The organism is Bradyrhizobium manausense, from assembly GCF_018129685.1.
In the GTDB taxonomy this organism is placed as follows: Bacteria; Pseudomonadota; Alphaproteobacteria; order Rhizobiales; family Xanthobacteraceae; genus Bradyrhizobium; species Bradyrhizobium manausense_D.
The window spans coordinates 283348-335782 of the sequence record NZ_JAFCLG010000003.1 but is presented as its reverse complement, the minus strand read 5'-3'; the positions used below and the strand labels follow the sequence as shown (position 1 = coordinate 335782).

Genomic DNA, 52435 nt, shown 5'->3' with positions numbered 1-52435 from the left:
ACTGCTCGAGGATCCTGGCCGTGCTGCTGTCGGTCGAGCTGCTGCTGGTCTGACCCGTCGACGACGCCGAAGCATCCGAAGAGCCGCCATCCGACGGCGGCGGCGGGCCGGGGGGCGGGCCACCCGCTCCATGAGCGCCACCGGGCCCCTTGGCGAAGGCGGACTGAAACACGCCCTTCAGTTCGTCGGCCTGGCTCGACGTCAGCGTCCCGTTCGAGACCTCGTTCGAAATGAGATCGTCGATCTTGGATTTCAGGCCGTCCTTGGACGGCTTGGTACCGCTCGACTGATCACTGGACCTGCTCTGCTGAAGCGCCGTATCGATGTCCTGCAGAGCAGTGGTGAGCGCGGACTGGTCCGACGACGAGATCGTCCCGTCCGAAACTTCCGATTGCAATTCCTGCTGCAGCCGCTGGGCTGGCGACTGGTAGTTAAAGGCGGAGGCCGCCGAAATCGATGTCATGGGTGCACCGTGGTCCTTGCGGGGTTTCGTACGCAACTGCGCCACGCTATGGTTAACGGGCTTAACGAGACCTTGCCGCACCGCCACGCAGTCGTTGCCGGGTGTTGCGGCAATGCGGCCGGAAACAAACAGAAACAAAAATCTTCGCCTTTTGGCCCCAATCCTGGACAAACAAGGCTCATGGCCATTCCTTCCCCCAACATCCTGGTCGTCGAGGACGACCGCGAAACCCGGACGTTGATTGCGAAATATCTGCGCAACAACTCCTGCAACGTGACCGCTGTGAGCGACGGGCGCGAGATGTCGCGCGCCATGGCCGACCACCGCGTCGATCTCATCATCCTCGACGTCATGCTGCCCGGCGAAGACGGTCTCAGCCTGTGTCGCAAGGTGCGGTCCGAGGCGCAGACGCCGATCATCATGCTGACCGCGCGCGGCGAGGACGTCGACCGCATCGTTGGTCTCGAGATGGGTGCGGACGATTATCTGCCGAAGCCGTTCAATCCGCGCGAGCTGCTCGCCCGCATCAACGCGGTGCTGCGGCGTCAGGCCTCCGCACAGGCTGCGAGCTCGATCGAAGGCGTGTCAACCCTTGCCTTCGAAGGCTGGCGTATCGATCTGCGCCTGCGCGAGCTGCGCAATCCGGAAGGCGCCCGCGTCGCAGTGACCAGCGCCGAGTTCGACCTGCTCAGGACGTTCTGCGAGCGCCCCGGCCGCGTGCTCTCGCGCGACAGCCTGCTCGACCTCACGCAGGGCCGCAACACCGGCTCGTTCGAGCGTTCCATCGACGTGCTGGTCAGCCGCATCCGCCGCAAGATCGAGCCCAATCCGTCCGATCCCACCATCATCAAGACGGTGCGCTCGGGCGGTTATCTGTTTACGCCCAGAACGGAAGCGGTTACGACGCCCCTGAGCAACTGACGGGGCCTTGAGACGATGCGGCCGTTCGGGTTCTTTCACCTCAAGGGCATCGGCGGGCAGATCGCCGCGCTGGTGCTGGCTTCGACCGTCACGCTGCATCTCGTCGTCACCACCGCCTTCCTGATCAGCCGGCCCGACCGCCCGGACACGCCGCCGGATGGCGCGCATCAATTGACCGACGCAGCGCTGCTGCTCGGCTCGGCCGGTCCGGACGAGCGGCCGCGCCTCCTCGCCGATCTCGCGCGCGCCTTCCCGAAACTCAAGATCGAGACATCGGCACCTGGCACGGCGACGGTGATCGAGGACGGCGAGAGCCAGCATCTGCACGGACTGCGCCGCCATCTCGGCCGCGGCTACAAGGTGGTGCAGCTCGCGCCCGAGGGCGGCGACCACCGCATCGGCGTGGTCTTGCCCGACGGCAGCATGATCGCGGGCCATGTCGAGGGCGGCCCGCGCCCCTGGTTCTGGGGAGCACCATGGCTGGTGGCGCTGATGACCGCGTTCATCTGCATCAGCGTGCTCGGCCTGTGGGCGGCGCGCGCGCTGGCAACGCCCCTCTCCGCGTTGGCCAAGGCGGCCGAGAATTTCAGCCTGGACGGCGGGGCCGATCCGCTGCCCGAGCGCGGCCCGGAGGAGATCCGCTCGGTGGCGCGCGCGCTCAACCGCATGCATGCGCGGATCGCGCGGCTGATGTCGGATCGCACCCGCATGCTGGCTGCGATCAGCCACGACCTGCGCACCCCGATCACGCGGCTGCGCCTGCGCGCCGAGTTCATCGAGGACGAGGGCAACCGCAAGCGCATGCTCGTCGACCTCGACCAGATGCGCTCGATGCTGGAAAGCGTGCTGTCGCTCTTGCGCAACGACAGCAAGATCGAAGCCATCACGCTGGTCGATATCGCGAGCACGCTGCAGCTCATCGCCGACCAGTTCGGCGACATGGGCCACGTCGTCCACTACGACGGCCCGGCCTCCGCAACCGCCGCCGCGCGGCCCGACGATCTGCATCGCGGCGTCACCAACCTCGTCGAGAACGCGGTGCGCTTCGGCGCCGAGGTGACGATCCGCCTGGATGTATCAGATGCAAGACTCACCATCGATGTCGAGGACGACGGCCCCGGCATTTCGGACGCGCGCAAGCAGGAGATGCTGGAGCCGTTCGTGCGTGGCGACGATGCGCGCACCATGGACGAGTCCACCGGCTTCGGCCTCGGCCTGTCGATCGCGCGCGCGATCGCACTCGCCCATGGCGGCGAGCTGTCGCTGCACGACCGCCAGCCGCACGGGCTGATCGTTCGGATGCAATTGCCGGTGTGGCAGCAGCCGCGGCTGGCCGCCTAGCCTTACGCCGCGAGCGGCGGCGATAAGGCGCCCGCCTCGTCGAAGATCGCGATCGCCTCGAAGCGATAATTGCAGGCGTGGCATGTCCAGAGATAGGACACCCGCCCCTGGCCCGGCTCGATCCAGTCGGGCCACGCGATCGGCGCGCCGCACTGGGCACACGGGTTCTGGGTGGGCAGATCGTGTCTGGAAACGTCGCCGCTATGGGTGTTGACCATGGTTGTTGTTGTCATGGCACCTCTCCCGGTTCGCGAGGCGAGCTTCATACGCGTTTTCGCGCGTCCGCGCGACCGGACAGGCTTGCTGTCGCGCCTTCGCCTTGGAACCTCTGCGCCAAGCGGCGTTTGGTCACATCATCGCCGCGTTCGGGAGGCCTAAGGGCAGCTGGGCGCAAATCATTCAGGCCGGATATCCGATGAAAATCTTAACCGTTGCCGTGCTGCTCGTGGCCGGACTGGTGTCGTCGCGGGCTTTCGCAGGGCAGGCCGAATACGCCGAGATGGTTGCCATGCATGCGCGGGCCAACGGCGTGCCGGAGGCGCTGGTGCATCGCGTCATCATGCGCGAGAGCCGCTACCAGCCGGGCCTGGTCGGCCATGGCGGCACGATCGGGCTGATGCAGATCAAGCTCGCGACCGCCCGCGGCCTCGGCTACACCGGCGATGCGAGCGGCCTGCGCGACCCCGACACCAACCTCACCTACGCGGTGAAATACCTCGCCGGGGCCTATCACGCCGCCAATGGCGACCACGACAGAGCCGTGCGCTATTTCGCGGGCGGCTATTACTACGCTGCAAAGCAGCAGCGCCAGCAGGCCGTGCAGCAGGCGAGCTTCGAGCCTCAGCTGGAGCCGAACGGCAATCCGCAGCCGATGTTCGGCGCCACGCCGCACCGCAAGCTGGCCCAGCAGCTCCGCAACGCGCGCGCGCAGGTTCCCGGCAACATGCGTTGACACGGGCCCCCACAAGCCTACATTAGGTCCGTTCCGAGGGGTGCTCCGAGGAGGAGCTGAGATACCGCTAAATGGGCAAAGCTTGCAAATCGGCAAGCCTTCCCAGGACCGCGGTGACCCTTTGAACCTGATCCGGGTCATGCCGGCGAAGGGACAGGGATGTTGCAGACGACCAAGCGACCGGATTCCCCGGTATCCATCATCGGTGCAGGCATTGCCGGAGCCTGGCAGGCGCTGTTGTTCGCGCAGGCCGGCCACGCCGTGACTCTACACGAGCGCGGTGACGCAGGGATGACCGATGCCACCAGCCACTGGGCCGGCGGCATGCTCGCACCCTATTGCGAGGCGGAGGTCGCCGAACCCATCATCTCCAGGCTCGGCTTGCGTTCGCTCGATATCTGGCGGCGCGAGCTGCCCGACACGCCGTTCAACGGCTCGCTGGTCGTCGCCCATCCGCGCGAGCGCAACGATTTCGAGCGCTTTGCCCGGATGACCGACTGCCATCGCCGGCTCGATGCCGCCGCGCTTGCCGAACTCGAGCCGTCGCTGGAAGGCCGTTTCCGCGATGCGCTGTTCTTCCCGACCGAGGGCCATGTCGAGCCGCGCCGCGTGCTGCCGAAGCTGCACGAACGCATTCGCGCCGCGGGTGGCACCATCAGGTTCGGCAGCGATGTCACCGCAAATGATCTCGACGGCCTGGTCATCGACTGCCGCGGCCTTTCCGCGCGCGACGAACAGACGGAGCTTCGCGGCGTCAAGGGCGAGATGATCTTGATCGAGACCAGCGAGGTGCAGCTGTCGCGCCCCGTCCGCCTGATCCATCCGCGCTGGCCGCTTTACGTGATCCCGCGCGAAGCCGGCCTGTTCATGCTCGGCGCCACCTCGATCGAGGCCGAGGACACCGGCGTCAGCGTCCGCTCCGCGCTGGAGCTGCTCGGCGCGGCGTACACCGTGCATCCGGCCTTCGGCGAAGCCCGCATCGTCGAGTTCGGCTCGGGCCTTCGCCCGGCTTTTCCGGATAATTTGCCGCGCATCGGCGTGCGCGGCGGCAAGATCAGCGTGAACGGGCTCTACCGCCACGGTTTCCTGATCGCCCCCGCGCTCGCCGAGCTGACGCTCGCTTTCGTCGAGCGCGGCCAGATCGACAATGAGGTGATGCAATGCGCGTGATCGTGAACGGCGAACAGCGCGAGATCGTCTCGGCCAGCGTCGACGCGCTGCTCGCCGAGCTCGACTACGAGGGCACGCATTTTGCGATCGCGCTGAATTACGACGTCGTGCCGAAGAGCCGCTGGGCCGAGACGCGCCTGAAGGCCGGCGACGAGATCGAGATCATCACGCCGCGGCAGGGAGGGTGAGGTGATGCTTTCACCACGCACTCCGCTGTCATCGCCCGGCTTGACCGGGCGATCCAGTACGCCGCAGCGTCTCGTTTCCAGCCGCACTGCCGCGGCGTACTGGATCCCCGCTTTCGCGGGGATGACACCGTCATTCACGGAGACACCTTCCACATGGTGACCTTCTACGGCAAAACCTTCGACTCGCGCCTGCTCATCGGCAGCGCGCTCTATCCCTCGCCCGCGATCATGCAGGATGCGATCCGCGCCTCCGGCTCGAACATCGTCACCGTCTCGCTCCGCCGCGAATCCGCCGGCGGCAAGACCGGCGATGCATTCTGGAAGCTGATCCGCGAGCTCGACGTCACTGTGCTGCCGAACACCGCCGGCTGCCGCAGCGTGCGCGAGGCCGTGACGACGGCGAAGCTCGCGCGCGAATTGTTCTCGACATCCTGGATCAAGCTGGAGGTGATCGCCGACAACGACACGCTGCAGCCCGACGTCGTCGGCCTCGTCGAAGCCGCCACCATCCTGGTCAAGGACGGTTTTGACGTGTTCCCCTATTGCACCGAGGACCTCTCGGTCGCGAACCGCCTGGTCGATGCGGGCTGCAAGGTGGTGATGCCGTGGGCCGCCCCCATCGGCAGCGCGAAAGGCATCACCAACCGCGATGCGCTCAAGCTGCTGCGCGAGCGTCTGCCCGATATCACGCTGGTGGTCGACGCCGGCATCGGCGCGCCCAGCCACGCGGCCGAAGCGCTCGAGCTCGGCTACGACGCCGTGCTGCTCAACACCGCCATCGCCAAGGCCGCCGATCCCGTCGCGATGGCAAAAGCCTTCCGCCTCGGTATCGAGGCCGGCCGCACCGCATACGAAGCCGGGCTGATGAACGCCCGCGACTTCGCCTCCCCTTCAACCCCTGTCGTTGGGACCCCGTTCTGGCATGCCGTATCCTGATCGATTCTATCCCGTCGTCGACAGCCTCGACTGGGTCGAGCGCCTGACCAAGCTCGGCGTCGGCACCATTCAGCTGCGCGCGAAACAGCTCAACGACGCCGAGGCGCTGCAGATCGTCACCGATGCGCTGGCGATCACGAGAGGCACGCAAGCGAGGCTCGTCGTGAACGACTATTGGCGCGCCGCGATCGTCGCCGGCGCAAAATATCTGCATCTCGGCCAGGAGGATCTCGCCGATGCCGACCTCAAGGCGATCCGCGAGGCCGACCTGTCGCTCGGCATCTCCACGCATGACGACGCGGAGCTTGAAACCGCGCTCAAAGCCAAGCCCGATTATGTCGCGCTCGGCCCGATCTTCTTCACCACGCTCAAATCGATGCGCTTTGCGCCGCAGGGCATTCCCAGGATCACGGAATGGAAGCAGCGCATCGGCACCATCCCGCTGGTCGCGATCGGCGGCATCAAGTTCGAGCACGCCGCGGAGATCTTTGCCGCCGGCGCCGATTCCATCGCCGTCGTTTCAGACGTCACCCAGAATGCCGACCCGGATGCACGGGTGAGGCAGTGGCTCGGCCAGAAGGAGGCGGCGTGATGTGTACGCTCTCTCCACCCGTCATTGCGAGCGAAGCGAAGCAATCCAGAATCCCTCCGCAGAGGCAGTCTGGATTGCTTCGTCGCAAGAGCTCCTCGCAATGACGGAGCAAATCTCTCTATCCCGTCACCCTGAGGTGGCCGCTTCTTCAGCGGCCCTCGAAGGGCGACGGCCCGGCTCGTTCATCCTTCGAGGCTCGCCCAGCGTCGCGTTCGCGCCGCCCGCCTCGCACCTCAGGATGACGAGAGCAAAAACCGCATACGAAATTTAACGGAGGATCCCATGAACATTCGCTCCAACCCCGAAAAAACCATCCCCGCCGTCACCACCGGCCCGCTGCCCTCCTCGCGAAAGATCTTCGCCTCGCCCGACGCCGCGCCCGATCTGCGCGTGCCCTTGCGCGAGATCATCCTCTCCGAAGGCGCGGGCGAGCCGAACCTGCCGGTGTACGACACCTCCGGCCCCTACACCGATCCTTCCGTCACCATCGACGTCAACGCCGGCCTTGCCCGCAACCGCAAGCAGTGGGTGCTGGAGCGCGGCGGCGTCGAGGAATATGACGGCCGCCAGGTCAAGCCGGAGGACAATGGCAACCTCTCCACCGACAACGCCGCGCGCGCCTTCTCGGCCTATCACAAGCCCTTGCGCGGCCTCGACGGTCACAAAATCACCCAGCTCGAATTCGCCCGCGCCGGCATCATCACCAAGGAGATGATCTACGTCGCGGAGCGCGAGAATCTTGGCCGAAAGGCACAGCTCGAGCGCGCCGAAGCCGCCCTTGCCGACGGCGAAAGTTTTGGCGCTGCCGTGCCCGCCTTCATCACCCCCGAGTTCGTCCGCAGCGAGATCGCGCGCGGCCGCGCCATCATCCCCTCCAACATCAACCACGGTGAACTCGAGCCGATGATCATCGGCCGCAACTTCCTCACCAAGATCAACGCCAATATCGGCAACTCGGCGGTGACGTCGTCGGTCGAGGAAGAGGTCGAGAAGATGGTGTGGGCGATCCGCTGGGGCGCCGACACGGTGATGGACCTCTCGACGGGCCGCAACATCCACACCACGCGCGAGTGGATCCTGCGCAATTCGCCGGTGCCGATCGGCACTGTTCCGATCTACCAGGCGCTGGAGAAGTGCAACGGCGACCCGGTCAAGCTGACCTGGGAGCTCTACAAGGACACGCTGATCGAGCAGTGCGAGCAGGGCGTCGACTATTTCACCATCCACGCCGGCGTGCGCCTGTCCTACATCCACCTCACCGCCGCCAGAGTCACCGGCATCGTGTCGCGCGGCGGCTCGATCATGGCGAAGTGGTGTCTGGCGCATCACAAGGAAAGCTTCCTCTACACGCATTTCGACGAGATCTGCGACCTCATGCGCAAGTATGACGTCTCGTTCTCGCTCGGCGACGGCCTGCGCCCGGGCTCGATCGCGGATGCCAATGACCGCGCGCAGTTTGCCGAACTCGAGACGCTCGGCGAGCTGACGAAGATCGCGTGGGACAAGGGCTGCCAGGTCATGATCGAGGGCCCCGGCCACGTGCCGATGCACAAGATCAAGATCAACATGGACAAGCAGCTCAAGGAGTGCGGCGAAGCGCCGTTCTACACCCTCGGGCCCCTGACCACCGACATCGCGCCGGGCTACGACCACATCACCTCAGGCATTGGCGCCGCCATGATCGGCTGGTTCGGCTGCGCCATGCTCTGCTACGTCACGCCGAAGGAACATCTTGGGCTACCCGACCGCAATGACGTCAAGACCGGCGTCATCACCTACAAGATCGCGGCCCACGCCTCCGATCTCGCCAAGGGCCACCCCGCCGCCCAGCTGCGCGACGACGCCCTCTCCCGCGCCCGTTTCGACTTCCGCTGGAGCGACCAGTTCAACCTCGGCCTCGACCCCGAGACCGCGAAGAACTTCCACGACGAGACCCTGCCGAAGGAAGCCCACAAGGTCGCCCATTTCTGCTCGATGTGCGGCCCGAAATTCTGCTCGATGAAGATCACCCAGGACGTGCGCGACTACGCGGCGACGCTGAACGATCCGAACTCGATCGGCATATCGCTGAGCGGCACCGCCGAGGACGGCATGGCCAAGATGAGCGCGAAGTTCAAGGAGATGGGCGAGAGCTTGTACCTGGATGCGGAGAAGGTGAAGGAGAGTAATCGGGTGTTGTGAGGGGCTCAGGCTGGAGCACCATAGGGCCGTCTCACTTGACAAGTGGGCGGCTCTTCAACGCAAACGTTCTGGCAATGAGTTCGCGCGAAACGGAGGCCCCAAGTGATAGAATTTCAGCGCGCCGAGCGGCTATCGATCAAGGCTCACCCTGATCTTAACGAGAAATGGGTGCAGGAACTGATTGCTAACGATCCTTCCATTCAAGGCCTGGGAGATCTCGAACTCCGCCAAAAAGAACGTATCCAACCTCACGCTGGGCGACTCGATCTTTTGCTGCAAGATGCCGATACGAAGCGTAGATATGAGGTTGAAATTCAGCTTGGCGCTACCGACGAGACGCATATCATCCGAACAATAGAATATTGGGATATCGAACGAAAAAGGTATCCTCAGTACGATCATTGCGCCGTTCTGATTGCCGAGGATATTACAAGCCGCTTCCTGAATGTCATTTCGTTGTTCAACGGTACAATCCCTCTTATTGCGATCCAAATGCAAGCGCTGCGCGTTGCCGGTGCACTCACTTTGGTCTTCACCACCGTCATGAACGAGCTCTCACGTGGGCTCGTGGATGAAGACGAAGAGGCCGAAGCTTTTCCAACAGATCGTGCGTACTGGGAGTCTAAAGCTTCGAAGGCGATGGTAGCAATGGCCGACAAGCTATGCGAAATTGTTAAGCAGTTTGATCCCACGCTCGAGCTAAAGTTTAACAAGCATTATATTGGCCTTGGTCGCGATGGCTCCCCTTTTAACTTCCTGACCATCAGACCAAAAAGAGCGACGGTGACACTGGAAATAAAGCTACCACGTACGGATGACATCGATGCCAGGATTGAACAAGCCGGGCTTGAAACACTCGAATACAATACGCGGTGGGGCTATTACCGTTTACGATTGACGCCCGCTGATGTCACGGGAAAGATGGATGTGCTGCGCGAACTCATGCGATTGGCCTTCGATCGTCGATCCTCTTGAAGAGCACTTAGCTGCGCTGTCCCACCGCCTCCCCAACCAGTTCTGCCCGAACCTTCGTCTCGTCTTCGTCGGTACCGCCGCCAGCCCGTAGGGTGGGTTAGCGTAGCGTAACCCACCACTTAGATATCCTAACACTCTTCGGATGGCGGGTTACGCCTTGCGCCGGCGCGTGTTGAACGACCGCGCTTGTGAGCGGCTAACCCACCCTGCGCCGCTCAACTCAACGATGCCAATTCGCGCGCGAGATTGTCGCGGGCGCGGCGATCATATTTCGCGGCGAAGCCAGCATCAGGATAGATGACCGCACGAGCGGCAAACCGGCGCAGCACGACGGCGCGCCCCGCGCGATAGTCGGCGTCGCTGACGTGGATGAACTCCTGCCGGATGGCATCGGCGTAGGCGTCGTAGCGCGCCGGCTCCGCGCCCAGGATGCCGAGGTCGATCGAGATCAGCACGGCCCCAAGGCGATCATCCGCCGCGACGTCGTGCAATTTCGTCAGCCGGATCAGGCGACCGACCTCGTGACTGATACCGGCGCGCACATGCCGTTCGGCGAGCTCAGCGCTGAGCTCCTCGTTGTCCGATCGGGTCGGATCGTAGACGACGTCGTGCCACCAGATCGCTTCGGTCAGGATGTCGCGCTCGTGAGCGGAGAGGCCCGGGACCTGCACCAGCGCAGCGAGGCAGTCCTCGATATGCGCGAGGTTGTGATAATGGCGGCCAGGTGCCGCATAGGCGGCGGCCAATTCCTCGCGGGTCATCGTCGGGCCAGGTCGCAAGACGGCATCAGGAGATTGTCTTCTTCAACAACGGCTGGTCCCGTCTGACGTCGAGCGAGCATTCGGCCTCCCAGGGGAAATGACGATCAACGTCCTGCCAGACGATTTGGAGACAGGGGAATGCGATCCGCGATTTCCGGTAGAACCAGATCGCGGTGCCGAGATAATCAGGATAAGCTCCGAACGGTACCTGCCAGAAGCCGAGCTTGTAGCCGTTCTCCAGCAATTCGTCGGAGATGTCGCCATCGACGAATTTATGCCCCGCAGCAGCGCGATCGCGGACAAGGTTGAAGATGGCTTGCGCGTTCTGAGCGCTCTGGCCGAAGATGATGAGTTCGGGGTGGCCGTAGTTCAGATACAGACCGATGGAAAATGCAAACGGCGGATTGGCATCGGGTATGCCCGTGATATGGCAGCCATGGTTGCGGACGTTGCGCAAGATGACATTGTCGGCTTCGTGCTCGGGCTCAGGCCACTCGAACTGGTCTTGCATTCATCCCCCACGGCCTGCAGCGCACGGCACTTGCGGACGCCTCGCAATAACGACGGCAGATTCAGAGAAGAAGCAAGTCGATAGTCGCATCGGAAATGTCCAGTTCGTAGGGTGGATTAGCCGCAGGCGTAATCCACCACTTCTGCCGAAGCGAAGCAAAATTTGGTGGGTTGTGCTTCGCTAACCCACGAGAGGGTGCCGGCCACCTCGACAAATTCGTCCTGCGCGCCTATTTTAATGGCATGAACATCATTCGCCGCACGCTGGATATCGATGCCGACACCGACGCGCGTTTGCGCGAGATGGCTGACGAGCGCGGACAGGAAGTCGCCGCCGTGCTCGCGGAAGCCGTTGCGCTGCTCGATTCCGTGGTCGATATCGCCGGGCCTGACATTGCCGAGGATCGGCGGCGGCTGGATGAATTCAGAAACACCCGCGCCGCCGTGCCGCTCAACGACGTGAAGGACTGGGTCGCGAGCTGGGGTTCGGCGAAAGAGCTGCCACGCCCCGCGGCACGCAGGATCGGATGATCCTGCTTTCGCCCGACGCCGTTGAGGACGTCGAACGATTGCGCGTTTTTCTCGATCAACATAGCCCGGGCGCCGCGCAACGCGCGCTCGCGTCGATCTGGCGGGCGACCGAGCGGCTGCAGGAGTTTCCCAATCTGGGAATGCAGACCGACGATGCCGAGCTCCGCCAGATCGTGGTCCGCTTCGGCGCGTCCGGCTATATCGTGCGGTATGCCATCTTGACTGAAACGCAAGACATCCTGATCACGCGGATATGGCATGGCCGCGAAGCGCGCAAGACGGACGAGTGAGCGTAGCCATGGGCGATTGACTTGGCTGAACTCCACCGCCTCCCCGACCAGCTCCGCGAAAACCTCCGCCTCGTCTTCGTCGGCACCGCCGCCTCGACGCGCTCGGCCGAGCTCGGGCACTACTACGCCCATCCCGGCAACCGGTTCTGGCGCGCGCTTCATGAGGCCGGCATCACGCCGCGACGCTATCAGCCGGGCGAGTTCGCATCGCTGATCGAGCTCGGGATCGGCTTCACCGATCTGTCCAAGTCGGGCGCGGGAATGGATCACCAGATCGAGGCTGCGTCGATCGACGTATCAGGCTTCAGGGCCAAGATGAAAAAGTACCGGCCGAAGACGATTGCGTTCACCAGCAAGAAGGCGGCGAGCTTGTTTTACGGCAGGCCGTCAGCTGCGATTTCGCTGGGGCGACAGCCGCGCGATGAGAGCTTGCCGGAGGTGTTCGTGCTGCCGTCGCCATCGGGTGCCGCGTCGGGAAGTTGGACGCTGGAGCCGTGGCGGGAGCTGGCGGCGTGGATTGCTGCGTAGGGTGGGCAAAGGCGCGCTTGCGCCGTGCCCACCATCTTTTCCCGAGTCCGAAAGAAAGGTGGGCACGGCGCGCAAAGAGCGCGCCTTTGCCCACCCTACGGCACCGTCAGTTCCTCACCCCGCATGCGCCTTGTCCAGATCCGCAATCACGATCTTCCGCATCCCCATCATCGCCTGCATGACGCGGTTTGCCCTGGTGCGGTCGGGGTCGCCGAGATAGCGGCCGAGCGCTGATGGCACCACCTGCCAGGAGAGTCCAAACTTGTCCTTGAGCCAGCCGCAGCGGGATTCCGTGCCGCCGTCGGCGGTGAGGCGGTTCCAGAAATAGTCGACCTCGCCTTGCGTCTCCACGCTGATGAAGAACGACACCGCCTCGTTGAAGCGGTGCTGCGGCCCGCCGTTGAGCGCGTGGAAGCGCTGGCCCTCCAGCTCGAACATCGCCATGACATCGCTGACCATCTCGACCCTGGCGTTGGGGAACACCGAGACGTAGAAGCCGACGGCTTCCGGGACGTTGTTGTCGAACCAGAGAAACGGCGTAATCGAGGTCATATGCGCTATCCTTTCGTGTCGGTCCGGACGCGCGCACGCGCGCCGTCGCCCGAAGGACGGATACGCGGACGTTGATCCGACAGGCGGAATAACGGTTTTTTCGTCCCCATCCATCGAACGGGTGATACCTCCCATCCCGCCGGCCTGGCTATTGCAAGCGCGTCACGGCGGCGATACCACTTGGAGGCGAACAGCCGGGCCTCAACCGGCGCACTTGTCGAGGAAGCGCCGTCATGAGCGACGATCTCTCCGGTGTCTGGGACGGCACTTACATCCAGCCTGGCACGGGAATGGTCACGTTCACGGCGACGCTGGTCGAGGCCGGCGGTGCGCTCAGCGGCTGCGTCACCGAACCCTGCTCCAATCCGCGATGCCCGGTGCGAACCCACAACGCCTCGATCGCGGGCCATCGCGCCGGCAGCGTGGTGTCGTTCGTCAAACGCTACGACCCGCCGGGCTACGGCTTCGACATCGTCCACTATGACGGCATCATGAATGGAGAGGCCACCGAGATCGACGGGCGCTGGCGGCTGCCGGGCACATCAGGATCGTTCCTGATGATCCGCTCCGGCAAGCGCGCGCAGGCGGGCGCGACTGACAAACGGGCGAACCAACCGGCCCCATAGCCTGATTTTCTTGAGGTGCCACATGCTGACCCTCTATTCCTATCCGCAATTGTTCGGCGTCGCCGACAACAACGGCTATGGGCTGAAAGTCTACGCCTTCCTGAAACTGGCAGGCGTTCCGTTCGTGCACGAGCACGTGTTCGATGCCTCCACAGCACCACGCGGGCAGCTGCCTTATGTCGTCGATGACGGCGAGACCATCGGTGACAGCGAGACCATCATCGCACATGCGATCGCGAAATATCACCTGACCATCGACGCTGTGCTGTCACCGGCGCAGCGCCGCATCCATCACCTCGTCACGCGCATGCTTGATGATCTCTACTGGGTGATGTCCTATTCGCGCTGGAAGGACGAGCGCTACTATCCGGCGTTCCGCGACGGCTTCATCGCCCAGCATCCGCAGATCGACGCCGCCGGCTTCGAGAAGGCGAGGGCCTACAATGCGCAGCGCTATCACTACCAGGGCATCGGCCGCTACACGCCCGAGCAGGCCTATGCGCGCGGACTTGCCGATTTAGAGGTGCTGGCTGGAATCGTGCCCGCGAGCGGTTTCGTCGATGGCGAGCGGCCCACCAGCATCGATGCCGGCATCTACGGCTTCATCGCGAATATCCATTATTTCCCCATCACGACGCCGTTGAAGGCGTTCGTCGAGGCGCATGGCAATCTCGTCGCGCATTGCGAGCGGGTGCATGCGATGGTGAGCGGAAAGTAGCCACGCACGGGATCTCGTAAGGTGGGCAAAGCGAAGCGTGCCCACGATCAGTCTCCATCACGGGAGAACGTGGGCACGGCGCTTGCGCGCCTTTGCCCACCCTACAGCACCGTCTTCTACCGCATCGTGATCGCAAGCCCGCTCAGATCCGCGTTGGCCATCAGGCCGGTCTGGGTGCCCGACAGTTCGAGCACCGCGCCCTTCTGGTTGCTCAGCACGATGGCGCGGGCGCCGCGGCCGACGGCAAGGCCGGCGCCGGCAGCGCCATAGACGCCGGCGACGTCCGAGGGCCTGTTGATGTTGGAGACGCGGCCGCGCAGCACGGTCTTGGAGCCGCCGAAGACGAGGCCGTAATCGAGCCCGCCGGTCGAGAGCGCATAGGAGCGGCCGCGGAAGTTCAGAACGCCCGAGCCGCCGGAGCCGCCGATGATCCAGCCCGCCTTGTAGATCGTCAGCGTCACGGTGCCGCCATCGGCCATGGCCGGGGCCGAAAGGCCGGCAAAAGCGGCAATGGCGAGAAGCGCGGCGCGCAAGGTGGAAGCAATCTTCATGGGGCGTCTCCGGAAGCTATTTACTGGGAAGGACAAGCGAATCAGAGGCCGCAATTTATCCGATCGATCACGGCGGCAACATGATGGGGAGTGTGAGACCTTCCGCGAAGGCGGTGGCGGCCAGGCCCCCGGAAGGCCCCTCATTCTCCGTCATTGCGAGCGCAGCGAAGCAATCCAGGGTCTTTCCGCGGAGGGATTCTGGATTGCTTCGCTGCGCTCGCAATGACGGGTGGATGGATCCCGGGCTCTCACCGCCGGCGGAGCACGCGGGAGAAGCGAAGCAAGTCGCCCACCCTCCCGAGTACATCCACCATGCCATCATACCCCTGTTTTGCCCGACGGATCAACCCAAATTTCGCCGTTCCCGAAATCCGTTTTTGCCAATGATTTCTACTGTGCATGGGGTTGTTTTTCGCGTTTTCTGTTGGAGCACACCCCGCACACCGCTACGCTTCCCGTCAATTCCGCCACCGCCAGCCCCCGAGGCCCCCATGCCGATCCAGCATTTCGCGCCCCCGCCGCACGTCAAGGCGCCGCCGCTGTCCTTTGCCACCCGCGTCGGCGATTTGCTGTTCGTCTCCGGCATTCCCGGCTTCGACGCCCAGGGCGCGCTGCCTGATGGCTTCGAGGCGCAATTCGCCAATGTCGTCGTCAACATCAAGCGCGTGCTCGACGAAGCCGGCGCCACCACGCGCGACCTCGCCAAGGTCAACGTGCTCCTGACCCGCACGGCCGATGTTGCCGCCATGAACGCGCTCTATGCCGGTGCGTTCGGCCCGCCGCCCTATCCGGCACGCACCACCTGCGTGGTGCAGGCGCTGCCTGATCCAAAAATGCTGATCGAGATCGAGGCGGTCGCCTCGCTGGCGAAAGGCTAGTCAGGGTTCGTCAAGGGTGCTTGCGCAGGCATGCGCCTGACATATCCGTGAACAGCCCCGCTGCCGCTTGCAACACGCGCCGTTTTGACGCACGAGTTTGCTCTCTTTCACGTTCCCATCAGGAGATTGTCCATGCGTCGCGTTCTCGCCCTTTGTGCCGTTGCCGGCATTGCCAGTTCCTTGTTTGCCGTGCCCGCGTCAGCGAAGGTCGGCTATTACGTGATCCGCTGGGATAACACCGGCATCTGCCAGGTCTGGAACGAGGACCTGCACTACAAGCCGCTCCAGTGGGGCGTCTCGACCTACAAGGTCGTCAGCAAGTCGTTCCCGACCTTCACCCAGGCCTCCGAGCTCCAGATCAAGTTGCGCGGCGAGCGCCGCTGCACGCTCTGAGCCATCAGGCCAATCCGGATACCAAGCCAGCCATCGAGGGCGGGTTGCGCAAGCAGCCCGCCCTTTGGTTTTTGCGCGCCAATTTGCGCAATTTCCCGCGTTTGCGCTTTGAACCTGATCAGCACACGGAACTACTCACGTCTTGTCCGGGGCGCAGGCTGAGGAAGCGTCCCGCACCGCCCCTCCCGTCATTGTCGGGGGATGCATCACGTCTTTCAATTTGAGGAGCTGAATCCATGCGTCGTCTTTCCATGCTCTGCGCTGCCGCCGGTCTTGCAGCTGCCGCCTTCGTCGCCGCGAGCCCGGCCGAAGCCGGCTATCATCTGATCCGCTGGCAGGACAGCGGCTTCTGCCAGATCTGGGACGAGAGCATTCCGACCACGCCGTGGCCGGCCGGCTATCACCGCGCCAGCGCCTCGGTGCCGACCTTCATCGACGCACTCGCGATGAAGGATCAGGCGCTGAAGGCCGGTCACTGCAACTGGTAAAAATTCGATCGGCGGACGACAAGGGCCGGGCAAGGATGCGATGCCAGCATCCTTGCCCGGTCGTTTTTTGACCCGGAAAGGGAGAAGGTCGATGCGCGCACGGACCATGACAGCCGCGGCGCTGGCCGCAGCGCTCCTGCTCGGCGCAGCAGCACAGGCGCAAGCCCCGCAATCCTTCCGCGTGATCTCGCCGATCTTCGGCCAGCTCGTCGCTTTTGCGATGCCGTCGAATTTCGCTGTCGTGTTCGAGAACACCAAGGGCGGCCACTACATCCGTGAAGCGGTGCTCAAGGGCGAGACGCCCGAGCGCTGGACGCAGATGATCACCGTGACAGGCGAGAAGGGCATGACACTGACGCCCGCCAGCTCGCCTGAGATGTTCGCAGGCACGATCGCCAGCGGGTTCAGATCGGCCTGCCCCGACAGTTTTGCTGCGAGGCCATTGGGCGCGACGCATTTCGGCCGCTTCGAGGGGTTTGTCGCGGTGATCGGTTGCGGCCGCATCGACAGCGGCCCGACCCGGCACAGCGAAACCGCGCTGCTGATCACCCTGAAGGGCGCGAGCGACTACTACACCATCCAATGGGCCGAGCGCGGCCCCGAGAGCGACGAGCCGCCGGTCAACGACATCAGCTGGCAGGCGCGCCTGCGCGATCTGAGCCCGATCGATCTTTGTCCGATCATGCCGGGGGAAGCTGCGCCCTATCCGAGTTGCGTCGACAAGAGCTGAGCGCTCTCATGCGTCCTTGTGCGCGCGGGGATGAATCAGGACATCACGCGCGGCGGCAAGGTCGATGAAAGCTTCCGCGCTGCCGCCCCGGTCGGGATGCATGCCCTTGGCGGCGCGGCGATAGGCCTGGTTGATGTCGTCGCAGGTGAGCTGCACGGCGAGCGGAAGGCCGAGCATCTTGCGGGCGCGATCCTCGCTGGACAATTTCTTCGGTGCTGCGTTGCGGCGGCCGAAGCGCGGCGCGGTCAGAGCATGAACGACATCGAGGACCACGCCGAGACGGCGCCGGGCGGCGACCGTGACGCCGTGGTCGTCATTGTCTGCGGCCTGGCGCAGCACGGGCAGCGCCTGCTCGGCGGCCTGCCGCAACATCACGTCGGTGCTCATCCGCGCGATCTCGGCCACCAGCCGGCCGGCCTCGGCCCAATCGGCCGATCCCGCCGACCGCAGGCGCTCGAGCGCCATTTTCCAGGAGTCCAGTCGTTCCATCATGCGCGCAACGTTTAGCAACGCAGATGAGTATGCCAAGGCTGCCGTTTCCGACCCCTTAATTTCGCGTTAGCCTTTCATGAAACTTAGAAACGAATCCGGAAGGAAATTGCCATGGCATTGCTCGCAAACCACATCGCCGTCGTCACGGGCGCAGGATCCGGCATCGGGCGGGCCATCGCAGCCGGCTACGCCCGCGAGGGCGCGCAAGTCGTGCTGCTCGACGTCAACGCCGACACGGTCGCGGAGGCCGCGCAGGAGATCCGCAACGCCGGCGGCAAGGCCGAGAGCTTTGCGCTCGACGTGACCAGGCGCGACGACTGCTTCGCGCTCGCCAGGCAGGTCGCCGACAAGGTCGGGCAGGTCTCGATCCTCGTCAACAATGCCGGCATCACGCGCCGCAACGCCTTCACCGCCGAGACCGAGGCGGTGGCGAAAGACTGGAACGACATCATCTCGCTCAACCTCAACGGCGTCTTCAACATGACCCAGGCCTTCCTCGCGCCGCTGCGCGCGAGCAAAGGCCGCATCGTCAATATCGGCTCGATCCAGTCCTTCGTGCATCTGCGCACGCCGAGTTCGGCCGCCTACACGACCTCGAAGCACGGGGTGCTCGGCTTCACCAAGGCGCTCGCGGTCGAGCTCGGCAAGGAAGGCGTGCGCGTCAACGCGATCGGCCCGGGCTTCATCGAGACCAACATCAACGCCAAGGTGCGCGCCACCAATCCGGCGCTGGTGCAGGCCTTCGTCGACCACACGCCGCTCGCGCGCACCGGCAAGCCCGAGGACATCGTCGGCCCCGCGATCTTCCTCGCTTCGGACATGTCGTCTTACGTCACGGGAACGATCGTGGTGGTGGACGGCGGATATCGGACAACGTGACCGAAATGGGTCCGCATCGCTATGCGTCCAGTGCCAATCGCGGCAGCGGTGCGGCATTCCCAAGGTCATCTCGTGCGATGGCGCGCAATTAACTTTTCATTAACCAAACCCGCCCACCGTGGATCCACGGCTTAGAATCTACGGCTTGGGGGTCGTTTGTTCTCGATCCGCTTCCAACGAGGGAAGCGGGCGTTGATCGGGGAGTGTGTTGATGACCACTGTTCATGTCGCCGCGTCCGAGCAGGCCGCGCAATTCCTTGCACCCAATGAAATCGTTCCACTGCTGATCGGTGCGACCGTCGGGGAAGTCGAGCGCGAGCTCGTGCTGCAGACGCTCGCGCGCTGTGACGGCAATCGCACCCGTGCCTCGCGCGTGCTCGGACTGTCGGTGCGCACGCTGCGCAACAAGATCCGAATCTATGCCGCGTCCGGCATCGCGATACCGGCCTATCACGACTAGCGCGCGATGGCCCGGTCACTCCGCGCGCTGGGCCGCGCGGAAGAACGTGCGATACAGCTTGGTGCCGACGAGCACCGAGAACGTGATGATCGCGACCCAGGCCGCGGTCAACGCGATTGCGCGCAACGCGAAGGCCGTCAGTATTGACCAAGACGGCTGCGGATCCTCGGCGTAACCGACCGGCACGACGTCGGGCACTAGCAGGTGGGCAAGACCGAGCGTCGCCGCAAGCACGACCACGGAGAGGCACAATATCTTCCAGGCTGGGCGCATCGGTCGCTCCTCGCACGGGTTGTGGCCGCGCGTGATCAGTGACACGGCACCCCGCGCCGCCGATTGATGTTGATCAAGCCCGCCGAGACCCGCAGCGGAATTGCCGCTGTCGTCAAACGCCGCTAAGTAGCAGGCTTGCCAAGAAGGAGTAGCGGCGTGGCAGACGAACAGGGACGGCAGGGACCTCCGGGTCCGCGCGGACGACAGGGTGAGCCGGGACGGCCGGGGCCGCAGGGTCATCCGGGCAAGCGGGGTCCCGACGGTAGCCGCGGCAAGCCCGGCCCGCAGGGCAAGCCGGGGCCGGCCGGAAAAGCGGGACCGCAGGGCAAGCCTGGTCTGGCAGGAAAGCCGGGCGAAGCCGGTCCGCGGGGTGCAGTTGGTCCGCAGGGTCCCGCCGGTCCTCAAGGCCCGCGTGGCGAGCCGGGTCCGCCTGGCCAATTGCCGTCAATCGAGCAGGTGCTGCCGTGGCTGGAGCGGCTGTTCGACGCCTGGGATGAACGCCGCCGCCAGCGAGAGCAGGAGGCCGCCGAGCGCGCCGCCCTTGAAGCCGCCGTTCGTGAGGCTGAGATCGCGGCCGCGAACGACGACAACGCCGAGAGCGACGACGGCGACGACGAGCACAGGAAAAAGAAGAAAAAGAAGAAGCACGGCCACAAGGACTAGCCGGCGCTCCTACTTCGCCTGGTCCTCACGCCGCGGCACCATGCCCATGCGCTCGAACTGCCAGCGCATGGCGCGGTACCAGAGATAACCGACCCCTGCGCCGCAAACGGCCAGAATCACGATGTTCGCGCTCGAGAACGAGCCGCTCCACCACATCATCCACGCGGTCCACAACAGCGTGAAGATGATGGCACCTGCTTTCAGCGGAAGAAGGGGGCGGCTCATGGTTGCTGCTCCGGGTTGTCAAAACCCCGGCAGACATCATCGCGCATGACACCCGCCGCTTCCGTGAGCCAGATCACGGTGGCGGTTCATCGAACCTTTAGCCGAAGCGCAGCCGCGAACGCTCCTTCGCCTTCTCCGCCTCGACATCGCGGTCGCGCGCCGGTGCGTGCGTGTGCAGGGAGGTCAGCAGTTTTCGTGCCGCTTCCGAGACTTCGGCCACCGCGCGATCGAAGGCCGCCTCGTTGGCCTGTGAGGGCTTGTTGAAGCCGGAGAGTTTTCGCACGAACTGGAGTGCGCTGGCATGGATCTCGTCCTCCGTCGCCGGCGGCTCGAAATTGAACAGCGTCTTGATATTGCGGCACATGCAGCTCTCCCGATGATTTCCCCATAAGACGATCGGCTGAGCCGAAATCCTACATCCTCCCGGACGCTTCTGCTAAGGTCCCCGCCAACGCGGCCGCCGGATATGAGCCGCTCGGGGAGAGGAATATGAAAGCTTGTTGCACAGCGCTATCGGCCGTCCTGCTGTCAATTTCGACAGCTGCTTTTGCCGCTGACTATCCGGCGCCAAAACAGGGTGATTGGGTTGCCAGGGATTTCAAGTTCCACACTGGCGAGGTCATCCCGGAACTAAAGCTGCATTACACCACGGTCGGCGAACCGACCGGACAGCCGGTGCTGGTGCTGCACGGCACCGGCGGTTCGGGCGCGGGCATGCTGTCACCCGCCTTTGCTGGCGAGCTGTTCGGTGCCGGACAGCCGCTCGACGCGTCCAAATATTACATCATCCTCCCAGATGCGGTCGGCCACGGCAAATCCTCAAAGCCGTCTGACGGCATGAAGACGAGCTTCCCGAAATACAATTACGACGACATGGTCGAGGCACAGCATCGCCTCGTCACCGAAGGCCTCGGCGTCAAGCATCTGCGGCTGGTCATCGGCAATTCGATGGGCGGCATGCAGACCTGGCTGTGGGGCGAGAAATATCCCAAGGACATGGACGCGCTGGTGCCGATGGCCTCGCAGCCGACCGAGATGGCGTCGCGCAACTGGATGATGCGGCGGATCATGCTCGACACCATCCGCAATGATCCCGATTACAACGGCGGCAATTACACCAGCCAGCCGCGCATGATGAAATACGCGATCACCGCCTATGGCATCGCCAGCATCGGCGGAACGCTCGCCTATCAACAACAGGCGCCGACCGCAGCGAAGGCCGACAAGATCGTCGACGAACGTCTGGCGACGCCGATCACGGCCGACGCCAACGACTACGTCTACCAGTGGGAGTCCTCGCATGACTACAATGCCGCCGACAAGCTGGAGGCAATCGAGGCGTCGCTGCTGCTGATCAATTCCGCCGACGACGAGCGCAACCCGCCCGAGACCGGGGTCACGGATGCCGCGATGAAGCGGGTCAAGAACGGCAAGCTGTACCTCATCCCCGCGAGCACCGAGACGCGCGGTCACGGCACGACAGGCAACGCAAAATTCTACACGGAGCAGGTCCGGCAATTGCTGCAAACCGCACCGCAGCGCACGATGTAGGCATCGTCGGATCCTGATCGATATCGCAACGCATCATATGCGGCGCATCAGTGCCGCATATTATTTGAGCATGCAATCAGCCGATCGCTCGGGCTTAATCGCGTCAACGACACGAATCGACACGCGAGGAGGATCTGCATGCACAAGCTTGCGCTGTGCGTTTGGCTCGCCGTGATGACGGGCGCCGCGCTCGCGTTCGACAACGGTCAATACGACAGCGTTCCCCCTGACATCCGTGCCTGGTTCAAGAGCGTGATCGCGCCGAACGGCGTTCCCTGCTGCGACATCTCCGATGGCCACCGCACCGACTACGACGTGCGCAGAGGCACCTACTGGGTGCCGATCGAGGGGCAATGGATGGAGGTGCCCGAGCACGCCATCATCCGTGATCGGGGTAATCCCGTCGGTCACGCCGTGGTCTGGTACGTCCACCACCGCGGCACCATCATCATCAGCTGTTTCGTGCCGGCAGACGCGGTGTGACGCGCGATGGCGCTTCGGTGCCGCGCGTGGTAGTTCAGTTGATGACCTCCGCAAACGATCGAACACGCGCTGCGATGCGCATCGTGCTGGCGGCGTTCTACCTTGCTGCCGGCGTCGCTCATCTCTGGGTGCCGGACAAGTTGCTTGCGATCACCCCGTCCTGGGTTCCGTTTGCAACGCAGGTGATCCTCATCACAGGCGTCTGCGAAATCGCGGGCGCCATTGCCTTGGTGACGAAACCGATGCGCCGGTGGGCGGGTGTCGCACTCGCGCTCTATGCGCTCTGCGTCTGGCCGGCGAACATCAGGCACGCCATCGAAGGCATCGACCTTCCGCCCATCCCAAGCAGCTGGCTTTATCACGGGCCGCGGCTGGCGCTCCAGCCGGTCATCATCTGGTGGGCGCTGTACTGCTCTGGCGTGATCGACTGGCCATGGCGGCGCCGCAAAGGGGATAGCGGTCAGGCCGGGGAGTGATATCCTTCGCGCTTCCAGACAGGGAGCCCTTCGTGACCGACCTTTGCGCCGACGACCTCGCCACCATCTATGCGAAGCCGACACCGCGTGTGATCGCGAAAGCACGCCCCGCGATCGACGTGCATGCCAGGAAGTTCATCGAGATGTCGCCGTTCTGCGTGCTCGCAACGTCAGGCATTGACGGCAGTGTCGATGCCTCGCCGCGCGGCGGCAGTGTTGGCTTCGTCCGTGTCGCCGGCCCCAATCAATTGCTGATGCCCGATCGCGCCGGCAACAACCGCATCGACAGTTTTCGCAACGTCGTCGAAGGCTCGGGCTTCGTGCATCTGTTGTTCTTCGTGCCCGGGATCGACGAAACGCTGCGGGTCGGCGGCCGCGGTACGCTCTCCGCCGATCCGGAACTGCTGGCGTCGATGGTTGAGTTCGGCAAACCGCCCCGCGCGGTGTTGAATGTCGCCGTCAGCGAAGTCTACTTTCACTGTGGAAAGGCGCTGATGCGCTCAAATCTGTGGTCGCCGGAGAAGGTGCAGCGCTCGGTGATGCCGAGCATCAGCCAGGTCATCCACGACCAGACCAGCCTCGGCGAGCCGGAGAGCCAGGAGATCGTGGAAGAGCGCTACAAGACGCAGCTGTAGCGGGGTGCTGGCGGCTGAAACGGACCGTCATGCCCGGGCTGGTCCCTCGCATCCACGTTCTTCGTTCCGCGTTGCAAGACGTGGATGGCCGGGTCAAACCCGGCCATGACGAAGGGAGAGAGCGAGGTTTAGTGCCCCTCGCCCTCGAGCCCGCCGACGTGCTTCTGGGTGTAGAGCTCAAGACCAATACGACCGATCAGGTCGAGCTGGGTTTCGAGGAAGTCGATGTGGTGCTCCTCATCGCTCATCAGCTTCTCGAACAGGTCGCGGGTGACGTAGTCCTTGACTCCGTGGCAGTAGGTCGCCGCTTCCTGATAGAGCGCGCGCGCGCTCATTTCCGCGGCGAGATCGCACTCGATGATCTCCTTGACGTTCTGGCCGATGCGCAGGGGATCGAGCACCTGCATGTTCGGGAAGCCATCGAAGAACAGAATGCGCGCGGTGAGCTTGTCGGCGTGCTCCATCTCCTCGATGGACTCCTTGCGCCAGACCTTGGCCATGTCCAGCAGGCCCCAATTATCGAGGAAGCGATAGTGCAGCCAGTACTGGTTGATTGCAGTCAGCTCATGACGCAGCGCCTTGTTGAGATAGTCGATGACTTTTGCGTCGCCCTGCATGGTTCACTCCCGCTCTTGCAGTCCAAATCGGATCTGTCCGATTTTAGAACGCTTCTAAATGAGATCAAACACGAGAGCAACCGGCTACGGGAAGGCGCTGCCGGGGAAAAGCTCAGATCAGAGTGTGGAAGATGTCAGCAGGCTGCGAGAGCGAACTGAGCCAGTGCAGCGGGCTCGTCGTTGGCGGCAACGGTGTGGCTGTGCGGACAGCCGGCGCAGCAGGACTGTGCGCAGGGGCCGAGCACTTCGTCAATGATGGTCTTGATGGTCCGCGCGCAGCGACCGCATTCGGCGCTGCATCCCAGACATCCATAGACTTGCTTGGCATGACGCACAGCATCGTCGGACTCGCCGACGGCGGCGCGGATGTCGTCATCGCTCAGCACGTTACAGGAACAAACGATCATGGAAGCGGTAGGCCCTTCGGTGATGCGCCATCATCGATATTTAAGCGGCCAGCCGGATGCAAAAGGAAAAACCGGTATTTCAAGCTATTCCAAACTGGCCCGGATAGAGCCTAGAACGGCTCTAAAATAGCGAGTTGCGCTGGATCAAGATGATGCCGGATCGGGGTTCAATCGCTGCTTCCCCCGCCCCCACCATCGCCGCCGCCACCGCAATCTCCGCCGCTGCTGCCGCTGTCGCCGGTGGAGCAACTGCCGCTGTCGGTCGAGCTTGCCGAACTGTCGCTGGAGAACCAGCTTCCCAGCGAGAAGCCGTCATTGGTCGTATCCGAATAACTGTCGCCACCTCCGCTGTTGCCGCCTGCCCTGGCGCGCGGGCGCGGGGCTCGATTCTGAAGATGCGTCATCAGGGCATATCCAACCACGCCGACGGCTCCGAGGGCGATCAGGGCATTGGTCAGGGCGTTCATGGTCGTCTCCTGGGCAAAAATGGCCGCTGCATCCACCAATTGGTCGCACCTGGCCAATACGCCGTTCATTGATCATTCAAGCGAAATATGGAACTTTGCCGCCAGTGCTACGCGTTCCCGTGAAAGGTCGTTCCGATGAAGAAGACACTTATGGCCGTCGCTGCGGCCGCCACTCTGGTCCTGACCGCCGGAACGCCGGCCCATGCACAGCGTGGTGTGGCGGCTGGCGTCGCTGCCGGCATCATCGGCGGCGCCATTGTCGGCGGCGCTTTGGCCTCACCGTATTATTACGGGCCTGGCCCGGGTTACGCCTATGGTCCGGGCTATTACGGCCCCGGCTACTACCCGCCCCGCTACTACGCGCCGGGTCCCGGCTATGTCGCCGACGACTATTACGGCGGTGGTTGTGTCTGGCAGAGGCAGCGCTTCTGGGACGGCTACGCCTGGCGCGTCCGTCGCGTCCGAGTCTGTGGCTGAGGCGCACGAAGCCTGATCACCCGAGCCGTTGCCGCCGGGCCGGTTCACTACGGATGGGCTGTTCATCTCGAGGCCCGAAAAAGACCGCTTTTTCTCGTCACAGCTCCGTGCGCGTTTACCGTGGATTGACCATTTGCGCGCTTCCTAGCTGCAAGGCCAATTCCATCAGAGTGTGCGTGAGCCTTTAAAACCCGGGCGCTCCTAACGAGGCGCGTCCTTCTCCCAGGAGAGCCAAGAGCATGAAAAAGACTATTGTTGCCGCCCTTACGGTTGCGACGGTCGCCGGTTCGCTGGTGACGGCCACCCCGCCCGCCAAGGCCGGTGACGGCGTCGGCGCCGGCATCGCAGCCGGCCTGATCGGCGGCGCGATCATCGGTGGCGCCATCGCGTCGAGCCGTCCGGCCTATGGTGGCCCGGTTTATGTCGCCGAGCCCGCTCCGCCCCCGCCGCCCTGCTACTGGCAGCGTCAGCGCTATTGGGACGGCTACGGCTGGGTCATTCGCCCGGTTCGCGTTTGCTACTGAATCTGATCGCACGGCGCTGACCAGGCGCTGCGATCGAAGCCCGGCCGAAACCATCGGCCGGGCTTTTTTCTTTGGAAGGCCTGCTAAAGCATGATCCGGAAAAGTGCGACGCGGTTTTCCGGAAAGATCATGCGCAAACAACAATCCAAAGCGCGATGACGATTCATCCAAATCTCATCGCGCTTAGCGCGCAGCCTGGATCGAGCGCAGCACCGCTTCGCTCGGCCAGCAGTCGACCTTGAGCCCTGCGGACTTCTGATAGGCGCCGAGCGCGGCGCGCGTCTGCATGCCGGCCTTGCCGTCAATCTTGTCCTTGTAGAGCCCGACGCGCGTCAACCCGCGCTGCATCGCCTCGACATCCCTCGTACGCAATTGCTTCGACGCAGACCAGGGCGTCGCGAACGGCAGCGGGCTCGTCATGCGATCGCTGAGATGACCCACGAACAGCACATAGAGATCGGAGAAATTATATTCCTTGATGACGAAGTAGTTTTTCGTGGTCAGGAATGCCGGACCATAGATACCCTCCGGCTGGAGCAGCGAAGCCGGCTGTGCCTGCTCGGCGGCGCTGAGCTTCTGCCCACGCACCGGCACAAAGCCCTCGCGCAGCCACTGCCCGATCGGCTTGGTCACCTCAGGCACGCCCATGGTGCAATCGACCTTGGCCGGCGCCTGCACCTCATAGGCCCAGCGCACGCCGCTCTGCCAGCCCTTGTTGACGAGCTGTTGCGCGGCCGAGGCCAGCGCATCCGGCACGGAGTGCCAGATGTCGACGCGGCCATCGCCGTCGAAATCGACGCCGTGCTTGTAGTATTCGGAGGGCAGGAACTGCGTGAGGCCGGTGGCGCCGGCCCATGAAGAGGTCATGTCCTTGCGCGTCACCACGCCCTCACCAAGGATCTTCAGCGCGAGGATGAACTCGTTGCGATAGGTGTCCTTGCGCCGGCCCACATAGGCCTGCGTCGCCAGCACGCGGACGAGATCGTAGGGCAGCTTATAGCGACCGTAATCGGTCTCGCGGCCCCAGATCGCGAGCATCACGGTCGCCGGCACGCCGGAGCTCTTCTCGATCTTCGTCAGCGCGGCATTGTATTTCTGCAGCAGCCGCTGCCCCTCGCCCGCAAGATTGGCAATCGAGGCTTCCCGGACGTAATCCGCCGGCACCTGAACGAATTCGGCCTGCGACGGCGCGCCGGTCGCGGGCCGTCCAGGCAGGATCAGATCAGGCAGCTTGTAATCGGGCTCGAGCCCGCGCGTTTGCTCGTCGAACGTCTTGCGCGTAACGCCCGCCTCTTGTGCTTCCGGCCAGAGCGAGGCGATGAACTGCGTGAAGGCCGCATCGGCGGCGCGAACGGGCGACCAGCCGCAGGTGACCATGATCACCGCAGCAATGAGCGCCTGCCGCATCCTCACGCCATCACCGCGTCAGCTTCTTGTATTTCACGCGGTGCGGGATGATGCTGTCCTGGCCGAGCCGGCGCATCTTGTCCTTTTCGTAATCCTGGAAGTTGCCCTCGAACCATTCGACGTGGCTGTCGCCCTCGAAGGCCAGGATGTGGGTCGCGATGCGGTCGAGGAACCAGCGATCGTGGCTGATGATGACGGCGCAGCCGGCAAAATCCTCCAAGGCCTCTTCGAGCGCGCGCAGCGTGTCGACGTCGAGGTCGTTGGTCGGTTCGTCGAGCAGCAGAACGTTGGCGCCGGACTTCAACATCTTGGCGAGATGGACGCGGTTGCGTTCACCGCCCGAGAGCGCGCCAACCTTCTTCTGCTGGTCGGCCCCCTTGAAGTTGAACGACGAGCAATAACCGCGGGAGTTCACTTCCTTCTTGCCGAGCAGGATCAGCTCGTTGCCGCCGGAGATCTCCTCCCACACGGTCTTCTTGCCGTCGAGCGCGTCGCGCGACTGGTCGACATAGCCGAGATGCACGGTCTCGCCGACCGTGATGGTGCCCTTGTCCGGCTGTTCCTGCTTGGTGATCATCCTGAACAGCGTGGTCTTGCCGGCGCCGTTGGCGCCGATCACGCCGACGATGCCGCCGGGCGGCAGCTTGAAGGTGAGATTGTCGATCAGCAGGCGGTCGCCAAAGCCTTTGCTGATGCCGTCGAAATCGACCACATTGGCGCCGAGCCGCTCTGCCACGGGAATGATGATCTGCGCGGTCTGGGTCTGCTTCTCGCTCGCCTGCTTGAGCAGCTCCTCATAGCGCTGGTAGCGCGCTTTCGACTTGGCCTGGCGGGCCTTGGGCGAAGAGGCGACCCATTCCTGCTCGCGCGCGATCGTCTTCTGGTGCGCGGCGTCCTCGCGTCCCTCCTGCTCCAGACGCTTCTGCTTCTGCACGAGCCAGGACGAGTAATTGCCCTCGTAGGGAATGCCCTTGCCGCGATCGAGCTCGAGGATCCAGCCGGTGACGTTGTCGAGGAAGTAGCGATCGTGGGTGACGATCAGGATCGCGCCAGGATAGTTGCGCAAGTGCCCTTCAAGCCACGACACCGACTCGGCGTCGAGATGGTTGGTCGGCTCGTCCAGCAGCAGAAGCTCGGGTTGGTCGAGCAAAAGGCGGCACAGCGCGACACGGCGGCGTTCGCCGCCCGAAAGCTTCGTCACGTCGGCATCATCAGGGGGGCAACGCAGCGCGTCCATGGCCTGGTCGACCTTGCTGTCGAGATCCCAGAGGCCCTGGGCCTCGATCTCGTCCTGCAGCTTGGTCATCTCGTCGGCGGTCTCGTCCGAATAGTTGACCGCGAGCTCGTTGTAACGGTCGAGAATCGCTTTCTGCTTGGCAACGCCCCGCATGACGTTCTCGCGCACGCTGAGCGAGGGATCGAGCTGCGGCTCCTGCTCGAGATAGCCGACGCGGGCGCCCTCGGCGACCCAGGCTTCGCCGGTATATTCCTTGTCGAGGCCCGCCATGATCCTGAGAAGGGTCGACTTACCGGAGCCGTTGACGCCGAGAACGCCGATCTTGGCGTCCGGGTAAAAGCTGAGGCGGATGTTGTCGAGCACCTTTCGGGTCGGGTAGCTCTTGGTCAGGCCTTCCATGAAGTAGACGAACTGGCGCGCCATCGGTCCCGTGAAACCTTCAATTTGAGGAGATTTGCTTAGCCGCCGATGTAGCGATCCCGCCCCCAAAGGGCAATGTTTTCCCTCCGTTCACCACGGATGAATACTGGGCGGTCACCATCCGGACCCCAATCCGGACAATTGAAACCATCTTTTAATCAATCAGGCCAAAGCTCGGATTCGCGCGGCAACAGCGCCACCCGCTCAGAATGAACGGGAGAACAGCGAGACAGCGTCATGGCTCTGATCGAGACCAATTCTCTCCCCGTTCCGGCAGGAGCCGGCCGCACCTCAGCGCTCGTGTCCGAGGTCAAGGGTTTCTGGAAGCGTTTCTTCGCCACGGCTTTCAATCCCTACCGGCCCGAACTGCACTACATGCGCGGCCCCGGCCCCGCCTGGCGCGCCAAGCATGGCATGGATGCGCCGATCCGGTTGAAGCCCCGCTGAGCCGCCCGTTCCCTGTCGGACTTTTGAAGACCCCGACTGCTTGCGCGCGAGGCTGATTGCGCGCAACCATGGCCCGGTTCCGACGATGGCGCCCCCGCCCGCGCCATCCTCTTCGCCGTCAACTCTGGCCCTGGATGAACGCTGATGACGCGGCTGCGCTGTGCAATTCTCGACGACTATTTCAACCTCGCCCTCGATGTCGCCGACTGGTCGAAACTGTCCGACCGTATCGACACCACCGTGTTCACCCATCCTTTCACCTCCGAGCAAGCCGCGGCCAGCGCGCTGGCCGATTTCGACATCATCTGCGCGATGCGTGAGCGAACCGCGTTCCCCAAGAGCTTGTTCGACAAGCTGCCCAAGCTGAGGCTGCTGCTCACGTCGGGCATGCGCAACGCCTCGATCGACATGGAGGCCGGCAAGGCGCGCGGGGTTGCAATCGGCGGCACGCAATATTCACGCGATCCGACCGCGCCGCTGACCATGGGCCTGATCCTGGAACTGACCCGCGGCATCGGCCGCGAGAATGCCCGCATGCATGCCGGAGAGCCTTGGCAGACCTTTGCCGGCGTCGAGATCGAGGGCCTCACGCTCGGCATCGTCGGCCTCGGCAAGCTCGGCACCAGGATGGCCGGCATCGCCAAGGCCTTCGGCATGAACGTGATCGCCTGGAGCCCGAACCTGACGCCGGAGAAGTGCGCGGCCGTCGGCGTCGGCTACGCCACCAAGGAGGAGCTGTTCGCCAAGGCCGATATCGTCACCATCCATGTGGTGCTGAGCGATCGCTCGCGGGGCCTCGTCAGCCGCTCAGATCTTGCGCGGATGAAGCCGACGGCATTCCTCGTCAACACCGCGCGCGGGCCGATCGTGGACGAGCAGGCCCTGCTGGAAGCGTTGCAGCAGAAGAAGATCGCGGGCGCCGGCATCGACGTCTTCTCGGTCGAGCCGCTGCCGGTCGATCATCCCTTCCGCAGGCTCGACAATCTCGTGCTGACGCCGCATCTCGGCTACGCCACCGAGGACGGCCTGCGGACCCATTACGGCCAGATGGTCGAGGCGATCGACGCCTTCACCAAGGGCGGCGAGCTGCCGCGCAAGCTCGCCTGACATGATGAAGGGCGTGCCGACGACACGCCCTTCGCAATCTCGATCAGATCGAAGCGCTTAACGCACGGTGACCGGCGCGGGCAGCGGCGGCACCACCGTCGGCTGTGTGCCCGGCACGGGGCCGGCCTGGGCGGCCATCGGAGCCGGACCGGGCGCTGGCGCGGCCGATGCTGTCGCGCCCGGCGGTGGATTGCCCTGCATGACCACGACGCGGGTGCCGACCTTGGCGCGGTCGAACAGGTCCGTGACGTCCTCGTTCAGCATGCCGATGCAGCCCGAGGAGACGAACTTGCCGATCGTCGAGGGCTGGTTGGTGCCGTGGATACGATAGACGGTCGAGCCCAGATACATCGCACGGGCGCCGAGCGGATTGCCTTCGCCACCGGCCATGAAGCGCGGCAGATAGGGCTGACGCTCGATCATTTCCGCCGGCGGATGCCAATCCGGCCACTCGGCCTTGCGGGTGATCTTCTGCACGCCGGTCCAGGTGAAGCCGTCGCGGCCGACGCGAACGCCATAGCGGATCGCACGGCCATTGCCGAGGACGTAGTAGAGATAGGTGTTCGGGGTATCGACCACGATGGTGCCGGCCGGCTCCTTGGTCTGGAACGCGACCTCCTGGCGACGCAGATTCGGCGCCAGCTGCGCTGGAGCTGCGTCAGGCTGCTCCTCGGGCGGCAGCAATGCCACCGACATCGGGCGGCCACCGCCGCCCTGCTGCGGGACCGCGCCAGTTGCTGCCGGGCTGCCGACGGCTTCCGGCGGACGCAGGCCATCGTTGCCGGGCGCCTGGCCCGAACGATCGCCATAGATCACCGGAGGCGGACCGGCGGGCCGGCCGTAGCGCGGATCATCGGGCGACATCACCGGACCCTGGGGCGGATTGGCGGAATAGACCGGCGGAGCACCAGCCGGACGGCCATAACGCGGATCGTCCGGCGACAACACCGGGCCCTGCGGCGGGGCGGCAGAATAGACCGGCGGAGCACCGGGCGGACGGCCATAGCGCGGATCTTCCGCCGGACCCGGCGGCGGCAGCGCGGCCTGCGGCGCCGCATCGTCGTCATCTTCCAGCGCATCGAAATTCGGGGTGCGGTCGCCGGGCCGGTATTCGGCCGGGGGGCCGTAGCTCGGCACCTGCTGAACCGGATAGCTCTGGGCCTGTGCAAACGAGGCTCCCGCCGCAGCGACTGTTGCGGCAGCGCATATCGTCAGAAAATGTTTGATCATCATCGCTCTTGTAAGTCCCGGGGCCCCGTCCGAGCCGTTGACGGCCAGATGACCGAAGATAGCGGCACATTCAAGACGCAACAGGCCGATTTGTGCCCTATTGAGCGATTTGTGATGCAATCGCACACAGTTGCCCCGTTGCATCACGGGGATGGAAATCGCATTTCGCCGTAGATTGCCGGAGACTCCACCCCAATTTTTGCGGAACGGCGCAAGGACGTTGCGATATGGTCGAATCAGCCTGATTCGCCGCTGATTTGAGCTTGAATCCCCCGCGTGGCGAACGCGGCAGCAGTACCGTCACCGCGTTCAGATGGCTCATGGGCCCTGGCCACGCCGCCGGGGCGGAAATTCGCAATCCGTCAATGCTTCCCGGCTTTCGTTTCCTGCTTGCCGCGATCCTGCTGTCAACCTCCGTCCTGGTGTTCGGCCTAGGTGCCGCCGCGCTCGTGCGGGCGAGCCACGAGCAGTATGTCAGCAACCCGTCCTGGCGGAACGGCCCGCAGGAGCAGGTGTTCACGCAAAGCCCTGAGCCCGCCCCGCCGGTGCTCGCGGCGTTGCGCGTGGAGCCGGCCACGCCTGTGGCCAATGAGGCGGCGCCGGCCATGCCCGAACAGATCCCGACCATCGCCCTGCCCGCGGTCGAGACCGGGCCCGAGCAGATGGCCGCCGTGACGCTGAAGGCCCAGCCTGAGCCCAAGCCCGAAAACAAGCCCGAACCGACGGTCGCTGCCGTCGCGCCGGTGACGGCGCCGACTGCACCCGTCGCCGATGTGCCGGCTGCCGAGCCTGCCATGATCCAGGCTCCCGCGCCCGCAGACACGCTCACCCCGACTGATATGACTGCAGCCATCGCCCCGGCGACGGCTACTCCGGTCTTGAACGCCACCGACGTGCCGCGCACCGCGACACCAGCGCTGGCATCGCGCGTGAGCGACATTGCAGCGGCCAGGGTGGCTGCGCTGAACGATCTCGCGCCGCCGAAGGCCAAAGCCGAGAGTGCTACGCCCGACAGCAAGCCGCGCGCGCACAAGCCGAAGAAGCGCCACCGCGTCGTGCGGCGCGCGCCGCCTCAGCAGGTCAACCAGGGGCTCGATCCGTTCGGCCAGCAACAGCAGACGCTCGCCGCGACGGCCACGCGCACGCGCTGAGTTGGCGACGCTTTACGCCGGTCCCGTCGCGATGGCCGGCCCGCCCTCCTGGCCCCATTCCGACCACGAGCCGTCATAGAGCGCAGTGTCGGTGATCCCAAGTCGATAGAGGGCAAGCGTCAGCACGCCGGCGGAGACGCCGGAGCCGCAGCTCGTGACGATCGGCGCATCGAGCTTGACGCCGGCACCGGTGAAGGCGGCGCGCAGATCCTCGAGCGGCTTCATCACGCCGGTCGCGGCGTCGAACAACTGGTTATAGGGCACGTTGCGCGCGCCGGGGATGTGGCCGGAGCGGATGCCCGCGCGCGGCTCCGGCGCACGGCCCTCGAAGCGGTCGGCAGCGCGCGCGTCGATCACCTGTTCGGCGCGGCTTTCCACGTTCGCAATCAGCTGCTGCATGCTGCGCACGCGCTTCGGATCGTAGCTCGCCTTGAAGGCCGCAGCCTTCGGCTTCACGTCGCCGCTCTCCACAGCGCGTCCCTCGGCGCGCCATTTCTTCAGGCCGCCATTGAGGATGCGGACATTGCCGTGGCCGAAGGCCAGGAACATCCACCATGCGCGGGGCGCGGCGACCCAGCCGCCGGCATCGTAGAGCACGACCGTGTCGGCGTTGGAGATGCCGAGATTGCCGACATCGCGGCCGAACTGCTCGGCGCTCGGATACATGTGCGGCAGCGGGTTGGAATGGTCCGACACCGCATCGACATCGAAGAACACGGCGCCAGGCAGATGCGCGGCGAGATAGTCATCCTTCGGCAGCGGCAGCACGCCCGGCAGCTTGAAGCTGGCGTCGAGGACTTTGACGTTGGCATCGTTGATATGGGCGGCGAGCCATTCGGTGGAGACGAGGGGATCGGTGGTCATTGCAGGTTCTTTCCTTGCGGTCATTCGGGGACGCGTACAGCGTGAGTGAGATTGAAGCAACGCGCGTCAAACTCCGCTGTCATCGCCCGGCTTGACCGGGCGATCCAGTACTCCGAGACGGCTGCGATTCAACCGAGAGGCTGCGGCGTACTGGATTCCCCGCCTTCGCGGGGAATGACGAGTGGAGAGAGCGAGGCTCACCCCTTCTTCTTCGGCTCCCACGCTTCCGTCGGTCCACCAGCATCGCGCCAAGCGGCGTAGCCGCCGGCAATGTGGGCGACGGGCTTCAGGCCCATGTCCTGCGCGGTCTTGGCTGCGAGCGCGGAGCGCAGGCCGCCGGCGCAGTGGAAGACGAACTTCTTGTCTTCCTGGAAGATCGGCTTGGCATACGGGCTCTGCGGATCGATCCAGAATTCGAGCATGCCGCGGGTGCAGGCAAAGGCGCCGGGGATGCGGCCATCGCGCTCGATCTCGCGGGGGTCGCGGATATCCACGATGACGACGTCGCCGTTCTTGGATATCTCGATGGCGTCCTTGGCCGAGAGCGTCTCGATCTCGGCATTGGCCTCCTCGATCAGCGCCTTGATGCCGCGGGTGATGTTTTGGGGCATGGGTCTTCCTCTTGTTACGTCGTCAGTTCGGCGAGCTGCCGAAGGCGGAGGTCACCTCTCCCGCTTGCGGGAGAGGTCGCGGAGCGCAGCGACGCGGGTGAGGGCTCTCTCCTCTTGGAGGACGTCGCCCGTGGAGAGACCCTCTCCCCAGCCCTCCCCCGCAAGCGGGGGAGGGAGCGCACTTCCGTCGCCGATCGCACCGGGCTGATCATACGCTAGTGCGTCAATTCCTTCATCGCATGTTCCAGACCTTCGATCGTGATCGGGTACATGCGGTTGGCAAAGATGCGCTTGATGATGGTGGTGGATTCCGAATAGTCCCAGTGCTTCTGCGCGACCGGATTCAGCCACACCGTATGCGGATAGGTGCGGATGATGCGGTCGAGCCAGACCGAGCCCGGCTCTTCATTGACGTGCTCGACCGAGCCGCCCGGCACCATGATCTCGTAAGGCGACATCGAGGCGTCGCCGACGAACACGACCTTGTAGTCATGCGGGTACTTGTGCAGCACGTCCCAGGTCGGCGTGCGATCGGTGAAGCGGCGCTTGTTCTGCTTCCACACGCCCTCATAGAGGCAGTTGTGGAAGTAGAAATATTCCATGTGCTTGAACTCGCTCTTCGCCGCCGAGAACAGCTCCTCGACCTGCTCGATATGCGAGTCCATGGAGCCGCCGATGTCGAAGAACACCAGGAGCTTCACCGCATTGCGCCGTTCGGGGCGCATGTGGACGTCGAGATAGCCGTGATTGGCCGTCTCGCGAATGGTCGTGTCGAGATCGAGCTCGTCGGGCGCGCCGGTGCGCGCGAATTTGCGCAGGCGGCGCAGCGCGACCTTGATGTTGCGGATGCCGAGCTCGACATTGCCGTCGAGGTCCTTGAACTCGCGCTTGTCCCACACCTTCACGGCGCGGTTGTTGCGGTTCTTCTCCTGGCCGATACGAACGCCTTCGGGATTGTAGCCGTGTGCGCCGAACGGCGAGGTGCCCGCCGTGCCGATCCATTTCGAGCCGCCCTGGTGCCGGCCCTTCTGCTCCTCGAGGCGCTTCTTCAGGGTCTCCATGAGCTTGTCCCAGCCCATGGCCTCGATCTGCTTCTTCTCTTCCTCGCTGAGATATTTCTCGGCGAGCTTCTTCAGCCATTCCTCTGGGATCTCCGCCTTCTCCATGGCGTCGAGCAGGCTTTCCAGCCCCTTGAACACCGTGCCGAAGACGCGGTCGAACTTGTCGAGGTTGCGCTCGTCCTTCACCAGCGAGGTGCGCGACAAATAGTAGAAATTCTCGACCGAATAGTCCGACAGGTCAGCGTCGAGCGCCTCCATCAGCGTGAGGTATTCGCGCAGCGTGACGGGGACCTGCGCATCGCGCAGAGACGTGAAGAATTGCAGGAACATGGCTGACAGATTGCCCGTCGGATGGCTGACGTCAAGGGGCGGCGGCGCTTCACCTCTCCCGGAGGGAGAGGTCGGCGCGCAGCGCCGGGTGAGGGGATACAGTCTCTCTTGGGACCGGCACCCCCTCACCCGATTTGCTGCGCAAATCGACCTCTCCCCGCTGGGGAGAGGTGAACTAGGCGCGAACCACTTCAACGTAGACCAGATGCCTTTTTGCTCTAGAATTGACCGTCTCAAGGGGTTGTTTTGGGGACGTTTGCAATGGGTATTCTCGCAGCACTGATCATCGGCGCCATCGCCGGCTGGCTCGCCGGTAAGATTGTCCACGGGGCGGGATTTGGCCTGCTCGGCAACATCGTGGTCGGCATCATCGGCGCGCTGGTCGCAGGCTGGGTGCTGCCGCAGCTCGGCATCGCGCTGGCCACGGGTACGCTGGGCGCCATCATCGACGCCACGGTCGGCGCGGTGATTGTGCTCGTCATCCTTTCGCTGATAAAACGGGTCTGAAAGCCTGACCGAACCAGGAACGGCCGCCATGAGCGGCCGTTCCCATGTCGCGACCAGGGCCATGACATTGGCAACGCCCGGGACGACGACCAACAAGGACGCGCAATGAAATTTACCGGCACCAAGGACTATGTTGCGACCGACGATCTCAAGGTCGCCGTCAATGCCTCGATCGTGCTGGAGCGCCCGCTCCTTATCAAGGGCGAGCCCGGCACCGGCAAGACGGTGCTGGCGGAGGAAGTGGCGAAGGCGCTGAACGCGCCGCTTTTGACCTGGCACATCAAGTCCACCACCAAGGCGCAGCAGGGCCTCTACGAATACGACGCGGTGTCGCGCCTGCGCGACAGCCAGCTCGGCGATGCCCGCGTCTCCGACATCAAGAACTACATCAAGCGCGGCAAGCTTTGGGAGGCCTTCACCGCCGAGCAGCGCCCGGTGCTGCTGATCGACGAGATCGACAAGGCCGACATCGAATTCCCGAACGATCTCCTGCTCGAGCTCGACCGCATGGAATTCCATGTCTACGAGACCGGCGAGACGATCAAGGCCAAGCAGCGCCCGATCATGATGATCACCTCCAACAACGAGAAGGAGCTGCCGGACGCCTTCCTGCGCCGCTGCTTCTTCCACTACATCAAGTTCCCCGACGCCGACACGATGGGCCGCATCGTCGACGTCCACTTCCCGGGCATCAAGAAGCGCCTGGTCGAGGAAGCGCTGCGCATCTTCTTCGAGGTCCGCGAGGTGCCCGGCCTGAAGAAGAAGCCGTCGACGTCCGAGCTGCTGGACTGGCTCAAGCTGCTGCTCAACGAGGACATGAGCGTCGAGCAGCTGAGGGAACGCGACCCGCGCAAGCTGATCCCGCCGCTGCACGGCGCGCTGCTGAAGAACGAGCAGGACGTGCATTTGTTCGAGCGGCTGGCGTTCTTGAGCAGAAGGGAAGTGTAAGGTCTTTCGTGTCCCGGACGCGCTGCAGCGTGCCGCGCGGTGCCGTAGGGTGGGCAAAGGCGCAAAGCGCCGTGCCCACCATTCGGTTATGAAACGCAAGATCGTGGGCACGCTCCGCTTTGCCCACCCTACGGTATCGAGCGTGTCGCGAGCAGCTTTCAACTCGTTTCTCAATCGCAGACATGCCTTTGCATCCTCGCGGCGCATTTCGCCCGAGCTTTGCTTCACCGCTAGCTCCCTCTTCAAACAGAGGGCGCAGGGAAGGCCGGGCGCCGGCTGGCACCCACGGTGTGCGCATGTAGCGCAAAAAGACTGCACAGCGGCATACAGGTGAAGCCGCACACACGGCCTTCCCTGCGCAGTGGTTGGACGGCTTATGCCGTGCGCTCCCGGGAGCCGAGTTCGTTCTGGCCTCCCTCGCCCCGCGAATTGACGATGTGGTTGACCCGGTTGGGCGCTCCACACCTCCGCGACAGGCTTGACCGTAGCAACGACGGCCAGGACCACACGGTTTTGCCGTACGCGCTCAGCGCCGTCCGTCTACACGTGGCCGCGGACTCACAGGGACTACCCGCCCTGCCCGCACCTCTCGTGCCGACGCTGCCGCGTCCACCGCAACCCGGCCCGCGTTTCGAACGACTCGCGAACGGCCCCTCTTCGTCGGGCCGGGCTGTTTCGAGTTATGCCAAAATTCCGAATTTCGGTAAAGTGGAATATTTTTGTGGGGGGTTGACGGGGTGGCGGGTGTTTTGCCCGACGGGACTTTATGTCCCGCCGACCGTAGCCCGGATAGAGCGAAGCGATATCTCTATCAAATGACCATCTACTCTAAGACTTCTCGACCTGCTCCGCCGAAGGCATTTCGGCCCAGCCCAGGAAGATCGAAATGATTTCGCGGAGCCGATTGGGAGGACACGCCCCCGTGAAGACATCGTCCTTCACGCCGCAATGGAAGAACTCCCTGTGATCGTCTGATTGACGTTCCGAAATTTCCGAGAAAGTGCGGCCCGACAAGTATGTATCCCTAAGCTCCACCTTGAAGTTCCAGCCGGGGTTGTCCAGCGTCTCGATCGTTATGCCGTAGGTGTGCTCCCAGTCTCCATTGCATTGGGCCGCATACCATCGCTCCAGTCGTTCAAGCACGTCGTCTGCGTCCTGCATCGGATTTCTGTCCGTTGGATGATGGGCTCGTAGGGTGGGTTAGCGTCAGCGTAACCCACCTCTTGCGTTTCCGCATCGGCAGAGGCGGTGGGTTACGCCAGCGACCGCGCTTCGCGCAGCCGCTCGCTAACCCACCCTACGAAATCTCACGCCACCGCAGCGTCCGGGATGCGCGCGGCTTCCATCGGGGCCTTACCGCGGATCAGGTCCGAGGCACGATCCGCGATCATCATGGTGGCCGCATTCAAATTCGCCGAGATCATGCGCGGCATGACGGACGCGTCGATGACGCGGAGGCCTTCGAGGCCGTGGACGCGGAGCTGGTCGTCGACCACGGCCCAACTCGAATCCGCCGGGCCCATGCGGCAGGTGCAGCCGGGGTGGAAGGTGGTGGTGCCGCGTTCAGTGGCCGCGTGCAAAAATTCGTCGTCGGAGACGACGTTGGGGCCGGGGAAATCCTCGTAGGCGTAATAGGGCGACAGCGGTGCGGATTTCAGCAGGCGCCGCGCAAGCTTCATGCCGCCGACGATGACGCGGCGGTCAAGCTCGGCGTCGAGATAATTGGTCTGGATGATCGGCGGCGCGAACGGATCGGATGAGCGGATGCGGACATAGCCGCGGCTCTCCGGGCGCTGCTGCCAGGAGGCCACCGTCATGCCGGGCTCGTCCTCGAGCTGGCCCTGCACGCCTTCCTTGTAGCTCGCCGGCGTGAAGGTGAGCTGCAAGTCGGAGCTGTCGGCGCTCTCGCCGGAATGCCAGAAACAATAGACCATGGTCGGCGACAGCGAAAGCAGGCCGCGGCGCGCGGTCGCCCATTTCAGCGCCTCGATCCACAGCGAGACACCGCGACGCAGCTCGTTGATGGTCTTGATGTCCTTGACGCGCGCCACGGTTCGCGGGGCGTAATGGTCCTGCAAGCCCTCGCCGACCGGCAGCGCGTGGCGCACCTGGATGCCGTGGGCGTTCAGCAGATCGGGCGAGCCGATGCCTGAGAGCTGCAAGAGCTGAGGCGAATTATAGGTGCCGCCGGACAGGATCACCTCCTTGTTGGCGCGCACCTCCACCGGCGTGCCGCCGCGGCCGCCCCTGGTGTAGCGCACGCCAACGGCGCGCTTGCCTTCGAAAATGATCTCGGTTGCGTGCGCATGCGTGCGCACATGCACGTTCGGCCGCTTCATCGCGGGCTTGAGGAACGCGGTCGAGCCGGAGACGCGCAGGCCCTTGTCGATGGTGCGCTGGCAGTAGGAGACTCCCTCCTGCTTCGCGCCGTTGTAGTCAGGGTTGCGGGGAATGCCGAGCGAGACCGCGCCTTCCATGAAGGCTTCGCAAAGCGGATCGCGCCAGTCCATCGTCGTGACGGTGAGCTTGCCGTCGCGCCCGCGAAAGGTATTGTCGCCCTCGCCGACCCGCTTCTCCAGCCGCTTGAAGTAGGGCAGCACGTCGGCATAGCCCCAGCCGCGATTGCCCATCTGCGCCCAGGTGTCGAAATCCATCCGCTGGCCGCGGTTGTAGATGTGGCCGTTGATCGAGGACGAGCCGCCGAGCGTCTTGCCGCGCGGCGCGTAGATGCTGCGCCCATTGGTGTAGGGCCCGACCTCCTGCTGGTAGGCCCAGTTGATGCTCTTCATGTGGAAGGTCTTGATGAAACCCGCAGGCAGATGGATATAGGGGTGCCAGTCGTTCGGGCCCGCTTCGAGCACGCAGACGCTCACGTTCGGATCTTCGCTGAGCCTTGAGGTGAGGACGCAACCGGCCGAGCCCGCGCCGATGATCACGTAGTCAAATTGATCCATGGTTCCCCGGCCTTTACCGCGTCGTGATATTGAGTGAATTGCTGCCGCGCGCGCCGACACCTCTCCCTATGGGAAAGGTGATCGAGTTCGCGGCAAAAGCGGTGCACATCATTGCTGGCGCGGCTTGTCGTTGAGTTGATAGTTGAGATGCGCCTTCACCGTCGGCCATTCGGCGGCGGTGATGCTGTAGACGACGGTGTCGCGCAGCGTGCCGTTCGGCGCGACCTGGTGGCTGCGCAGGATGCCGTCCTGCTTGGCGCCCAGGCGCTCGATGGCGCGGCGGCTCTGGTGGTTGAAGAAATGCGTGCGGAATTCCACCGCGATGCAGTTCAGCGTCTCGAAGGCGTGGGTGAGCAGCAAGAGCTTGCACTGGGTGTTGAGCGGACCGCGCTGCGCACTCTTCGCATACCAGGTCCCGCCGATCTCGACGCGGCGGTTTGCGGCATCGATGTTCATGTAGGTGGTCTGGCCGACGATCTTGCCGCCGGCGTCGAACACCGTGAACGGCAGCATCGAGCCCGCGGCCTGCAGGCCGAGGCGGCGGTCGATCTCCCTGGTCACGTTCTCCGGCGTCGGGATCAGCGTGTACCAGATCTTGTAGAGCTCGCCGTCCTTCACGGCCTCCATCAGGCCATCGCGATGCTCTTTCGACAGCGGCTCGAGGCGGGCGTGTTGTCCACGCAGGGTGATGGGATCGGGCCAGGGCATTGAAGTTCTCTCTCCGTTGTCATTGCGAGGAGCTCGTGACAAAATTGCAGGGCAATTTTGCACTGGAGCGACGAAGCAATCCAGACTGTCACCGCGGACGCATTCCTGGATTGCTTCGCTTCGCTCGCAATGACGGTAACTAGCACCGTTTATTTGTTTAGGAAATTGAGAGGCAAACCGCCACGCGGCCAGTCCATGGCGACGAGCTCGCCCTTGCCGGACAGCGTGATGTAGGCGGTCTTCAGCTCGGGGCCGCCGAAGGCGATGTTGGTGGTGACGCGGTCGCCGGTCGGGACCTGCTCGACCAGGGTACCGTCAGGCGCGATCACCGAGATGCAGCCGGAGACGAGCGTGGCCACGCAGACATTGCCATTCGCTTCCACCGCCAGCGAGTCGAACATCTGGTAGCCGCCGAGGCCGCAGATCGGCTTGCCGCGCTCGCCGCGATAGATCGCGTCGCGCGGCTTGAGCGTGCCGGGCGCGGAGAGCTCATAGGCCCACAGCCGGCCCGTCGGCGTCTCCGCGATGTAGACGGTGTTTTCGTCGGGCGAGAGGCCGATGCCGTTGGCCGGCAGCACGCCGTGCACGACCTCGACGATGTCGGTCATGCCGGGCTTGAGGTAGTACATGCCGCCAACATCCATCTCGCGGGCGCGGCGCTTGCCGAGGTCGGAAAACCACAAGCCACCATGCCTGTCGAAAACGAGATCGTTCGGCCCGCGCAGATCGTGCTCGCCGCATTTGGTGACGACGGTCTCGACCTTGCCGGACTGCAGATCGACGCGCTGGATCGAGCCGCCGAGATAATCCTCGGGTTGCGGGCCCGGCATGATCGTGGTGCGGGTCGGAATCCAGGAGAAGCCGCCATTGTTGCAGATGTAGATTTTTCCGTCGGGGCCAAGCGCGGCGCCGTTCGGGCCGCCCGGCACTTTCGCGACGATCTCCTTGCGGCCATCGGGATAAACGCGCGTCAGGCGCTGGCCACGGATTTCCACCAGCACCACCGAGCCATCAGGCATCACGACCGGACCTTCCGGAAATTCGAGGTCGGTGGCGAGAACGCGGATGTCGGACATTGGGGACCTCCCGGCTGCTTGTTATGGCTTGCTCGGGATGTCCGGCGCAGGCCCCGCTGGCAAGATTTGCCAGCGGTTATGACAAAGTAGCTGCCCCTTGCCAAGCAAGCGGGATGGTATGCCAGCGTTGCAGTGCTACTCGCGCACCGGCACCCAAATCTCGAAGCCGCCATTGCCGGTGACGGGATCGAAATTCTCGTCATAACGCTCGAAGTTCGGCGCATCCGCAGCCTTGTAGCCGGAAGCGGGCAGCCATTGATTCCAGATCGTGTTGACGGTGCGCCGGATCGAGGCAACGTGGTCGCTGTGGGTGAACACCGCGTAGCGCTGCTCGGGGATGCGGATGCGGCCGAAGCGAGGCGCAAGGTCGGAGAAATCGGCGACCTCGACGCCGGCGATGTAGTCGAAATTGCCGGAATCATCGCCGTTGCAGCAGACGCCGTAAGCGACGTTTCCAATGCGCTCGGGAATGTCGGCGACCTCCTGGTGGAAGCGATGCCACAGGCCCGGAATGGCCGCGCCGTTGTCGCAGGTGATGCGCTCGGCGAGGCCGGCGACGAGGAAAGCCTTTGCGGATTCAAAACGCGGGGCAGCGAGATTGTCGAGCATGCTGGACTCCATCAGGATCGGCTGCTGAAGCTTGAGCTGGCCGGTGCACGTCGCCGCTCTCACCGCCTCGGGCGTGGTGCCGAACTGGTCGCGGAACGCACGGGTGAATGCTTCGTGCGAGCCATAATCCGCCTCCAGCGCGATGCTCAGAATGTTCGGCGCGCCCTTGGCAAGGCTGCGCGCCGCCTCACTCAGCCGTCGTGCGCGCAAATAGCGCATCACCGGGAAGCCGGTGGCTGCGGCAAACGCACGCACCATGTGGAACCGCGACACGCCACCGATCGCAGCAATCTCGTCGAGCGTCATCGGCTCGGCCAGATGGCTTTCGATATACCAGAGCGCGCGCTGGGCCGGGTTCATGGGTTCTAGCTCTCGTTCGAAGCGCGGCGATGATGCACGTTACCGCGCGCCTCGCTTGATCGGGATTGCTCTCGTGGTCCGAGGCTATTTGTCCTTCGCATCCTTGGGCGGCGGCACGTCCTGCTTCTTCTTCAGATCCTCGACCGTCTTCGTCTGCATGGCCTGGAGGTCGCCGATGGTCTTCTGCAAGCCTGCGAGGGTCACCTTCAGCGCATCGATCTGCCTGATGGCAGCATCGATCTTTTGCTGGTGATCGAGATTGAGCCTGGTGATGGTCTTCTGGAGAAAATCGACGTTGCTCTGCAGGCAGCTGGTCCGCCGCTCCATCGTCTTCTCGACCGTGCAGATCTCGATGCCGGGCACGTCCTGAGCATGCGCGACGAACGGTAACATGGCGAAACAAACGGCAGCGGTCGTGCGCAGCATCAGGATTCCTCGTCCAACGATCACGGCAATGTGCGCTTATTGCGCGCAGCGGGCGGAGGCTACCACACTCGTACCGCATTCTCGCGTTGAGCTTGGCCCGTTCCCTCGGATGGGGAGCAGTGAACCGCGCGCGGAAGAAGTGGGCGCTCTTTTCGCGGCTTGATGAGGGGAGATTTCTGGAATGGCAACGCGCGATAGACGTCTGGCGGAATTTGATGGCGCCGGAGAACCGCCACCCGGCCTGCCGGTCGAAGTGCTGTGCGAGGATCACAGCGGGACGTATCAACTGCCGTTCGCCTGCCGCTATGTCGAGGGCCGCTGGCAGAACGATGCGGCCGGCGTCCCGGTGGAAGCCACCGTCATCGGCTGGCGCATGCCGCGCGTGAAGCATTCCGGCGTGGCCTGACAAACCTGCTTTTGTCTCAAAATGCAACGGAGTCGCGCTCTGCCTTAACGAACGGAACGCGGCCCGAACGAATCACGTCCGAATCGGCCTGATGGCTCCGTACGCACCTGTTCACGGCTAGATGTCGACATGGCCGCGCGGAAGCGCACAACATCCGCGCAGCACGCGAGCTGGTCGCCGCGAATACCGGCGCCAAAGGTTAATATGCGCAAAGACATGGAGGCCGGCGAGGGCGCCGGCCTCGCCCGCCCGGGAAACAGGCAAGGCCGCGCGGCGCCTGCCTAATATTCGACCTCGAGCTCCTCGATCTCGGCCGGCTCTTCCTTCGCCGCCGCGATCCATTCCTTCATCTCGGGCATCGCCATGATGGTGTCGGCATAGGCCTTCAGGTCAGGCTCGAGCTTGACGTCGTAGGTGACGAAGCGCGTCACCACAGGGGCGTACATCGCATCCGCCATGCTGCGCTGCTGGCCGAACAGGAACGGCCCCCCGGACTTCTCCAGGCAATCGCGCCAGATGAACCAGACACGGTCGATGTCGGCCTGCGCGCGCGACCAGATCTTGAAGCCGGGGAAGTAGCCCTTGAGGTTGACCGGCAGCGAGGCGCGCAGCGTGGTAAAGCCGGAATGGATTTCGCCGCAAATCGAGCGGCAATGCGCACGCTGGACGCGGTCGGCAGGCAAAAGGCCAGCGTGCGGCATCACCTCGTTGAGATATTCGGCAATCGCCAGCGTGTCCCAGACCGTGGCGCCCTCGTGCCGCAGGCAGGGCACCAGGATCGAGGACGACAGCAGCAGGATTTCGGCACGCGCCGAGGCGTCGTCCGGCGCGGTGACGATCTCCTCGAAATCCAGCCCGGAAAACTTCGTCAGCAGCCAGCCACGCAGCGACCAGGACGAGTAGTTCTTGCTGCTGATGGTCAGTGTCGCCTTCGCCATATGGCCCCTTCCCTCGCTTTTCCGGCCTGAACTTTTCCGGCCTGATCAATCAGCAAGCGACGTGCCAATTCTGCGGGCGATTTGACTCTGGTCTGGCTTCGATATTGCATGGCACCATGGGACAGGCGGGCGCTTCAGTATGATGTCGATGTATTATCAGGCTTTTCAGAACCAGATGGATTTGACGGCGCCGTTTCGGGCGGGGGCCTCGTCCGCGCTCAAATTCCTCAATCTGGTCCCGCAGGGGATGTCGGACCAGGTGGTCGGCCGACTCTCGGCAGCGCTGGAGCTGATCTCGCGCTCCACCCTCACCTATGACCGCCCGGCCTACGGCATCGACAGCGTGATGGTGGGCAATCGCGAATACGGCATTACCGAAGAGGTCGCCTACGCGACGCCGTTCGGCTCGCTGCTGCACTTCAAGAAAGACAACGGCCCGGAGCAGCCGCGCATGCTGCTGGTGGCGCCGATGTCCGGCCATTTCGCGACGCTGCTGCGCGGCACGGTGAAGACCCTGCTGCAGGATCACGACGTCTACATCACCGACTGGCACAATCCGCGCGACATTCCGCGCAACGAGGGCCGCTTCGGGCTCGACGACTACACCGAGCACCTGATCGATTTTCTCGGACAGCTCGGCCCGCGCCCGCATATGGTGGCGATCTGCCAGCCCTCGGTCTCGGCGCTCGCGGCGGCCGCGATCATGTGCGAGGGCAACCATCCCTCGCGGCCGGCGACGCTGACGCTGATGGCCGGGCCGATCGACACGCGGATCCAGCCGACCAAGGTCAACGAGTTCGCCAAGAGCAAGCCGATCGAATGGTTCGAGCGGAACCTGATCAACTACGTGCCGGTGCAGTGCCGCGGCGCGTTCCGGAAAGTCTATCCCGGCTTCGTGCAGCTCACCGCCTTCGTCTCGATGAATCTCGAGCGGCACATCAAGCAGCACATGGATCTCGCCAACCACATCGCCAAGGGCGAGAAGGAGAAGGCGGCGAGCATCAAGACCTTCTACGACGAATATTTTGCCGTGATGGATCTGCCGGCCGAATTCTACATCGAGACGGTGCGCGACGTGTTCCAGGAGCACCTGCTGCCGCAGGGCAAGCTGATGCATCGCGGCCGCCCCGTGGACACCAAGGCCGTCGGCCGCATGGGCCTGATGACGGTCGAGGGCGAGAAGGACGACATCTGCTCGATCGGCCAGACGCTCGCCGCACAGGATCTCTGCACCGGCGTGCGGGCCTATCGCAGGGTCCACCACATGCAGGCCGGCGTCGGCCATTACGGCGTGTTCTCGGGCAAGCGCTGGAACAACGAGATCTATCCGCTGCTGCGCGATTTCGTGCACGTGAATTCGTGAGGGCTAGCCGATCACCCCTCGTCAGCACGCAATGACGAGCGCTTCAGCTTGGAAAAATGAAGCACGTGGTCGTCCCGTGGGCGAGCAGTCGCCCATTGCCATCGACGACCCGCCCTTCGGCAGTGCCGATACGGCGACCGCAGTTCAGGACCTTGCCTTCAGCCCTTATTTGACCGGTTTCCGGGGTAATCGGTCGGACCAGCGAAATCTTGAACTCGAGCGTCGTCTGGCCGGTGCCCTTGTCGAGCATGGATTGAACGGCTAGCCCCATGCAGCTATCCAGCAGCGTCGCCGTCAGTCCGCCATGCACGGTACCCGCTGGATTGAGATGGGCGTCGGTCGGCGTCAGAGTGACGACAACACGGCCGCTTTCCACCTCGGCGACGTCGTAGCCCAGCGTCTGCGCGATTGTGTTGAGAGGGAGTGCGCCGGTCGCAAGCCCGCGAACAAATTCCAGTCCGCTCAATTGCTTCTGCTCCTCTGCACTCACCGTTCCAAAAGTCTTGACGACCATCGCGTTCTCTCCGCTTCGATCAGATGGTTCGAGTCTTAGATGATGCAGGCTTCCGGATGGCCGATGGCGGCCGGCCATAGAGTCGCGTGAACGCGGCGTTCAGCCGCCTTGCGCTCGAAAAGCCGGCACGCTCGGCTACGAGTCGCATCGGAAGATCAGTGCCATCAAGTAGACGCTTCGCGCGCCGCACCCGAAGCGAGAGTGCGACCTGCAACGGCGATGCATCGAGGTACTCGGCAAAGAGGCGCGACAGGTGACGTGATCCGACCCCAAGGCGTTGCGCAAGTTGCTCGATATTACCCCGATCAAGCGCTCCACCCTCGATGAGAGTGAGCGCACGCTCGACAGTCGTCTTGGTCCCCTTCCAGGCGGGGCAGAAGGGAGCCGTTTCCGGACGGCATCTGAGACAAGGTCTAAAGCCGGCACGTTCCGCTGCGGCTGCGCTCCGATAGAATGAGACATTGCGAGCCAACGGAGTCCGTGCCCGACATACCGGACGACAGTATACGCCGGTCGTCTTGACTGCGACGAAAACTATTCCGTCCCAGGCTGGATCGCGGCGTCTGAAGGCCTCGTATTGAGCAGCGAAGTCGAGCATGGCACGACTATAACGACGGCGGCCTCGCAAGGCGACTTCGATGCGAAGATCACGTCCGAAAACGACACTTCACCAGATGATCGCTCGGTTAAACCATGGCGCTCTGCCCGCGCCTCAGCCCGACCACTCCTCGCCCCAGACCTGCACGACGTGGCCGGGGGAAATTTCGCGATGTTGCCGTGTCGGCGGCTGATAATCGGGCGCGCGCACCGGGTTTCGGATTTCGTCGTATGCGACCTCACGCTTGGTCGCGCGACGCGTGGGATCCGGCACCGGCACGGCAGCCATCAGCTTCTTGGTGTAGGGATGCTGCGGATTGCCGAACACGGAGGCGCGCGGGCCGATCTCGACGATCTCGCCGAGATACATCACCGCGACGCGGTGGCTCATGCGCTCGACCACTGCGATGTCGTGAGAGATGAAGAGGTAGGCGAGCCCCATGCTGGCCTGAAGATCGAGCATGAGATTCACGACCTGCGCCTTGACCGAGACGTCGAGCGCCGAGACGGCCTCATCAGCGACGATCAGTTTCGGCCCAAGCGCGAGCGCGCGCGCGATGCAGATGCGCTGGCGCTGGCCGCCAGAAAATTCGTGCGGGAAGCGCGCGGCCATGTCGGCGGTGAGACCGACGCGCACCAGGAGATCGGCGACCGTGTCGCGCGCCTGCGACGCAGTCGCGAGCCCGTTGGCGAGCAGCGGGGCCGCGATCGCAGCGCCAACCGACATGCGCGGATTGAGGCTCGCGAAGGGATCCTGAAACACGATCTGCATGTGCTTGCGGAAATCGCGAAGGGTGCGGCCGCTCATGGCGAGCACGTCCTGGCCGTCGATCAGCACGGTACCGGCGTCCGGCTCCGTCAGCTTGAGGATCGAACGGCCGGTGGTCGACTTGCCGCAGCCGGATTCACCGACCAGCGCCAATGTCTCGCCGGCACGCAAGGTGAAGGAGACGTTCTCGACCGCGTGCACACGACCGGAGAGCTTGCCGAACAGGCCCGAGCGGATCGGGAAACGCGTGGTGAGGTTTGATACTTCCAGCAACGGACGCGCAGCGGTCGAAACCGTATCCGCTGTCTCCACCGGTTCGTCCGAGGTGCCCGTCACCTTGTCCACGACGGGAAACCGCATCGGTCGCGGACGGCCATCCATCGAGCCGAGCCGCGGCACGGCGGCGAGCAGCGCGCTTGTATAGGGATGCGAGGGCGCTGCGAAGATGCGCGAGGTCGCCTCAAGCTCCACCGCCTGTCCGCCATACATCACCACGGTGCGGTCGGCGATCTCGGCGACGACGCCCATGTCGTGGGTGATGAAGAGGATCGACATCCCCTCCTCCCGCTGAAGCTCCTTCAAGAGTTCCAGGACCTGGGCCTGGATGGTGACGTCGAGCGCGGTGGTCGGCTCATCCGCAATCAGGAGTTTTGGTTTGCAGGCGAGCGCCATCGCGATCATCACACGCTGGCGCATGCCGCCGGAGAAGCGATGCGGATGCTCGTGGAAACGCGACTTTGCCGCGGGGATACGAACACGGTCGAGCAGACGGACGGTCTCGGCCTCGGCCGCCGCACGTGACAGGCCGCGATGCTGGATCAACGTTTCCGCGATCTGGAAGCCGATGGTGAGAACCGGGTTGAGGCTCGTCATCGGCTCCTGGAAGATCATCGCGACGTCGTTGCCGCGAATGTCTTTCATGCTGGCTTCGGGCAGCGTCAACAGGTCGCGGCCGCAAAGCATGATCCGGCCGTCGCTGCGGCCACTCTCTTTCGGAATGAGCCGCATGATCGAGAGCGCGGTGACGCTCTTGCCCGAACCGGACTCGCCGACAATCGCGACGGTCTCGCGTGGCGCGATGTCGAACGAGACGTTGCGGACGACCGGGAACCAGTCCCGCTCGCGCAGGAAGGAGGTGGTGAGGCCCGAGACCGAAAGCACCGGCATCGTTGCTTCGGCGATCACTTGATCCGGTCTGATTGCGCCGGTGCTCATCATCACCATCGTGCCCTCAGTAACCACGCGTGCGATCAACCAGCCCCGGCAGTGCTTCGCCGCGGCCATGACGTGCGATGACGTCGAGCACGAAATCGACGGCGCTGTCCGGGTTCGTCATGCTGGCATTGTGGGGGGTCAGCAGGATGCGCGGGTGGCCCCAGAACGGATGGCCCTCGGGCAGCGGTTCGGGATCGGCGACGTCAAGCACCGCGCCGGACAGCGCGCCGCTGTCGAGCGCCGCGAGGAAATCGGCCTCGACGAGATGCGGACCACGCCCGACATTGACGAGCCCTGCTCCGCGCGGCAGGCGCGCAAACAGATCGGCATTCAGGAAGCCGCGGGTCTCGTCGGTCAGTGGGAGCAGGCAAACGAGAATGTCGGATTGCGCCAGGAACGTTGGCAGGGCGTCCGCGCCGGCGTAGCAGGTGACACCTTCGATCTCACGCAGCGAACGATTCCAGCCCGATAGCGGAAAGCCGAACGCCTTGAGACGTTCGAGCACCGCCTGGCCGAGTTGGCCGAGCCCCATCACGCCGACGCGCCGACGCTTCGTCGGCGTGATCCGGATCTCGCGCCAGACCTGCTCCCTCTGCTGATTGATGAAGTGTAGGAGATCGCGATGCAGGCCGAGCACCGCCATGGTGACGTATTCAACCATTGTCTCGGCAATGCCGGGCTCTAGCATGCGCACCAGCGGAATGTGCAGCGGGACTTTCGCCGCATCGAACTGGTCGACGCCGGCGCCGACCGAAAAGACGAGCTCAAGGTTCGGAAAAGTCGTCGCTATATCGTCAGGCGGCACCCACGCCACAAGATAGCGAACGTCGGACGGATCGCCGATGTCGGGCCAGAGGCGGAACGGCAGATGGGGCGCGCGCTCCGCGAAGAAGCTCGCCCACTCCGCGCCGCGCACCATGTTGGCCTTGTAGAGGACCGTCATGCCACCCTCAGAACGGGCTGACCGGCGCGAGCCGCCGGCCATCGATCATGCGCTTGTGGCTGTAAGGCTCCGGATCGACCAGCGGTGTCGAACCGGTCACGATGTCGGCGGCGAGCTTGCCCGCGGCCGGGCCGATGCCAAAGCCGTGCCCGGAGAATCCGGTGGCGAGGAAGAAGCCCGGCAAAGCATCCACCGGCGAGATCACGGGAATCGTATCGGGCGTGCAGTCGATCGTGCCGCCCCAGGCCTCCGCGATCTCGATGTCCTTCAATTCAGGATTCGCCTTGATCAGTGAGGCCAGCGCGGCATTGACCAGCGACATATCGGGCGCGGGATCGCGCACGCGTTCGGTCTCGAACGGCGACGGCCTGTCGAAGCTCCAGCTCGTGCCACGCATGATCTGGTCAAGGAACGACTTGCCGAGCGACATCTTCAGGCCGTTGCGGCGGTGCAGATAGGTCGGCCAGAACGTGCGCGCGTAGCGGAACAGGTCCGGCGACAGCTCGACCGTGCCGCGGTTGCGCAGCGCCAGCGTAAAGCCGCCGTCGAGGCGGCGGCGGATGCAGTAGAAATCGGTGCCCAGTGCGCCTGACGTAATCTCCGGCGCTGGCGTCGTCCGGCATGCCGTGGCGTTGACGAGACCTATCGGCAGCTCAATGCCGTGACGGCGGCAGAAAAGCGACGACCATGCACCGCCGGACAGCAGCACGGCTTGCGTCTTGATCGTGCCCTTCTCGGTGACGACGGCACTGACCTTTCCACCTGTCTTCTCCAGTCCGCGCGCGGCGCAGCTCTGGTGGATGGTGACGCCATGCTTGCGCGCGGCGGTGGCGAGCGCCGGCACGGCCATCGACGGCTCGGCGCGTCCGTCGCTCGGCGTGTGCAGGCCGCCGACCCATGTGTCGGTATTCCCTGGCATGCGTTCGGCGACTTCGGCCGGGGTCAGCACGGTCGAATGCACCTGCATCTCGCGCGCCACGGCAGCCCAGCGTTCCCAGCTTGCGAGTTCGTCCTTGTTCTTGGTCAGGAACAGGACCCCGGTGCGGCGAAAGCCCGCGTCGACGCCGGCATCGTTCTGCATGTCCTCCCACAGCAGCAGCGCCTCGCGGGCGAGCGGAATCTCCTCGCGTGCACGGCCCTGCTGGCGGCACCAGCCCCAATTGCGGCTCGACTGCTCACCGCCGACATGGCCTTTCTCGACGAGGGCAATAGACAGACCCTTCCTGGCGAGATGATAGGCTGCGGAGACGCCGATGACGCCGCCGCCGATGACGACGACGTCCGCCTGCACCGGCAGGCGTTCGTCGCTGTTTATACGGTTGAGCGGCGGGGACATGATGCACTCCTGGGGAACAGTTCGGGTGTTTTCGTCATGGGATGTTCATTCGCGGGTCGAGGGCGTCGCGCAGGCCGTCGCCGAGGAAATTGAAGCTGGTCACAGCGAGTGTGATGACGAGGCCCGGCGCAATCGCGAGCCATGGCGCACTGGTGAGATAGATCTGCGCGTTGTTGAGCATGTTGCCGAGGCTCGCGGCCGGCGGCTGGATGCCGTAGCCGAGATAACTGAGATAGGATTCCAGCAGGATCGCCTTGGCGACGTTGAGCGTTGCCGCAACCATGATCGGCGCAACGGCATTTGGCACGAGTTCGCGGAACATGATCCGCAGGTTCGATGAGCCGAATGCGAGCGCGGCCACCGCAAACTCGCGCTCCCGCAGCGAGCGCATCTGGGCCTCGACGACGCGCGCCACCCACATCCAGGCGGTCGCCGCGATCAGCACGGTGGTGGTCACGAAACCGGGCTCGGTGAGCGCCGCCAGCGCCAGCAGCAGGAAGATGGTCGGAAAGCACAGCACGGCATAAACCAGCCGCATCAGGACCGCTCCAACCACGCCGCCATAAAAGCCGGCGAAGGCGCCGACGACGATGCCGACGACCATCGCGATCACCATCGCGACGAAGCCGATCGACAGCGAAACCCGCGCGCCCATCATCAGCCGCGCCAGCACGTCGCGGCCAAGCTCGTCGGTACCGAGGATGTGCGCACCCGAGAGCGGCGGCGCGAACCGCTTCATGATGTCAATATAGGTGTCGTCGAACGGCAGAAGATACGGACCGAACACCGAGCCCAGCACGAGAACCAGAATGATGACGCCGCCGGCAAGCGCGAGCCGATGCCGGCAGAAGCGTTGCCAGGCGCCCTGGCTCGGCGTGGGTTGGGCTGTGGACAGGACTGCGGTCGCCATCGCTTCAGCCCACCCGGATGCGCGGATCGACGACGGCATAAAGCATGTCGGCAATCAGGGAGCCGATCAGCACCATGATCGCCGAGA

67 protein-coding genes and 1 riboswitch (2 of these 68 running past the window's edge) are annotated in these 52435 nt (G+C 64.1%); of the genes, 34 read left to right on the top strand and 33 right to left on the bottom strand.

Translation table 11 applies throughout. The annotated features are described in order from the left end of the window. Nucleotides 1-463 carry the 5' portion of a hypothetical protein gene (locus JQ621_RS11945; RefSeq protein ID WP_212234880.1) on the bottom strand. Its footprint begins 119 nt before the window's first position, so 463 of the gene's 582 nt are visible here — the first part of the coding sequence; it begins with the start codon at nt 461-463; its stop codon lies off the left edge, out of view. A 180-nt stretch (nt 464-643) separates the two neighbouring features. Here JQ621_RS11945 and JQ621_RS11940 point away from each other — a divergent pair, with 180 nt between their 5' ends. Together JQ621_RS11940 and JQ621_RS11935 are read left to right on the top strand one after the other, a co-directional pair. Continuing rightward, nucleotides 644-1384: a response regulator gene (locus tag JQ621_RS11940; RefSeq protein ID WP_212234878.1), complete on the top strand. Its 741-nt coding sequence runs from the start codon at nt 644-646 to the stop codon at nt 1382-1384. Nucleotides 1385-1399: 15 nt separating this feature from the next. Beyond that, a complete protein-coding gene (locus JQ621_RS11935; protein ID WP_212234876.1) occupies nt 1400-2725 on the top strand; it encodes an ATP-binding protein in 1326 nt (441 codons plus the stop codon). A 2-nt stretch (nt 2726-2727) separates the two neighbouring features. On the opposite strand, the gene JQ621_RS11930 is transcribed toward JQ621_RS11935, so the two are convergent. Beyond that, the gene (locus JQ621_RS11930) at nt 2728-2958 is read right to left on the bottom strand and encodes a hypothetical protein (protein ID WP_212234875.1); all 231 of its coding nucleotides are present in this window, start codon (nt 2956-2958) and stop codon (nt 2728-2730) included. 182 nt (nt 2959-3140) lie between these two features. Here JQ621_RS11930 and JQ621_RS11925 point away from each other — a divergent pair, with 182 nt between their 5' ends. The 7 genes from JQ621_RS11925 to JQ621_RS35865 all read left to right on the top strand — a co-directional run bounded on the left by JQ621_RS11925 (nt 3141) and on the right by JQ621_RS35865 (nt 9719). Further along, nucleotides 3141-3677 carry a lytic transglycosylase domain-containing protein gene (locus tag JQ621_RS11925; protein ID WP_212234873.1) on the top strand — a complete coding sequence of 179 codons (537 nt, stop codon included), beginning with the start codon at nt 3141-3143 and terminating at the stop codon, nt 3675-3677. Nucleotides 3678-3703: 26 nt separating this feature from the next. Beyond that, a riboswitch (TPP riboswitch) is annotated at nt 3704-3849 on the top strand. Beyond that, nucleotides 3837-4847: an FAD-dependent oxidoreductase gene (locus JQ621_RS11920; RefSeq protein WP_212234871.1), complete on the top strand. Its 1011-nt coding sequence runs from the start codon at nt 3837-3839 to the stop codon at nt 4845-4847. Its footprint overlaps the riboswitch before it by 13 nt. Then, the gene (thiS, locus tag JQ621_RS11915) at nt 4838-5035 is read left to right on the top strand and encodes a sulfur carrier protein ThiS (protein WP_212234869.1); all 198 of its coding nucleotides are present in this window, start codon (nt 4838-4840) and stop codon (nt 5033-5035) included. Before JQ621_RS11920 ends, thiS begins: the two co-directional genes overlap by 10 nt. A gap of 153 nt (nt 5036-5188) precedes the next feature. Continuing rightward, entirely contained in the window at nt 5189-5971 is a 783-nt protein-coding gene (locus JQ621_RS11910; RefSeq protein ID WP_212234868.1) for a thiazole synthase, read from the top strand. Next, nucleotides 5958-6563 (top strand): thiamine phosphate synthase, encoded by a 606-nt coding sequence (locus JQ621_RS11905; RefSeq protein WP_212234867.1) that lies wholly within the window; start codon nt 5958-5960, stop codon nt 6561-6563. Before JQ621_RS11910 ends, JQ621_RS11905 begins: the two co-directional genes overlap by 14 nt. A 282-nt stretch (nt 6564-6845) precedes the next feature. Then, nucleotides 6846-8744 (top strand): phosphomethylpyrimidine synthase ThiC, encoded by a 1899-nt coding sequence (gene thiC / locus JQ621_RS11900; protein WP_212234865.1) that lies wholly within the window; start codon nt 6846-6848, stop codon nt 8742-8744. 102 nt (nt 8745-8846) lie between these two features. Further along, on the top strand, nt 8847-9719 hold the full coding sequence (locus JQ621_RS35865) for a DUF5655 domain-containing protein (RefSeq protein ID WP_212234863.1): 873 nt from the start codon (nt 8847-8849) through the stop codon (nt 9717-9719). A 215-nt stretch (nt 9720-9934) separates the two neighbouring features. On the opposite strand, the gene JQ621_RS11890 is transcribed toward JQ621_RS35865, so the two are convergent. After that, nucleotides 9935-10480 carry an HD domain-containing protein gene (locus JQ621_RS11890; RefSeq protein WP_212234861.1) on the bottom strand — a complete coding sequence of 182 codons (546 nt, stop codon included), beginning with the start codon at nt 10478-10480 and terminating at the stop codon, nt 9935-9937. Nucleotides 10481-10505: 25 nt separating this feature from the next. Beyond that, complete coding sequence (locus JQ621_RS11885; protein WP_212234859.1) at nt 10506-10991, bottom strand: DUF4262 domain-containing protein; 486 nt, start codon at nt 10989-10991, stop codon at nt 10506-10508. A 242-nt stretch (nt 10992-11233) separates the two neighbouring features. Here JQ621_RS11885 and JQ621_RS11880 point away from each other — a divergent pair, with 242 nt between their 5' ends. The 3 genes from JQ621_RS11880 to JQ621_RS11870 are packed head-to-tail and all read left to right on the top strand — an operon-like array spanning nt 11234 to nt 12339. Beyond that, complete coding sequence (locus tag JQ621_RS11880) at nt 11234-11521, top strand: hypothetical protein (protein ID WP_212234857.1); 288 nt, start codon at nt 11234-11236, stop codon at nt 11519-11521. Continuing rightward, nucleotides 11518-11811, top strand: a complete 294-nt coding sequence (locus tag JQ621_RS11875) for a type II toxin-antitoxin system RelE/ParE family toxin (RefSeq protein ID WP_212234856.1) — start codon at nt 11518-11520, stop codon at nt 11809-11811. Before JQ621_RS11880 ends, JQ621_RS11875 begins: the two co-directional genes overlap by 4 nt. Nucleotides 11812-11832: 21 nt before the next feature. Then, nucleotides 11833-12339, top strand: a complete 507-nt coding sequence (locus JQ621_RS11870; RefSeq protein ID WP_212234849.1) for a mismatch-specific DNA-glycosylase — start codon at nt 11833-11835, stop codon at nt 12337-12339. A gap of 114 nt (nt 12340-12453) precedes the next feature. Here the strand turns inward: JQ621_RS11870 and JQ621_RS11865 are convergent, their stop codons facing one another. After that, a complete protein-coding gene (locus JQ621_RS11865) occupies nt 12454-12891 on the bottom strand; it encodes a VOC family protein (RefSeq protein ID WP_212234847.1) in 438 nt (145 codons plus the stop codon). A 233-nt stretch (nt 12892-13124) separates the two neighbouring features. Here JQ621_RS11865 and JQ621_RS11860 point away from each other — a divergent pair, with 233 nt between their 5' ends. Both JQ621_RS11860 and JQ621_RS11855 read left to right on the top strand, forming a co-directional pair. Next, a complete protein-coding gene (locus tag JQ621_RS11860) occupies nt 13125-13517 on the top strand; it encodes a hypothetical protein (protein WP_212234845.1) in 393 nt (130 codons plus the stop codon). A 22-nt stretch (nt 13518-13539) separates the two neighbouring features. After that, on the top strand, nt 13540-14235 hold the full coding sequence (locus tag JQ621_RS11855) for a glutathione S-transferase family protein (RefSeq protein ID WP_212234843.1): 696 nt from the start codon (nt 13540-13542) through the stop codon (nt 14233-14235). Nucleotides 14236-14351: 116 nt separating this feature from the next. Here JQ621_RS11855 and JQ621_RS11850 read toward each other — a convergent pair whose 3' ends face one another. Beyond that, nucleotides 14352-14786: a hypothetical protein gene (locus JQ621_RS11850; RefSeq protein WP_212234842.1), complete on the bottom strand. Its 435-nt coding sequence runs from the start codon at nt 14784-14786 to the stop codon at nt 14352-14354. Nucleotides 14787-15277: 491 nt separating this feature from the next. On the opposite strand from JQ621_RS11850, the gene JQ621_RS11845 reads away from it, so the two are divergent. The 4 genes from JQ621_RS11845 (at nt 15278) to JQ621_RS11830 (ending at nt 17275) form a co-directional block, all read left to right on the top strand. Beyond that, a complete protein-coding gene (locus JQ621_RS11845; RefSeq protein WP_212234841.1) occupies nt 15278-15664 on the top strand; it encodes a RidA family protein in 387 nt (128 codons plus the stop codon). Nucleotides 15665-15796: 132 nt separating this feature from the next. After that, nucleotides 15797-16057 (top strand): hypothetical protein, encoded by a 261-nt coding sequence (locus JQ621_RS11840; protein WP_212234839.1) that lies wholly within the window; start codon nt 15797-15799, stop codon nt 16055-16057. Nucleotides 16058-16293: 236 nt separating this feature from the next. After that, nucleotides 16294-16545, top strand: a complete 252-nt coding sequence (locus JQ621_RS11835) for a hypothetical protein (RefSeq protein ID WP_212234837.1) — start codon at nt 16294-16296, stop codon at nt 16543-16545. A gap of 91 nt (nt 16546-16636) precedes the next feature. After that, a complete protein-coding gene (locus JQ621_RS11830; RefSeq protein WP_212234835.1) occupies nt 16637-17275 on the top strand; it encodes a hypothetical protein in 639 nt (212 codons plus the stop codon). Between the two features lie 6 nt (nt 17276-17281). Here JQ621_RS11830 and JQ621_RS11825 read toward each other — a convergent pair whose 3' ends face one another. Beyond that, complete coding sequence (locus JQ621_RS11825; RefSeq protein ID WP_212234833.1) at nt 17282-17767, bottom strand: J domain-containing protein; 486 nt, start codon at nt 17765-17767, stop codon at nt 17282-17284. Between the two features lie 111 nt (nt 17768-17878). Between JQ621_RS11825 and JQ621_RS11820 the strand changes: the two genes are divergently transcribed. Next, on the top strand, nt 17879-18646 hold the full coding sequence (locus tag JQ621_RS11820) for an SDR family NAD(P)-dependent oxidoreductase (RefSeq protein ID WP_212234831.1): 768 nt from the start codon (nt 17879-17881) through the stop codon (nt 18644-18646). A gap of 211 nt (nt 18647-18857) precedes the next feature. Further along, nucleotides 18858-19106 carry a helix-turn-helix domain-containing protein gene (locus JQ621_RS11815; protein ID WP_212234830.1) on the top strand — a complete coding sequence of 83 codons (249 nt, stop codon included), beginning with the start codon at nt 18858-18860 and terminating at the stop codon, nt 19104-19106. Between the two features lie 15 nt (nt 19107-19121). Here the strand turns inward: JQ621_RS11815 and JQ621_RS11810 are convergent, their stop codons facing one another. After that, nucleotides 19122-19379 (bottom strand): hypothetical protein, encoded by a 258-nt coding sequence (locus tag JQ621_RS11810; protein WP_212234829.1) that lies wholly within the window; start codon nt 19377-19379, stop codon nt 19122-19124. Nucleotides 19380-19535: 156 nt separating this feature from the next. On the opposite strand from JQ621_RS11810, the gene JQ621_RS11805 reads away from it, so the two are divergent. Beyond that, on the top strand, nt 19536-20042 hold the full coding sequence (locus JQ621_RS11805) for a collagen-like protein (RefSeq protein ID WP_212234828.1): 507 nt from the start codon (nt 19536-19538) through the stop codon (nt 20040-20042). Nucleotides 20043-20051: 9 nt separating this feature from the next. Here the strand turns inward: JQ621_RS11805 and JQ621_RS11800 are convergent, their stop codons facing one another. Both JQ621_RS11800 and JQ621_RS11795 read right to left on the bottom strand, forming a co-directional pair. Next, nucleotides 20052-20267 (bottom strand): hypothetical protein, encoded by a 216-nt coding sequence (locus JQ621_RS11800; protein WP_212234827.1) that lies wholly within the window; start codon nt 20265-20267, stop codon nt 20052-20054. A 97-nt stretch (nt 20268-20364) separates the two neighbouring features. After that, nucleotides 20365-20631: a DUF2277 domain-containing protein gene (locus JQ621_RS11795; RefSeq protein ID WP_212234826.1), complete on the bottom strand. Its 267-nt coding sequence runs from the start codon at nt 20629-20631 to the stop codon at nt 20365-20367. Nucleotides 20632-20756: 125 nt separating this feature from the next. Here JQ621_RS11795 and JQ621_RS11790 point away from each other — a divergent pair, with 125 nt between their 5' ends. From JQ621_RS11790 to JQ621_RS11775, 4 genes are all read left to right on the top strand, one after another. Next, entirely contained in the window at nt 20757-21818 is a 1062-nt protein-coding gene (locus tag JQ621_RS11790; protein ID WP_212234825.1) for an alpha/beta fold hydrolase, read from the top strand. 138 nt (nt 21819-21956) lie between these two features. Then, nucleotides 21957-22301, top strand: coding sequence for a hypothetical protein (locus JQ621_RS11785; RefSeq protein ID WP_212234824.1), 345 nt, complete (start codon nt 21957-21959; stop codon nt 22299-22301). A 74-nt stretch (nt 22302-22375) separates the two neighbouring features. Next, nucleotides 22376-22777: a DoxX family protein gene (locus JQ621_RS11780; RefSeq protein ID WP_409334220.1), complete on the top strand. Its 402-nt coding sequence runs from the start codon at nt 22376-22378 to the stop codon at nt 22775-22777. A 32-nt stretch (nt 22778-22809) separates the two neighbouring features. After that, nucleotides 22810-23412: an MSMEG_1061 family FMN-dependent PPOX-type flavoprotein gene (locus JQ621_RS11775; protein ID WP_212234823.1), complete on the top strand. Its 603-nt coding sequence runs from the start codon at nt 22810-22812 to the stop codon at nt 23410-23412. A 128-nt stretch (nt 23413-23540) separates the two neighbouring features. Here JQ621_RS11775 and bfr read toward each other — a convergent pair whose 3' ends face one another. From bfr to JQ621_RS11760, 3 genes are all read right to left on the bottom strand, one after another. Beyond that, nucleotides 23541-24029, bottom strand: a complete 489-nt coding sequence (gene bfr / locus JQ621_RS11770) for a bacterioferritin (RefSeq protein ID WP_011089420.1) — start codon at nt 24027-24029, stop codon at nt 23541-23543. A gap of 134 nt (nt 24030-24163) precedes the next feature. Next, on the bottom strand, nt 24164-24436 hold the full coding sequence (locus tag JQ621_RS11765; RefSeq protein ID WP_212234822.1) for a (2Fe-2S)-binding protein: 273 nt from the start codon (nt 24434-24436) through the stop codon (nt 24164-24166). Between the two features lie 167 nt (nt 24437-24603). Beyond that, nucleotides 24604-24903 (bottom strand): hypothetical protein, encoded by a 300-nt coding sequence (locus JQ621_RS11760; RefSeq protein WP_212234821.1) that lies wholly within the window; start codon nt 24901-24903, stop codon nt 24604-24606. A gap of 135 nt (nt 24904-25038) precedes the next feature. Here JQ621_RS11760 and JQ621_RS11755 point away from each other — a divergent pair, with 135 nt between their 5' ends. Next, complete coding sequence (locus JQ621_RS11755) at nt 25039-25380, top strand: hypothetical protein (RefSeq protein WP_212234820.1); 342 nt, start codon at nt 25039-25041, stop codon at nt 25378-25380. A 239-nt stretch (nt 25381-25619) separates the two neighbouring features. Continuing rightward, nucleotides 25620-25904 carry a hypothetical protein gene (locus JQ621_RS11750; protein ID WP_212234819.1) on the top strand — a complete coding sequence of 95 codons (285 nt, stop codon included), beginning with the start codon at nt 25620-25622 and terminating at the stop codon, nt 25902-25904. Nucleotides 25905-26087: 183 nt separating this feature from the next. On the opposite strand, the gene JQ621_RS11745 is transcribed toward JQ621_RS11750, so the two are convergent. Together JQ621_RS11745 and ettA are read right to left on the bottom strand one after the other, a co-directional pair. After that, a complete protein-coding gene (locus tag JQ621_RS11745; RefSeq protein ID WP_212234818.1) occupies nt 26088-27311 on the bottom strand; it encodes a lytic murein transglycosylase in 1224 nt (407 codons plus the stop codon). 10 nt (nt 27312-27321) lie between these two features. After that, nucleotides 27322-28971 (bottom strand): energy-dependent translational throttle protein EttA, encoded by a 1650-nt coding sequence (gene ettA / locus JQ621_RS11740; RefSeq protein WP_212234817.1) that lies wholly within the window; start codon nt 28969-28971, stop codon nt 27322-27324. Between the two features lie 234 nt (nt 28972-29205). On the opposite strand from ettA, the gene JQ621_RS11735 reads away from it, so the two are divergent. Then, on the top strand, nt 29206-29415 hold the full coding sequence (locus JQ621_RS11735) for a hypothetical protein (RefSeq protein ID WP_212234816.1): 210 nt from the start codon (nt 29206-29208) through the stop codon (nt 29413-29415). A gap of 144 nt (nt 29416-29559) precedes the next feature. Next, the gene (locus JQ621_RS11730; protein ID WP_212234815.1) at nt 29560-30522 is read left to right on the top strand and encodes a D-2-hydroxyacid dehydrogenase family protein; all 963 of its coding nucleotides are present in this window, start codon (nt 29560-29562) and stop codon (nt 30520-30522) included. 57 nt (nt 30523-30579) lie between these two features. Here JQ621_RS11730 and JQ621_RS11725 read toward each other — a convergent pair whose 3' ends face one another. After that, entirely contained in the window at nt 30580-31752 is a 1173-nt protein-coding gene (locus JQ621_RS11725) for a L,D-transpeptidase (protein WP_212234814.1), read from the bottom strand. A 320-nt stretch (nt 31753-32072) separates the two neighbouring features. On the opposite strand from JQ621_RS11725, the gene JQ621_RS11720 reads away from it, so the two are divergent. Then, a complete protein-coding gene (locus tag JQ621_RS11720) occupies nt 32073-32903 on the top strand; it encodes a hypothetical protein (protein WP_212234813.1) in 831 nt (276 codons plus the stop codon). A gap of 12 nt (nt 32904-32915) precedes the next feature. On the opposite strand, the gene sseA is transcribed toward JQ621_RS11720, so the two are convergent. From sseA to JQ621_RS11705, 3 genes are all read right to left on the bottom strand, one after another. Further along, nucleotides 32916-33767: a 3-mercaptopyruvate sulfurtransferase gene (gene sseA, locus JQ621_RS11715; RefSeq protein WP_212234812.1), complete on the bottom strand. Its 852-nt coding sequence runs from the start codon at nt 33765-33767 to the stop codon at nt 32916-32918. Nucleotides 33768-33964: 197 nt separating this feature from the next. Beyond that, nucleotides 33965-34378 (bottom strand): rhodanese-like domain-containing protein, encoded by a 414-nt coding sequence (locus tag JQ621_RS11710; RefSeq protein WP_212234811.1) that lies wholly within the window; start codon nt 34376-34378, stop codon nt 33965-33967. 215 nt (nt 34379-34593) lie between these two features. Next, entirely contained in the window at nt 34594-35769 is a 1176-nt protein-coding gene (locus JQ621_RS11705) for a vWA domain-containing protein (protein WP_212234810.1), read from the bottom strand. A gap of 261 nt (nt 35770-36030) precedes the next feature. Between JQ621_RS11705 and JQ621_RS11700 the strand changes: the two genes are divergently transcribed. Together JQ621_RS11700 and JQ621_RS11695 are read left to right on the top strand one after the other, a co-directional pair. Next, on the top strand, nt 36031-36276 hold the full coding sequence (locus JQ621_RS11700) for a GlsB/YeaQ/YmgE family stress response membrane protein (protein WP_212234809.1): 246 nt from the start codon (nt 36031-36033) through the stop codon (nt 36274-36276). Between the two features lie 105 nt (nt 36277-36381). Then, a complete protein-coding gene (locus JQ621_RS11695; protein ID WP_008140272.1) occupies nt 36382-37224 on the top strand; it encodes an AAA family ATPase in 843 nt (280 codons plus the stop codon). Nucleotides 37225-38052: 828 nt separating this feature from the next. Here JQ621_RS11695 and JQ621_RS11690 read toward each other — a convergent pair. The 6 genes from JQ621_RS11690 to JQ621_RS11665 form a co-directional block, all read right to left on the bottom strand. After that, on the bottom strand, nt 38053-38385 hold the full coding sequence (locus JQ621_RS11690; RefSeq protein ID WP_212234808.1) for an immunity 53 family protein: 333 nt from the start codon (nt 38383-38385) through the stop codon (nt 38053-38055). 146 nt (nt 38386-38531) lie between these two features. Then, nucleotides 38532-40178: a GMC family oxidoreductase gene (locus JQ621_RS11685; RefSeq protein WP_212234807.1), complete on the bottom strand. Its 1647-nt coding sequence runs from the start codon at nt 40176-40178 to the stop codon at nt 38532-38534. 108 nt (nt 40179-40286) lie between these two features. Beyond that, nucleotides 40287-40886: a GNAT family N-acetyltransferase gene (locus JQ621_RS11680; RefSeq protein WP_212234806.1), complete on the bottom strand. Its 600-nt coding sequence runs from the start codon at nt 40884-40886 to the stop codon at nt 40287-40289. A gap of 149 nt (nt 40887-41035) precedes the next feature. Continuing rightward, nucleotides 41036-41962 carry an SMP-30/gluconolactonase/LRE family protein gene (locus JQ621_RS11675; protein ID WP_212234805.1) on the bottom strand — a complete coding sequence of 309 codons (927 nt, stop codon included), beginning with the start codon at nt 41960-41962 and terminating at the stop codon, nt 41036-41038. Between the two features lie 135 nt (nt 41963-42097). Beyond that, the gene (locus JQ621_RS11670; protein WP_212234804.1) at nt 42098-42931 is read right to left on the bottom strand and encodes an AraC family transcriptional regulator; all 834 of its coding nucleotides are present in this window, start codon (nt 42929-42931) and stop codon (nt 42098-42100) included. Between the two features lie 84 nt (nt 42932-43015). Further along, nucleotides 43016-43357, bottom strand: coding sequence for a coiled-coil domain-containing protein (locus tag JQ621_RS11665; RefSeq protein WP_212234803.1), 342 nt, complete (start codon nt 43355-43357; stop codon nt 43016-43018). Between the two features lie 181 nt (nt 43358-43538). Here JQ621_RS11665 and JQ621_RS11660 point away from each other — a divergent pair, with 181 nt between their 5' ends. Beyond that, nucleotides 43539-43763 (top strand): hypothetical protein, encoded by a 225-nt coding sequence (locus JQ621_RS11660; protein ID WP_212234802.1) that lies wholly within the window; start codon nt 43539-43541, stop codon nt 43761-43763. Between the two features lie 281 nt (nt 43764-44044). Here JQ621_RS11660 and JQ621_RS11655 read toward each other — a convergent pair whose 3' ends face one another. After that, entirely contained in the window at nt 44045-44701 is a 657-nt protein-coding gene (locus JQ621_RS11655; protein WP_212234801.1) for a glutathione S-transferase family protein, read from the bottom strand. A 139-nt stretch (nt 44702-44840) separates the two neighbouring features. Here JQ621_RS11655 and JQ621_RS11650 point away from each other — a divergent pair, with 139 nt between their 5' ends. Further along, nucleotides 44841-46064, top strand: coding sequence for a polyhydroxyalkanoate depolymerase (locus JQ621_RS11650; RefSeq protein ID WP_212234800.1), 1224 nt, complete (start codon nt 44841-44843; stop codon nt 46062-46064). A gap of 43 nt (nt 46065-46107) precedes the next feature. Here the strand turns inward: JQ621_RS11650 and JQ621_RS11645 are convergent, their stop codons facing one another. The 7 genes from JQ621_RS11645 to JQ621_RS11615 form a co-directional block, all read right to left on the bottom strand. Then, entirely contained in the window at nt 46108-46578 is a 471-nt protein-coding gene (locus tag JQ621_RS11645; RefSeq protein ID WP_212234799.1) for a PaaI family thioesterase, read from the bottom strand. Nucleotides 46579-46597: 19 nt separating this feature from the next. Continuing rightward, nucleotides 46598-47176: a bifunctional transcriptional activator/DNA repair enzyme AdaA gene (locus JQ621_RS11640; RefSeq protein ID WP_212234798.1), complete on the bottom strand. Its 579-nt coding sequence runs from the start codon at nt 47174-47176 to the stop codon at nt 46598-46600. Between the two features lie 114 nt (nt 47177-47290). Then, on the bottom strand, nt 47291-49159 hold the full coding sequence (locus tag JQ621_RS11635; RefSeq protein WP_212234797.1) for an ABC transporter ATP-binding protein: 1869 nt from the start codon (nt 49157-49159) through the stop codon (nt 47291-47293). Between the two features lie 16 nt (nt 49160-49175). Further along, a complete protein-coding gene (locus JQ621_RS11630; protein WP_212234796.1) occupies nt 49176-50102 on the bottom strand; it encodes a 2-hydroxyacid dehydrogenase in 927 nt (308 codons plus the stop codon). A gap of 7 nt (nt 50103-50109) precedes the next feature. Further along, entirely contained in the window at nt 50110-51438 is a 1329-nt protein-coding gene (locus tag JQ621_RS11625) for an NAD(P)/FAD-dependent oxidoreductase (RefSeq protein ID WP_212234795.1), read from the bottom strand. A 34-nt stretch (nt 51439-51472) separates the two neighbouring features. After that, nucleotides 51473-52348 carry an ABC transporter permease gene (locus JQ621_RS11620; protein ID WP_212234794.1) on the bottom strand — a complete coding sequence of 292 codons (876 nt, stop codon included), beginning with the start codon at nt 52346-52348 and terminating at the stop codon, nt 51473-51475. Nucleotides 52349-52352: 4 nt separating this feature from the next. After that, nucleotides 52353-52435, bottom strand: the 3' portion of a protein-coding gene (locus tag JQ621_RS11615; protein WP_212234793.1) for an ABC transporter permease. 868 nt of this gene lie beyond the right edge of the window; only the last 83 of its 951 coding nucleotides appear in the window; its start codon lies off the right edge, out of view; it ends in the stop codon at nt 52353-52355.

Coding starts and splice junctions, on each gene's coding strand:
- JQ621_RS11940 (WP_212234878.1), top strand. CDS start 644: ATGGCCATTCCTTCCCCCAACATCCTGGTCGTCGAGGACGACCGCGAA.
- JQ621_RS11935 (WP_212234876.1), top strand. CDS start 1,400: ATGCGGCCGTTCGGGTTCTTTCACCTCAAGGGCATCGGCGGGCAGATC.
- JQ621_RS11930 (WP_212234875.1), bottom strand. CDS start 2,958: ATGACAACAACAACCATGGTCAACACCCATAGCGGCGACGTTTCCAGA.
- JQ621_RS11925 (WP_212234873.1), top strand. CDS start 3,141: ATGAAAATCTTAACCGTTGCCGTGCTGCTCGTGGCCGGACTGGTGTCG.
- JQ621_RS11920 (WP_212234871.1), top strand. CDS start 3,837: ATGTTGCAGACGACCAAGCGACCGGATTCCCCGGTATCCATCATCGGT.
- thiS (WP_212234869.1), top strand. CDS start 4,838: ATGCGCGTGATCGTGAACGGCGAACAGCGCGAGATCGTCTCGGCCAGC.
- JQ621_RS11910 (WP_212234868.1), top strand. CDS start 5,189: ATGGTGACCTTCTACGGCAAAACCTTCGACTCGCGCCTGCTCATCGGC.
- JQ621_RS11905 (WP_212234867.1), top strand. CDS start 5,958: ATGCCGTATCCTGATCGATTCTATCCCGTCGTCGACAGCCTCGACTGG.
- thiC (WP_212234865.1), top strand. CDS start 6,846: ATGAACATTCGCTCCAACCCCGAAAAAACCATCCCCGCCGTCACCACC.
- JQ621_RS11890 (WP_212234861.1), bottom strand. CDS start 10,480: ATGACCCGCGAGGAATTGGCCGCCGCCTATGCGGCACCTGGCCGCCAT.
- JQ621_RS11885 (WP_212234859.1), bottom strand. CDS start 10,991: ATGCAAGACCAGTTCGAGTGGCCTGAGCCCGAGCACGAAGCCGACAAT.
- JQ621_RS11880 (WP_212234857.1), top strand. CDS start 11,234: ATGAACATCATTCGCCGCACGCTGGATATCGATGCCGACACCGACGCG.
- JQ621_RS11875 (WP_212234856.1), top strand. CDS start 11,518: ATGATCCTGCTTTCGCCCGACGCCGTTGAGGACGTCGAACGATTGCGC.
- JQ621_RS11865 (WP_212234847.1), bottom strand. CDS start 12,891: ATGACCTCGATTACGCCGTTTCTCTGGTTCGACAACAACGTCCCGGAA.
- JQ621_RS11860 (WP_212234845.1), top strand. CDS start 13,125: ATGAGCGACGATCTCTCCGGTGTCTGGGACGGCACTTACATCCAGCCT.
- JQ621_RS11855 (WP_212234843.1), top strand. CDS start 13,540: ATGCTGACCCTCTATTCCTATCCGCAATTGTTCGGCGTCGCCGACAAC.
- JQ621_RS11850 (WP_212234842.1), bottom strand. CDS start 14,786: ATGAAGATTGCTTCCACCTTGCGCGCCGCGCTTCTCGCCATTGCCGCT.
- JQ621_RS11845 (WP_212234841.1), top strand. CDS start 15,278: ATGCCGATCCAGCATTTCGCGCCCCCGCCGCACGTCAAGGCGCCGCCG.
- JQ621_RS11840 (WP_212234839.1), top strand. CDS start 15,797: ATGCGTCGCGTTCTCGCCCTTTGTGCCGTTGCCGGCATTGCCAGTTCC.
- JQ621_RS11835 (WP_212234837.1), top strand. CDS start 16,294: ATGCGTCGTCTTTCCATGCTCTGCGCTGCCGCCGGTCTTGCAGCTGCC.
- JQ621_RS11830 (WP_212234835.1), top strand. CDS start 16,637: ATGCGCGCACGGACCATGACAGCCGCGGCGCTGGCCGCAGCGCTCCTG.
- JQ621_RS11825 (WP_212234833.1), bottom strand. CDS start 17,767: ATGATGGAACGACTGGACTCCTGGAAAATGGCGCTCGAGCGCCTGCGG.
- JQ621_RS11820 (WP_212234831.1), top strand. CDS start 17,879: ATGGCATTGCTCGCAAACCACATCGCCGTCGTCACGGGCGCAGGATCC.
- JQ621_RS11815 (WP_212234830.1), top strand. CDS start 18,858: ATGACCACTGTTCATGTCGCCGCGTCCGAGCAGGCCGCGCAATTCCTT.
- JQ621_RS11810 (WP_212234829.1), bottom strand. CDS start 19,379: ATGCGCCCAGCCTGGAAGATATTGTGCCTCTCCGTGGTCGTGCTTGCG.
- JQ621_RS11800 (WP_212234827.1), bottom strand. CDS start 20,267: ATGAGCCGCCCCCTTCTTCCGCTGAAAGCAGGTGCCATCATCTTCACG.
- JQ621_RS11795 (WP_212234826.1), bottom strand. CDS start 20,631: ATGTGCCGCAATATCAAGACGCTGTTCAATTTCGAGCCGCCGGCGACG.
- JQ621_RS11790 (WP_212234825.1), top strand. CDS start 20,757: ATGAAAGCTTGTTGCACAGCGCTATCGGCCGTCCTGCTGTCAATTTCG.
- JQ621_RS11785 (WP_212234824.1), top strand. CDS start 21,957: ATGCACAAGCTTGCGCTGTGCGTTTGGCTCGCCGTGATGACGGGCGCC.
- JQ621_RS11780 (WP_409334220.1), top strand. CDS start 22,376: ATGCGCATCGTGCTGGCGGCGTTCTACCTTGCTGCCGGCGTCGCTCAT.
- bfr (WP_011089420.1), bottom strand. CDS start 24,029: ATGCAGGGCGACGCAAAAGTCATCGACTATCTCAACAAGGCGCTGCGT.
- JQ621_RS11765 (WP_212234822.1), bottom strand. CDS start 24,436: ATGATCGTTTGTTCCTGTAACGTGCTGAGCGATGACGACATCCGCGCC.
- JQ621_RS11760 (WP_212234821.1), bottom strand. CDS start 24,903: ATGAACGCCCTGACCAATGCCCTGATCGCCCTCGGAGCCGTCGGCGTG.
- JQ621_RS11755 (WP_212234820.1), top strand. CDS start 25,039: ATGAAGAAGACACTTATGGCCGTCGCTGCGGCCGCCACTCTGGTCCTG.
- JQ621_RS11750 (WP_212234819.1), top strand. CDS start 25,620: ATGAAAAAGACTATTGTTGCCGCCCTTACGGTTGCGACGGTCGCCGGT.
- JQ621_RS11745 (WP_212234818.1), bottom strand. CDS start 27,311: ATGCGGCAGGCGCTCATTGCTGCGGTGATCATGGTCACCTGCGGCTGG.
- ettA (WP_212234817.1), bottom strand. CDS start 28,971: ATGGCGCGCCAGTTCGTCTACTTCATGGAAGGCCTGACCAAGAGCTAC.
- JQ621_RS11735 (WP_212234816.1), top strand. CDS start 29,206: ATGGCTCTGATCGAGACCAATTCTCTCCCCGTTCCGGCAGGAGCCGGC.
- JQ621_RS11730 (WP_212234815.1), top strand. CDS start 29,560: ATGACGCGGCTGCGCTGTGCAATTCTCGACGACTATTTCAACCTCGCC.
- JQ621_RS11725 (WP_212234814.1), bottom strand. CDS start 31,752: ATGATCAAACATTTTCTGACGATATGCGCTGCCGCAACAGTCGCTGCG.
- JQ621_RS11720 (WP_212234813.1), top strand. CDS start 32,073: ATGGGCCCTGGCCACGCCGCCGGGGCGGAAATTCGCAATCCGTCAATG.
- sseA (WP_212234812.1), bottom strand. CDS start 33,767: ATGACCACCGATCCCCTCGTCTCCACCGAATGGCTCGCCGCCCATATC.
- JQ621_RS11710 (WP_212234811.1), bottom strand. CDS start 34,378: ATGCCCCAAAACATCACCCGCGGCATCAAGGCGCTGATCGAGGAGGCC.
- JQ621_RS11705 (WP_212234810.1), bottom strand. CDS start 35,769: ATGTTCCTGCAATTCTTCACGTCTCTGCGCGATGCGCAGGTCCCCGTC.
- JQ621_RS11700 (WP_212234809.1), top strand. CDS start 36,031: ATGGGTATTCTCGCAGCACTGATCATCGGCGCCATCGCCGGCTGGCTC.
- JQ621_RS11695 (WP_008140272.1), top strand. CDS start 36,382: ATGAAATTTACCGGCACCAAGGACTATGTTGCGACCGACGATCTCAAG.
- JQ621_RS11690 (WP_212234808.1), bottom strand. CDS start 38,385: ATGCAGGACGCAGACGACGTGCTTGAACGACTGGAGCGATGGTATGCG.
- JQ621_RS11685 (WP_212234807.1), bottom strand. CDS start 40,178: ATGGATCAATTTGACTACGTGATCATCGGCGCGGGCTCGGCCGGTTGC.
- JQ621_RS11680 (WP_212234806.1), bottom strand. CDS start 40,886: ATGCCCTGGCCCGATCCCATCACCCTGCGTGGACAACACGCCCGCCTC.
- JQ621_RS11675 (WP_212234805.1), bottom strand. CDS start 41,962: ATGTCCGACATCCGCGTTCTCGCCACCGACCTCGAATTTCCGGAAGGT.
- JQ621_RS11670 (WP_212234804.1), bottom strand. CDS start 42,931: ATGAACCCGGCCCAGCGCGCGCTCTGGTATATCGAAAGCCATCTGGCC.
- JQ621_RS11665 (WP_212234803.1), bottom strand. CDS start 43,357: ATGCTGCGCACGACCGCTGCCGTTTGTTTCGCCATGTTACCGTTCGTC.
- JQ621_RS11660 (WP_212234802.1), top strand. CDS start 43,539: ATGGCAACGCGCGATAGACGTCTGGCGGAATTTGATGGCGCCGGAGAA.
- JQ621_RS11655 (WP_212234801.1), bottom strand. CDS start 44,701: ATGGCGAAGGCGACACTGACCATCAGCAGCAAGAACTACTCGTCCTGG.
- JQ621_RS11650 (WP_212234800.1), top strand. CDS start 44,841: ATGATGTCGATGTATTATCAGGCTTTTCAGAACCAGATGGATTTGACG.
- JQ621_RS11645 (WP_212234799.1), bottom strand. CDS start 46,578: ATGGTCGTCAAGACTTTTGGAACGGTGAGTGCAGAGGAGCAGAAGCAA.
- JQ621_RS11640 (WP_212234798.1), bottom strand. CDS start 47,176: ATGCTCGACTTCGCTGCTCAATACGAGGCCTTCAGACGCCGCGATCCA.
- JQ621_RS11635 (WP_212234797.1), bottom strand. CDS start 49,159: ATGAGCACCGGCGCAATCAGACCGGATCAAGTGATCGCCGAAGCAACG.
- JQ621_RS11630 (WP_212234796.1), bottom strand. CDS start 50,102: ATGACGGTCCTCTACAAGGCCAACATGGTGCGCGGCGCGGAGTGGGCG.
- JQ621_RS11625 (WP_212234795.1), bottom strand. CDS start 51,438: ATGTCCCCGCCGCTCAACCGTATAAACAGCGACGAACGCCTGCCGGTG.
- JQ621_RS11620 (WP_212234794.1), bottom strand. CDS start 52,348: ATGGCGACCGCAGTCCTGTCCACAGCCCAACCCACGCCGAGCCAGGGC.